57 protein-coding genes (2 of these 57 running past the window's edge) are annotated in these 57,671 nt (G+C 39.3%); 11 read left to right on the plus strand and 46 right to left on the minus strand.

Annotation, left to right across the window (positions count from 1 at the left end; genetic code table 11):
- The 5 genes from EFT72_RS02905 to EFT72_RS02925 all read right to left on the minus strand — a co-directional run.
- Positions 1–776, minus strand: partial view of a DNA mismatch repair protein MutS gene (locus EFT72_RS02905; RefSeq protein ID WP_124065409.1) — the 5' portion only. 1,114 nt of this gene lie to the left of the window's left edge; only the first 776 of its 1,890 coding nucleotides appear in the window; it begins with the start codon at positions 774–776; its stop codon lies off the left edge, out of view.
- Between the two features lie 319 nt (positions 777–1,095).
- Positions 1,096–1,593: an 8-oxo-dGTP diphosphatase gene (locus EFT72_RS02910; protein WP_124065410.1), complete on the minus strand. Its 498-nt coding sequence runs from the start codon at positions 1,591–1,593 to the stop codon at positions 1,096–1,098.
- A 13-nt stretch (positions 1,594–1,606) separates the two neighbouring features.
- The gene (locus tag EFT72_RS02915) at positions 1,607–2,017 is read right to left on the minus strand and encodes a ty transcription activator TEC1 (RefSeq protein WP_124065411.1); all 411 of its coding nucleotides are present in this window, start codon (positions 2,015–2,017) and stop codon (positions 1,607–1,609) included.
- Positions 2,001–2,183, minus strand: a complete 183-nt coding sequence (locus EFT72_RS02920) for a hypothetical protein (protein ID WP_124065412.1) — start codon at positions 2,181–2,183, stop codon at positions 2,001–2,003. Before EFT72_RS02920 ends, EFT72_RS02915 begins: the two co-directional genes overlap by 17 nt.
- A 149-nt stretch (positions 2,184–2,332) precedes the next feature.
- Positions 2,333–2,731, minus strand: a complete 399-nt coding sequence (locus EFT72_RS02925) for an LURP-one-related family protein (protein WP_124065413.1) — start codon at positions 2,729–2,731, stop codon at positions 2,333–2,335.
- A gap of 184 nt (positions 2,732–2,915) precedes the next feature.
- Between EFT72_RS02925 and EFT72_RS02930 the strand changes: the two genes are divergently transcribed.
- Positions 2,916–3,923, plus strand: a complete 1,008-nt coding sequence (locus EFT72_RS02930; RefSeq protein ID WP_124065414.1) for a hypothetical protein — start codon at positions 2,916–2,918, stop codon at positions 3,921–3,923.
- Positions 3,924–3,991: 68 nt separating this feature from the next.
- Here the strand turns inward: EFT72_RS02930 and EFT72_RS02935 are convergent, their stop codons facing one another.
- From EFT72_RS02935 to ablA, 13 genes are all read right to left on the minus strand, one after another.
- Positions 3,992–4,642, minus strand: coding sequence for an ABC-2 transporter permease (locus tag EFT72_RS02935; RefSeq protein ID WP_124065415.1), 651 nt, complete (start codon positions 4,640–4,642; stop codon positions 3,992–3,994).
- Positions 4,639–5,487, minus strand: coding sequence for an ABC transporter ATP-binding protein (locus tag EFT72_RS02940; protein ID WP_124065416.1), 849 nt, complete (start codon positions 5,485–5,487; stop codon positions 4,639–4,641). The genes EFT72_RS02935 and EFT72_RS02940 overlap by 4 nt, the downstream gene beginning before the upstream one ends.
- Complete coding sequence (locus EFT72_RS02945) at positions 5,481–5,861, minus strand: GntR family transcriptional regulator (protein ID WP_124065417.1); 381 nt, start codon at positions 5,859–5,861, stop codon at positions 5,481–5,483. Before EFT72_RS02945 ends, EFT72_RS02940 begins: the two co-directional genes overlap by 7 nt.
- Positions 5,862–6,028: 167 nt before the next feature.
- Positions 6,029–7,702 (minus strand): HAMP domain-containing methyl-accepting chemotaxis protein, encoded by a 1,674-nt coding sequence (locus EFT72_RS02950; protein ID WP_124065418.1) that lies wholly within the window; start codon positions 7,700–7,702, stop codon positions 6,029–6,031.
- 191 nt (positions 7,703–7,893) lie between these two features.
- Positions 7,894–8,925 carry a tocopherol cyclase family protein gene (locus tag EFT72_RS02955; protein WP_124065419.1) on the minus strand — a complete coding sequence of 344 codons (1,032 nt, stop codon included), beginning with the start codon at positions 8,923–8,925 and terminating at the stop codon, positions 7,894–7,896.
- 99 nt (positions 8,926–9,024) lie between these two features.
- Positions 9,025–9,972, minus strand: a complete 948-nt coding sequence (locus tag EFT72_RS02960) for an L-lactate dehydrogenase (protein ID WP_124065420.1) — start codon at positions 9,970–9,972, stop codon at positions 9,025–9,027.
- Between the two features lie 156 nt (positions 9,973–10,128).
- Positions 10,129–11,004: a methyl-accepting chemotaxis protein gene (locus EFT72_RS02965; protein ID WP_124065421.1), complete on the minus strand. Its 876-nt coding sequence runs from the start codon at positions 11,002–11,004 to the stop codon at positions 10,129–10,131.
- A gap of 102 nt (positions 11,005–11,106) precedes the next feature.
- Positions 11,107–13,539, minus strand: a complete 2,433-nt coding sequence (locus EFT72_RS02970) for a hypothetical protein (RefSeq protein ID WP_124065422.1) — start codon at positions 13,537–13,539, stop codon at positions 11,107–11,109.
- A 41-nt stretch (positions 13,540–13,580) separates the two neighbouring features.
- Complete coding sequence (locus EFT72_RS02975; protein WP_164473053.1) at positions 13,581–19,676, minus strand: glucoamylase family protein; 6,096 nt, start codon at positions 19,674–19,676, stop codon at positions 13,581–13,583.
- Between the two features lie 200 nt (positions 19,677–19,876).
- Complete coding sequence (locus EFT72_RS02980; RefSeq protein ID WP_124065424.1) at positions 19,877–20,242, minus strand: DUF1304 domain-containing protein; 366 nt, start codon at positions 20,240–20,242, stop codon at positions 19,877–19,879.
- Between the two features lie 27 nt (positions 20,243–20,269).
- Complete coding sequence (locus tag EFT72_RS02985; protein ID WP_124065425.1) at positions 20,270–21,442, minus strand: iron-containing alcohol dehydrogenase; 1,173 nt, start codon at positions 21,440–21,442, stop codon at positions 20,270–20,272.
- Between the two features lie 66 nt (positions 21,443–21,508).
- On the minus strand, positions 21,509–22,339 hold the full coding sequence (gene ablB, locus EFT72_RS02990) for a putative beta-lysine N-acetyltransferase (protein WP_164473054.1): 831 nt from the start codon (positions 22,337–22,339) through the stop codon (positions 21,509–21,511).
- 37 nt (positions 22,340–22,376) lie between these two features.
- Entirely contained in the window at positions 22,377–23,675 is a 1,299-nt protein-coding gene (gene ablA, locus EFT72_RS02995; RefSeq protein WP_124065427.1) for a lysine 2,3-aminomutase, read from the minus strand.
- A 283-nt stretch (positions 23,676–23,958) separates the two neighbouring features.
- On the opposite strand from ablA, the gene EFT72_RS03000 reads away from it, so the two are divergent.
- Positions 23,959–24,297 (plus strand): GIY-YIG nuclease family protein, encoded by a 339-nt coding sequence (locus EFT72_RS03000; RefSeq protein WP_124065428.1) that lies wholly within the window; start codon positions 23,959–23,961, stop codon positions 24,295–24,297.
- A gap of 13 nt (positions 24,298–24,310) precedes the next feature.
- Positions 24,311–24,589 (plus strand): DUF2087 domain-containing protein, encoded by a 279-nt coding sequence (locus EFT72_RS03005; protein WP_243109925.1) that lies wholly within the window; start codon positions 24,311–24,313, stop codon positions 24,587–24,589.
- A 35-nt stretch (positions 24,590–24,624) separates the two neighbouring features.
- On the opposite strand, the gene EFT72_RS03010 is transcribed toward EFT72_RS03005, so the two are convergent.
- Genes EFT72_RS03010 through EFT72_RS03020 form a run of 3 tightly spaced genes read right to left on the minus strand, consistent with a single transcriptional unit; the run spans position 24,625 to position 27,062 of the window.
- Positions 24,625–25,422 (minus strand): ABC-2 family transporter protein, encoded by a 798-nt coding sequence (locus EFT72_RS03010; RefSeq protein ID WP_124065430.1) that lies wholly within the window; start codon positions 25,420–25,422, stop codon positions 24,625–24,627.
- Position 25,423: 1 nt separating this feature from the next.
- Positions 25,424–26,227, minus strand: coding sequence for an ABC transporter permease (locus tag EFT72_RS03015; protein WP_124065431.1), 804 nt, complete (start codon positions 26,225–26,227; stop codon positions 25,424–25,426).
- A 10-nt stretch (positions 26,228–26,237) separates the two neighbouring features.
- Entirely contained in the window at positions 26,238–27,062 is an 825-nt protein-coding gene (locus EFT72_RS03020) for an ATP-binding cassette domain-containing protein (RefSeq protein WP_124065432.1), read from the minus strand.
- 220 nt (positions 27,063–27,282) lie between these two features.
- On the opposite strand from EFT72_RS03020, the gene EFT72_RS19105 reads away from it, so the two are divergent.
- Entirely contained in the window at positions 27,283–27,432 is a 150-nt protein-coding gene (locus tag EFT72_RS19105; RefSeq protein ID WP_164473055.1) for a hypothetical protein, read from the plus strand.
- Between the two features lie 66 nt (positions 27,433–27,498).
- Here the strand turns inward: EFT72_RS19105 and EFT72_RS03025 are convergent, their stop codons facing one another.
- The 4 genes from EFT72_RS03025 to EFT72_RS03040 form a co-directional block, all read right to left on the minus strand.
- Complete coding sequence (locus EFT72_RS03025) at positions 27,499–29,235, minus strand: RICIN domain-containing protein (protein ID WP_124065433.1); 1,737 nt, start codon at positions 29,233–29,235, stop codon at positions 27,499–27,501.
- A 409-nt stretch (positions 29,236–29,644) separates the two neighbouring features.
- Positions 29,645–30,712, minus strand: a complete 1,068-nt coding sequence (locus tag EFT72_RS03030; protein WP_124065434.1) for a Gfo/Idh/MocA family oxidoreductase — start codon at positions 30,710–30,712, stop codon at positions 29,645–29,647.
- A gap of 49 nt (positions 30,713–30,761) precedes the next feature.
- Complete coding sequence (locus EFT72_RS03035; protein WP_124065435.1) at positions 30,762–31,751, minus strand: hypothetical protein; 990 nt, start codon at positions 31,749–31,751, stop codon at positions 30,762–30,764.
- 81 nt (positions 31,752–31,832) lie between these two features.
- Positions 31,833–32,474, minus strand: a complete 642-nt coding sequence (locus EFT72_RS03040) for a TetR/AcrR family transcriptional regulator (RefSeq protein WP_124065436.1) — start codon at positions 32,472–32,474, stop codon at positions 31,833–31,835.
- Between the two features lie 144 nt (positions 32,475–32,618).
- On the opposite strand from EFT72_RS03040, the gene EFT72_RS03045 reads away from it, so the two are divergent.
- Positions 32,619–33,080: a DUF6790 family protein gene (locus EFT72_RS03045; RefSeq protein ID WP_124065437.1), complete on the plus strand. Its 462-nt coding sequence runs from the start codon at positions 32,619–32,621 to the stop codon at positions 33,078–33,080.
- A gap of 36 nt (positions 33,081–33,116) precedes the next feature.
- Here EFT72_RS03045 and EFT72_RS03050 read toward each other — a convergent pair whose 3' ends face one another.
- On the minus strand, positions 33,117–34,571 hold the full coding sequence (locus EFT72_RS03050; protein ID WP_124065438.1) for a histidine kinase N-terminal 7TM domain-containing protein: 1,455 nt from the start codon (positions 34,569–34,571) through the stop codon (positions 33,117–33,119).
- A gap of 261 nt (positions 34,572–34,832) precedes the next feature.
- On the opposite strand from EFT72_RS03050, the gene EFT72_RS19110 reads away from it, so the two are divergent.
- The gene (locus tag EFT72_RS19110; protein ID WP_164473056.1) at positions 34,833–34,973 is read left to right on the plus strand and encodes a hypothetical protein; all 141 of its coding nucleotides are present in this window, start codon (positions 34,833–34,835) and stop codon (positions 34,971–34,973) included.
- A gap of 30 nt (positions 34,974–35,003) precedes the next feature.
- A complete protein-coding gene (locus tag EFT72_RS03055) occupies positions 35,004–35,279 on the plus strand; it encodes an alpha/beta hydrolase (protein ID WP_124065439.1) in 276 nt (91 codons plus the stop codon).
- Between the two features lie 109 nt (positions 35,280–35,388).
- On the opposite strand, the gene EFT72_RS03060 is transcribed toward EFT72_RS03055, so the two are convergent.
- From EFT72_RS03060 to EFT72_RS03080, 5 genes are all read right to left on the minus strand, one after another.
- Positions 35,389–35,709 carry a rhodanese-like domain-containing protein gene (locus EFT72_RS03060; protein ID WP_124065440.1) on the minus strand — a complete coding sequence of 107 codons (321 nt, stop codon included), beginning with the start codon at positions 35,707–35,709 and terminating at the stop codon, positions 35,389–35,391.
- A gap of 172 nt (positions 35,710–35,881) precedes the next feature.
- Entirely contained in the window at positions 35,882–37,102 is a 1,221-nt protein-coding gene (locus EFT72_RS03065; protein WP_124065441.1) for an FAD-dependent oxidoreductase, read from the minus strand.
- Between the two features lie 56 nt (positions 37,103–37,158).
- Positions 37,159–37,707 (minus strand): YeeE/YedE thiosulfate transporter family protein, encoded by a 549-nt coding sequence (locus EFT72_RS03070; protein WP_206426596.1) that lies wholly within the window; start codon positions 37,705–37,707, stop codon positions 37,159–37,161.
- Between the two features lie 28 nt (positions 37,708–37,735).
- On the minus strand, positions 37,736–37,963 hold the full coding sequence (locus EFT72_RS03075; RefSeq protein WP_124065442.1) for a sulfurtransferase TusA family protein: 228 nt from the start codon (positions 37,961–37,963) through the stop codon (positions 37,736–37,738).
- Positions 37,964–37,990: 27 nt separating this feature from the next.
- A complete protein-coding gene (locus EFT72_RS03080; RefSeq protein WP_243109926.1) occupies positions 37,991–38,683 on the minus strand; it encodes a YeeE/YedE thiosulfate transporter family protein in 693 nt (230 codons plus the stop codon).
- A gap of 224 nt (positions 38,684–38,907) precedes the next feature.
- Between EFT72_RS03080 and EFT72_RS03085 the strand changes: the two genes are divergently transcribed.
- A complete protein-coding gene (locus EFT72_RS03085; protein WP_124065443.1) occupies positions 38,908–39,807 on the plus strand; it encodes a LysR family transcriptional regulator in 900 nt (299 codons plus the stop codon).
- Here EFT72_RS03085 and EFT72_RS03090 read toward each other — a convergent pair.
- The 5 genes from EFT72_RS03090 to EFT72_RS03110 form a co-directional block, all read right to left on the minus strand.
- Complete coding sequence (locus tag EFT72_RS03090; protein ID WP_124065444.1) at positions 39,797–40,018, minus strand: sulfurtransferase TusA family protein; 222 nt, start codon at positions 40,016–40,018, stop codon at positions 39,797–39,799. The genes EFT72_RS03085 and EFT72_RS03090 overlap by 11 nt on opposite strands.
- 86 nt (positions 40,019–40,104) lie before the next feature.
- Complete coding sequence (locus tag EFT72_RS03095) at positions 40,105–40,647, minus strand: peroxiredoxin-like family protein (protein WP_124065445.1); 543 nt, start codon at positions 40,645–40,647, stop codon at positions 40,105–40,107.
- Between the two features lie 31 nt (positions 40,648–40,678).
- Positions 40,679–41,890: an aminotransferase class I/II-fold pyridoxal phosphate-dependent enzyme gene (locus tag EFT72_RS03100; RefSeq protein WP_124065446.1), complete on the minus strand. Its 1,212-nt coding sequence runs from the start codon at positions 41,888–41,890 to the stop codon at positions 40,679–40,681.
- Positions 41,891–41,971: 81 nt separating this feature from the next.
- Complete coding sequence (locus tag EFT72_RS03105; RefSeq protein WP_124065447.1) at positions 41,972–43,345, minus strand: APC family permease; 1,374 nt, start codon at positions 43,343–43,345, stop codon at positions 41,972–41,974.
- A gap of 48 nt (positions 43,346–43,393) precedes the next feature.
- Entirely contained in the window at positions 43,394–43,771 is a 378-nt protein-coding gene (locus EFT72_RS03110) for a RidA family protein (protein ID WP_206426598.1), read from the minus strand.
- 188 nt (positions 43,772–43,959) lie between these two features.
- On the opposite strand from EFT72_RS03110, the gene EFT72_RS03115 reads away from it, so the two are divergent.
- Complete coding sequence (locus EFT72_RS03115) at positions 43,960–44,601, plus strand: PAS domain-containing protein (RefSeq protein WP_206426599.1); 642 nt, start codon at positions 43,960–43,962, stop codon at positions 44,599–44,601.
- A gap of 235 nt (positions 44,602–44,836) precedes the next feature.
- Here EFT72_RS03115 and EFT72_RS03120 read toward each other — a convergent pair whose 3' ends face one another.
- The 3 genes from EFT72_RS03120 to EFT72_RS03130 form a co-directional block, all read right to left on the minus strand.
- Positions 44,837–46,198: an MFS transporter gene (locus tag EFT72_RS03120; RefSeq protein ID WP_124065449.1), complete on the minus strand. Its 1,362-nt coding sequence runs from the start codon at positions 46,196–46,198 to the stop codon at positions 44,837–44,839.
- A 27-nt stretch (positions 46,199–46,225) separates the two neighbouring features.
- Positions 46,226–47,566, minus strand: coding sequence for a glycoside hydrolase family 30 protein (locus EFT72_RS03125; RefSeq protein ID WP_124065450.1), 1,341 nt, complete (start codon positions 47,564–47,566; stop codon positions 46,226–46,228).
- A 211-nt stretch (positions 47,567–47,777) separates the two neighbouring features.
- The gene (locus EFT72_RS03130) at positions 47,778–48,614 is read right to left on the minus strand and encodes a helix-turn-helix domain-containing protein (RefSeq protein ID WP_124065451.1); all 837 of its coding nucleotides are present in this window, start codon (positions 48,612–48,614) and stop codon (positions 47,778–47,780) included.
- A 206-nt stretch (positions 48,615–48,820) separates the two neighbouring features.
- Here EFT72_RS03130 and EFT72_RS03135 point away from each other — a divergent pair, with 206 nt between their 5' ends.
- A complete protein-coding gene (locus tag EFT72_RS03135; RefSeq protein WP_164473057.1) occupies positions 48,821–49,423 on the plus strand; it encodes a PadR family transcriptional regulator in 603 nt (200 codons plus the stop codon).
- 30 nt (positions 49,424–49,453) lie between these two features.
- Positions 49,454–50,263, plus strand: coding sequence for an NAD(P)H-dependent oxidoreductase (locus tag EFT72_RS03140; RefSeq protein WP_124065453.1), 810 nt, complete (start codon positions 49,454–49,456; stop codon positions 50,261–50,263).
- 37 nt (positions 50,264–50,300) lie between these two features.
- Here EFT72_RS03140 and EFT72_RS03145 read toward each other — a convergent pair whose 3' ends face one another.
- The 7 genes from EFT72_RS03145 to EFT72_RS03175 form a co-directional block, all read right to left on the minus strand.
- On the minus strand, positions 50,301–52,238 hold the full coding sequence (locus tag EFT72_RS03145) for an ATP-dependent DNA helicase (RefSeq protein ID WP_124065454.1): 1,938 nt from the start codon (positions 52,236–52,238) through the stop codon (positions 50,301–50,303).
- Between the two features lie 142 nt (positions 52,239–52,380).
- Positions 52,381–53,199 (minus strand): MerR family transcriptional regulator, encoded by an 819-nt coding sequence (locus EFT72_RS03150; RefSeq protein ID WP_124065456.1) that lies wholly within the window; start codon positions 53,197–53,199, stop codon positions 52,381–52,383.
- Between the two features lie 445 nt (positions 53,200–53,644).
- Complete coding sequence (tnpA, locus tag EFT72_RS03155) at positions 53,645–54,106, minus strand: IS200/IS605 family transposase (RefSeq protein ID WP_124065458.1); 462 nt, start codon at positions 54,104–54,106, stop codon at positions 53,645–53,647.
- Between the two features lie 198 nt (positions 54,107–54,304).
- A complete protein-coding gene (locus tag EFT72_RS03160; RefSeq protein ID WP_243109927.1) occupies positions 54,305–55,972 on the minus strand; it encodes an oleate hydratase in 1,668 nt (555 codons plus the stop codon).
- Positions 55,973–56,099: 127 nt separating this feature from the next.
- Complete coding sequence (locus EFT72_RS03165) at positions 56,100–56,663, minus strand: TetR-like C-terminal domain-containing protein (RefSeq protein WP_124065460.1); 564 nt, start codon at positions 56,661–56,663, stop codon at positions 56,100–56,102.
- Between the two features lie 172 nt (positions 56,664–56,835).
- Positions 56,836–57,288: a hypothetical protein gene (locus tag EFT72_RS03170; protein WP_124065461.1), complete on the minus strand. Its 453-nt coding sequence runs from the start codon at positions 57,286–57,288 to the stop codon at positions 56,836–56,838.
- 39 nt (positions 57,289–57,327) lie between these two features.
- Positions 57,328–57,671, minus strand: partial view of a DNA methylase gene (locus EFT72_RS03175; RefSeq protein WP_124065462.1) — the end only. It continues 1,186 nt past the right edge of the window; the window shows 344 of its 1,530 coding nt (coding positions 1,187–1,530); its start codon lies beyond the right edge, outside the window; it ends in the stop codon at positions 57,328–57,330.

Consider the following 57,671-nt stretch of genomic DNA (forward strand, 5'->3'; position numbering starts at 1 on the left):
AGTATAGGCAAATTGTCTTCTACCATAGCCGTCAGGGTGTATAAAATTCTACGAACTTCATTCTCTTCTTCAATTTTAAATTGTTCCAACGCTTCGTTAAATTTGATAATTGCCTTTGGTTCAATAAAGAGAGTCGAACCGGTAGATGACCGATCGATGACACTGCCATGGATCATGGCTTTATAGTCTTTCTTAACTGGAAGACAGATTCTACCATTTCTCAATGTGATAAAGGAATCAGAACAGCATTTTTTCTTGTCTCTTAAAATTGATTCTGCTTTTGTTTTTCGTTTTTCCTCTAGTTTTGCCATATTCTGACGGATATTTTTCAGGCAATTGCTTGCACGGTCTTCTACGCTTCCGTTTCTTATGCTTATAGCCAACTCCCGTTTAAGATCAGGAATGGGGTTTAAATCCTGTTCGTAATAAGGCAGGCTCAGTTCCAAGTATTTACACCGGTTTAAAAAATCTTTGATCCGTTCCACTCCTGTGAGCATCTCGCCGATGCGTTCCAATTCTTCACCTATTAAAAATCCATCCTGTTCCACTGTCCGCAAAATCGCGTGGAGACCAAACATACTAACTGCCGGTAATTCTCCCATTCGATCTAAAATGGTACGTGCTTGTGAAGTATCTGAAAGGCTTCTTTTCACATCGCCTTCATCCATATCTGGAACCAAATTTTCAATTCTTTCTTTCGCTCCTTCTGTATGCGCAAACGCCTCTAGTAACTCTATGATCCGATTAAATTCCAAAATTTTATATGTGTGTTTCATATTATTCTCCTTGTTCTTTTTAAATGAGTTTTTAAAAGATCATGGAGCCCAAGCTTTGCACGTACCTATTTGCCAAAACGCAAAAAAACCTGTTAGACTACAAAACGACGTCTTACAGGTTTTAACCATATGTCTTTTGGTGTCCTCATGGGCAAAACAGGTACCGAAAAGAAAGGAGAAGCAAAATCTGCTTTCCCTCTGTCTATCACCTGTCTTTCTTATTAAGCTTTCTTACGCTCCATGATAAAACACAATTAACATAAACACACTCCCTAAAATTCAATAATACATACAATATAACATAAACGGGGCAAAACTGTCAATCCTTTCTATCATCCGAAAGATCCATCGTACGCCCGTTTAATACAGCCATTTTTAATTTCTCTCCCTGATATTCTAATTTAAGAGAAAAAAATGGTAATTCTTCCTTTAGCAACTGGAAAAAGATTCGATCTCCTTCCCAGATTGGAAGTTCTTCAATCCGGTCTTTTATCACCCACTCAAGGTTTCCTTCTCTGCAATCTTTTAACTCTCCCAAATACTGGTCTGCTGTATATAAAAACATATACTCATCTGGAAATTGGTCCGATGTAAAAGTAACAATCCCCCTGAGCTGATAAGACAACAAGGTAAGACCCGTTTCTTCCCACACTTCTCTAAGAAGACATTCTTCTGGACTTTCTCCCTGTTCAAAATGCCCACCGACTCCCAGCCATTTATCCTGATTCATATCGTGCTTCTTCTTGATCCGATGGAGCATCAAATACTTGTCATCCTCTTCTATGTAACATAACGTTGTTAAATTTTTATGTGGCATTATCTCCCACTCCTTATTCCTGTTCCAGTTCCGATAGAACCTCATTCTGATTCCTATCAGGGACCGTCTCTATGGCGTCTTTTTCTTTCGGATTCCGTACTTGAATCTGCACCATGCAGTTGGTCTTTTCTCCATCATACATAACAGGGACCCGATAAATACCAATTACATTCCAGTCGCAGTGGCTCAAATCAAACTGGAACTTTTTTGTATCATAGGTTTCTGGGTTAAAATACCGTTCTGCTTCTAGTTTTGGTATCTGACCCACATCTGTTTTTAGATAAAATGTAGTGGTGGAATTTTGATCAAAAATAGGATCCGCCTTGCCTTTTAACGTCAGAAAAATAAGCACCAGTAAAAGAACCAGCACCAAAGTTCCAAACAATGTAAAATGTATACGATTTTTTTTAAAGTTTCCCTTCATCTGCGCCTCCATACTCGTCTTCCGTTTCTTCGTTCATCTGTCGGACAATCCATACGGAGCACTTTCCACATAAAAGCTGCGCTTCAATTCCCGCAGCCTCCCCCCTCTTTTCTGTCGTGCATCCATACCGATCCACGCTTTTAAGTATGGAATAAAGTGCTTTCATTTTTTCTGTCTTTCTTCTGAATCTACTCCTATGCTATATCTTACCATAATTTAGGCGTATTTACAGCCCCTATTTATTACGATTCCATGAATTCACAAACAATTCACTCTTTTTCTGTTACTATCAAATACTCCATTCCCTTTATTTTATTACTTGTTCTGACTACATTTAATTGCATCAATGGAAAGCACCACCATCAAGGCCAACAGACAATCATTTTCTTCTGCCACGTCAATTATATAAGTATCTGTCAAACGAAAAAGCTGTTTTTCTATCCGTGCCACCGTACGGTCTTCTGCTGAAAGTATGGAGTAGTCCCATTGAAAAAAATCTCCTTCCACGTGCCACCCATTGCAATCAACGGAAAATGACGGTTTGAAAAATGTAAACTCTTTGGTAATCGTTCCAACGATATTGTCATGTACGATAATATGATATTTCGGAAGAAAGGTAAGAATTTGTTCTTTTAAGGTTGCTAAATATTCCCCACTCTGGTTATAAACTTCCAGTTTATGCCCCCAAGAAGGTTTCCCACTTACAGTGTAGATTCCACCTCCTTGTTTCTTTTATCGTTTTTTGCTGCTATCTTTATGCTTCTATAATACCATATCTTTTTTTATAGGGAAAGTCTGTTCCGATTTTAAAACGTTGTCTGTATTGGAAATATATGGTAGTATATTAATTGAATCCGATCATTTATTTCTAATTATTATCAGAAGGGAATCAATCAGTATGAAAAAAATATTTTTATTGCTTGCCGTTACGACTTTTATTTCCATTGCCGCCTCACCCACTGCATATGCCGGGACTTGGAAGCAGGACTCCATGGGATGGCAATGGCAAGATGGAACCTCAGACAAGAACGTCTCCATGTGGAAATGGATTGACTCAAACAACGATGGGCTGGCAGAATGCTACTATTTCGATAGCAATGGATATATTCTCTCCGATACCACAATAGATCGGTACACCGTAGATGCTTCTGGTGCTTGGACAGAAGATGGGGTAATCCGTCAAAAAGCGGCGAATCCCTCAACCGCCAAAAAAGCCCATCAGGAAGGGACGGAGCTGTATCAACTTGGAAATCAGACAAGTGATTCACTCCCTGTTTTAAATATCGATACCAAGAATGAGATATCCATTGATTTAGATGATGTTTCCATTCCCGCCTCCATTCAAATCCAGTTAATGTATCACAATAAAAACACCCCTGACATGGAGTTTTTATCACACTATGACATGGAAATTATGGGATCAAAAGAAAGTTCGACTAAATTTTACAAGGACGGATATTATTATTTTAATACAAACAATGAATTAAAATATAAGATGAAAGTTGGAGTTGATGAAATTACCAATCTGCTGAATTTAGATGGAAAGGGCGGTCAATTCGGGGACTACCTTAAAGATGTTCAGATCGCTGACGATGGGAACGGAGGTAAGATCCTGTTCTATACGTGTAAGTCTGATGCTCTGACACAATACCTTTCCGAAATATATAAGAATAGTATGCCAATTGCATGGGATTCTGTTTATAAGGTAGAGCAAGCAAGCGGGAAGGTCTTTCTTACACCAGACAACTGCTTTTCAAAAGAGAGTGTTTCAATCCGGATGAGCGGAACGCTGGAAGGGCATGCAATAGGAGTGACTATGAATGTTATAGTCGATTATAAGAACCCTGGACAGCCTATTACCATTGAATTCCCTTCAACCGATGACTATGAGGAAGTTGTATATTAACCCTTTAAAAAGGAAAGATACCTGCAGGTATCCTTCCTTTTTCTTTTTAACCTTATTGAAAGACAGAATCAAAATTCTTTTTTCTCCATAATGCCAATAGAGAGGTGTAATGATAAAAGTAATAACAGAACACAAATCACCCCAATTGTAAGTGATAGCTGCCAAAGATTAACCGCCTCAAAAAAAATCCATACAATCTTAAAATCAACCCCCATCTGCATCAACAGTTTTACCACCACGTAACCGATCCCAACCAGCCCTCCAAACAATGCTGTGACTGCAATCCTTCCCTTTTCTGAACCATATTTAAAGTGCAAAGGAATGGAAACCCATAAAAAAAGCAGAACAAACAGTAGAAGCACAAGGGATTGAATGATAGCGGAAGCTACATCGCGATTGTGCATACCTTGCAACAATACTACCAAAAAGGTCACCAGGCCCCAGGGTAATCCACCCACCAGCAGACCAAATACATATTTTTCCAAAACATATTGTCTTCTGGTAATGGGGAGGGTGAATAAAAAGGAGTATCCACGATCAAATTCATCATAACTGATGGTGGATATGGTAAATAATGCGAAAATAAGAGTAATATAATTGATCACAAATACCGCCTTATCGTTTGTGAATACCATGGCTATTGAGAAAACGATAAGCATAAGAAAAAATCGTTTTCTATTTTTTAACAAATACAAGTCTTTTAATATTAAACCTTTCATAAACACTCACCTCGTATCATCATAGTGATGACTTCATCAATGCTGCCTTTCTCTATGATTATATCTTTGCTATTCTCTTTGTAATACTTAATATGATCAGACAATAGACGGTACCCGTAAGATTCTTTTTTTATACGTAACACATACTTTTTATCTAATGTCTGGTACTGCTCCTCTGATACTTTTAATAGTCCATAGTCTCCAAGCAGTACATGCGTTTCTTCATATAGTATAATTTTCCCCTGATCGATCAGATAAAGATCATCGCAAATACTTTCTAAATCCCCCGAAATATGGGAACTAATCAACACAGACCGCTCTTTCTCGTCCATATAGTCACGAATACGATCAAGCAATTCTTCTCTGGCGATTACGTCAAGCCCCGCCGTTGGCTCATCTAATATCAGCAGTTTTGCATTATATGACATTGCAGTTAATAGCTTTAACTTGGCCTTCATTCCAGTTGAAAAATCTTTGATTTGTTTCTTAAGAGGAAGATCAGACTGCTCGCACTGTTTCAAGAATTTAGCTCTATCAAATGAGGGATAAAAGTTTTTCATTAATTTTGAGACATCTAAAACGCTTAAATAACCACTGTATCCCGAATCTGATAATACCACCCCAATCTTATTTCTATCTTCCGCCATTAGTTTTTTTGGATCTTTTCCAAGAACGCTTACCTCTCCTCCATCAAGATTGATCAGACCGAGTGCCGATTTAAAAACCGTGGTTTTTCCAGCGCCATTTGTTCCAATCAGTCCGGTAATATACCCTGGACGCAGACTAAGAGAACAGTTTAGACTAAAATTATCATATGTTTTCTGTACATTATTCAATTTCAACATATCGATTCCTCCAATATAATATGAAATAAATCAGTGATCTCTTTTTCACTCATCCCGCATTTTCTTCCACTTCGAATGGCATTCTCCAGATCAGCTTCTACTTCTTTTTTCTTTTCTTCCAACAACAAATTCTGATTTGCTCTTGCTACGTAACTGCCTTTTCCATGTATGGTCACAACAAACCCCTCCTGCTCTAGAACGTCGTAAGACTTTTTCACAGTTAAGGCGCTGACTCTCAGCTCTTTTGCAAGAGAACGAACGGAGGGAAGGTTCTCTCCAGTCGTCAGATCCCCATCCAATATCCCGCACTTTATTTGATCCACGATCTGTTCGTAAATCGGCTGCATGGAAGAATTATGAATTACTATTTTCATTTAGCCCCTCCTTTGCAAACAGTATATAACAGTATATAACAGTTGTCAACTGTTATATACTGTTATATACTGATTCCCATTTCCACTTTCTACGTTGTCTTTATATTACAAAAAGAGCTGTGCACAAAGTGCGACAGCCCCTTTTTTTCATATTATACGCCTACCAATTATAGTTTTAACTGAAATTGCGCCATTAAAGTTTTTAGTTCCTGCGCCTGGCTTGTCAATTCCTCACTTGCAGCAGAGTTTTCTTCTGCAGTAGCCGCATTCACATCCACAACCTGTGCAATCTGATCAATTCCAGTATCTACCTGCTTCACAGCTTCTGCCTGTTGGGAAAAAGCAATTGCCATGCTGGATATTTTGGTACAAATCAAATCAGTTTCTTTTAAAACACCCTTTAACTTTACTGACACCCGATCTGCAATGATGCTTCCCTCTTCCACTGCCTTTTGGGAAGCATCAATTAATTGGGAGGAGCTTTGGGCTGCTTGTGTACTCTGATTTGCCAGCAAACTCACCTGATTGGCAACCACAGAAAATCCTTTCCCCGCTTCCCCCGCTCTCGCTGCCTCAATTGAAGCATTCAGAGCCAAAAGATTTGTTTGCATAGCAATCTCACCAATTGTCCCAATCATTTTACTGATTTCATCAGATGTTTTCTTTATTGTCTTCATTGCCAAAACCATCTCATTCATGGCCTCATTTTCATTGGTGATATCTACCGTTACTGTATCCACTTCTCGCTTGATTTCACTGGAAGCTTCTGCGTTTTCTGATATTTTTTTCGAGATGTCAGTGACTGTCTGAGAAAGTTCCCTTACAATACCGGCTTGGCTTTCTGCTCCCTCCGCCAGATTCTGTGCCGATTCTGAGATTTGTTCGGACCCCTCTGAAACTCGTCTAGAACCATCTGAGATTTCCAAAAAACTAGTTGAAATTTTTTCGGTAAAAAGAGTGAGAGATCGCTGGATATTTCTAAAATCACCAGAAAATTCATGAATAAATTTTACATTGAAATTTCCACCAGCCATTTCTTCCATCACTCGATCAATCTCCGATATATAGGAGGAAAGTTTATCAATTGAGGTTCGCAGTCCCTGTGCTGCTTGCCCAATCTCGTCATCGGATTCGTAAGTGATCACGGTATGTAGATTCCCCTGTGCAATCTCGTTGGCTGCCTTTTCCATCTCCTTTAGTGGTTGTGCAATGCTTTTGATCAGGCGCTTTCCCATCAAAATTGCGATCAACAAAGAAGCTGCCGAAAGCAGAAATAAAAGAATCTCCGCTGCATTTTGTACCTCTTTACTTGTCCCATACTTGTTTTCTGCATCCAAATCCGACTGCCGCCCCGTCTCATCTAAAGCATCTGCAAGAACTTCAGATACTTCATTAAAGGTGGTCTCGTAATAGGAAAAAGCACCTTCTGCATCGCCTTTTTCAAGGATATCATAAAGATATAAGGTGTCTTTTTTTAACTCATCAAACGCAGTTGTTAGTTCATTTGAATTTTGATTGTTCAAGTTCTGGTTGATCACCGTTATGTATTGGCTGATTTTATCAAACCTCTTTATTGTATCTTCCCGTTGTTTTTGGGTTTCTGAATCCTCTTTGCGAATGATCGCCCATAGAATCCTTTTATTTATAGTTTGTACGTCCTTACGGATCTCCATCTGCTTTTTTGTTGTATCGTATTGGATTTGGAAAAATGTTGTCATATTGTTTCCAATACTTCGAAAACTAAACAGAGAAAATACAGAAGATAATAAAATAATTGATACTAGAATTGCAAACACTCGTTTTAGTCGGGCCGAAATCGTTACGCCTGTTACTTTTTTCATAAATATCCCCCACTTTCTTTCGATTTTAAAACCATCTACTTGCAATTCTATTATATATTGTCAATACACGTAAATCAACTTAATAATTATTCAGATTAGGAATGGCATATCTAAATAATTTGTTAGAAAAGACCTTTGGAGTCTCATTTGTCAAACAATGAAGGGCCAAAGGTCTTTGCTATTCTAATAAATTAACCTGGGGAAGAGAAAGACTCAAAGCTAACCTGATCACTGGTCAGATCAAAAATAAGAGTTTCCATATGATATAAGAGAAATCTTCCCCGTACCATATGTGCTTCCTTAATTAATCGTTCCATTTCCCCTCTCTCGGGAGCCAAAAGCTGATGGGAAAAACTGGCTGTATTGTTTCTCTTTTGATTGGATAGAAATACTTTTAGTGTATAATTTCTCTGTTTTATAATCACTCCTGTCTCCCGCTGGCTTACTACCTTTGCACCTAGGTATGTGGCAAACCGGTATTCCCTTTCCTGATAAACAATCGCACAGATGCAACCCAAAAAGCCAATATGAAACATGGGGATATGAGCTACGGATACCATAATAGAAGTCCTCTTCGTAAATCGATTGCATTGAATCCAGAGGTAATTGCGTGGAAACGACCTGCCTTTGTCTCCTTCGATGTAACCGGTCCCGTCTTTAAAGTCTAAAATGGTTCCATTTATTTTCACGAATCCAGAAAGCATATGGAACATACTAAGGATTTCATGCTTGCATTCCATAAAAGGGATCAATTGAAAGGGACCCATAATGGAATACCGAATCGGAGTGAGCGGTCCAAACCGGATCACCCCTTGCACCGTTAATTTTTCAGTTTGAATATCTAGTTTTATCCCCCTTGGAGAAAAACTACTATTGCCAAGCATAATTTTCTTCTGCCTGCGGTCCACCAGATAATCCTCTTCCGAATAATCTAGCACATAAGAATTTTCATTCCAAATGATCTGCAAAAACGGGTGGTTCGTTCCGCTTTTATCCACACTGACTCCAGGGATCAGCCCCAGAACCACATGAGCTGTCTGCTGCTTAAAATACCACCCCTCAAAATACTGGTATTTTTTTTGACAAATCAGATGGGACATACACAATTCCCTCATACTATCTCTTACAACGGCTGATTTAATTTTTACTTCTTTTCTTATGTGATCAATCTCTCTAAGCGTTATTTGCCCGGTGTTTCTAGGATTCCACTTCGTATCTGGCATAAAAACGAGCCTCCTGTCTGTTAAGAATTCTTTCCTGATACCTATATCGTTTCCAGATATCAGACAACATAATCAGCGAAAGCTCGAGGTTTTAATTTTTCACATAATCTTATTGCTATATTCTCTAATTACATTGGCAGATTGGTGAAATTGATCCAATTCATTCGTAGTCATATGAATTTCCAGAATATCTGCTGCTCCTGTTCTGTTTAGTATGGTTGGAACGCCAGCAAAAACCTGATCTTCCCCATATTCCCCTTCCAGCAATGTGGATACGGGTATAATCCTGTTCTCATCGTATAGAATGGCTTTGATAATTCCCACACAAGCAGTGGCAATGCCATAATAAGTGGTGCCTTTTCTATTATAAATTTCCCAACCCTCTTTGGTGGTTTTTTTCACAATTTCATCAAAATCAATGGCTCCGCTAAACTCTGTATTATCCTGTATAATATCATAGAGTGACTTTCCTGCCACGGTTACAGAGGACCAGGGAACCATCTGGGAATCTCCGTGTTCTCCCATAGAATAGGCATATACACTTCTGGGATCTACATTCACCAGCTCCGCAATAATGTTTTGAAGTCTGGATGTATCTAAGGCGCTTCCAGTTCCGATCACCTGGTTTTTAGGAAGTCCAGAACACGTATACACATAATGAGCGATGATATCCACAGGATTGGATACCACAATAAAAATACCATCAAATCCGCTTTTCATAACTGGATCCACGATTGATTTTATAATTTGCGCACTTACATCGAGTGTATCAAGTCTACTTTGTCCTTTTTGGGGAGGTGCTCCAGCAGTAATTACAATGATATCTACCTCTCCACAGTCCGAATAACGTCCTGTACGCACTTTTACATTGCGGTCCAGATATTTTATGGTATCCCGAAGATCCAAGACTTCTCCCAATGCTCTCTCTTCATTGATATCAATCATCAGAATCTCATCGCAGACTCCTTGTGTAACCAAACTAAATGCAGTGGATGATCCCACCAGTCCACAACCGATTACTGCGACTCTTGATTTCTTTATTCTCATAATGAACTTCCTTCTTTTCTTTTTATTTTATTTAGAGTTTTTATCATACCGCAAATTCAATCTATTATCACCTGTTTTTACAAAATCTTTACACAAAGAATAGAGATAGTGCCTCCATTGGCTCTATCCCTGTTCCTATCAGGTTCTTTTCTCTCTTTATAAAAGCTCCAACAAATCTTCCAACTTCTTTGCCGTATCATTTAGGTCATTGATGGACTCCATGATATTCTTAAATTCTTTGGTTTCATCTACAAAAATATGGTTGGATTCAGAAACCCGTTTATTAATAATTGTTATGGACTCATTGATATTCTTTAATACTCCGTCAATCTGACCGATGGAATCGCTTGTGGAAGCGGACATCTTTCTTATCTCACTTGCAACAACGGAAAAACCTCTCCCGGCTTCCCCAGCTCTTGCCGCCTCAATCGCCGCATTAAGTCCCAACAAGTTAGTTTGAATGGAGATGTCTTTTACGAAATCTAAAATTGAATCCGTGTTTTTCGTACTTTTATTGGCCTCCTCGACTTTTATGGATATCTCACCATTCATGTCAATGAGCTGTTCCAAACCATTATTCACATTTACCGTAGACTGATTAATCTGTATTAGACCGGCAGACAGGCTATTAATCATATTCGTCAAGTTGTTTCTGTTTTCCAGACTCTTTCCTAACGTCAATACTCCGATTATACTGCCACTTTTATCGGTAATCGGAACAGCATAAGATTTAAAGGGAATTCCGTATACACTGTCCGGTACATCTTTGATGATTACGCTTCCATAATTCAAAGCTTCTCTGACTGCACCTCCGGAGGGAACCAAATCTCCTGGTTTAATCTGGAATTTTAGTTTTTTCCCATTGTTCACCACAATAAATTTCTCCGTATCGGTTAATGCAAATGCGACATCATCGTCAAATAAATGAACCAAATATGGCATGACATTGTAAAATGAATCTAGTAACTCATGTTGAATAACTGGATTGCTCATCTTTTGTAAACCCCCTTCTTCTTCTGTAACTGCTAACATAAAGCTAGACTTCCGAATGAATTCAAATATTATTTTCAATACCTAATTCTATTACATCTAGTGACATATGTCAATCCTGAACAATTTTATTGTAACAGTGAGTTATACAATAATTTTATGTGTTTGTCCATCATCTGTCAAATTTACCCGATTTCCCTGAATCCGCTTGTCATCTACCGTAATTTCTTCGGTCGTCAGCACCCCTTTTTTCCTACTTTCAATCCTAATTTCATAAACAGAACTTCCATATAGATATTTGACTGTATAATCTCCAAAGCTTGACGGAGTAGCCGGATCAATGATCAGTTCATTTCCTTCTTTTCTTATGCCTAGAAACCAGTTTAATAATCCCTGGTACATCCAGCCTGCGGAACCCGTATACCAACTCCAGCCCCCTCTTCCGGTATAGGGTGGACTCAGGGATATATCCGCTGTCATTACATAGGGTTCTTTCTCATACCGGATCGCATCCTTTTTGTTTTGTGTTACGTGTATGGGATTTAATAGATGGAATAGTTTTTGTGCCATCTCAGTATCCTTTAATTTTGAAGTTGCAATTGCCAGCCACACGGCAGCATGCGTATACTGCCCTCCATTTTCTCGAATGCCTGGAATATAGTTTTTAATATAGCCTGGATTTTTACTTGTCTTATCAAATGGCGGGAACAAAAGTAAGGAAAGAGCATCTTCTTCCCGAACAAGATAACGCCATGCGGACTCAATTGCAGCTTTCGCCCGATCCTCTTTTGCACCATTTGATATCACACTCCAGGATTGGCTAATGGAATCAATTTTACATTCATCATTTTCCTTGGAACCTAATTTTGTTCCATCGTCATAGAAAGCCCGTAAATACCATTCTCCATCCCAAGCATTTTCTTCAATGTTTTGAAGCAGATCTTTTTGAATCTTCTCTAAGTTCTGGCCATAATCCTCATCCCCTTCTTTGACACACAACGGAATAAATTCTTCTAAAACCGTATAAAAAAACCATGCCAGCCAAACACTTTCCCCCTTTCCTTTTATCCCAACTTCATTCATCCCATCATTCCAGTCTCCTCCCCCCATAAGTGGCAGTCCGTGTTCCCCAAAATAGGTTCGGTCAATGGTTTTCTTGCAATGATCATAAACACTTTCCTTTTGATCGGAAATTTCCGGAATAAACATAATTTCATGCTGTTCTTCCTTTAGAAGCGGACCCTTTAAATAGGAAACTTGTTCTTTTAAAATCCCAAAATCACCTGTACTTTTAATATATGCAGCTGTACAATATGGAAGCCATAATAAATCATCGGATATCTTCGTTCTCACTCCCACACCCATGGGGGGGTGCCACCAATGTTGAACATCTCCTTCTTCAAACTGTCTGCTGCAGGCAATTAAAATCTGCCTGCGCAGAATGCTAGAATCTGCAAGAAGAAGGGCAAGTGTGTCTTGTAACTGGTCCCGGTAACCATAGGCTCCGCCGCACTGGTAGAATGCTGCTCTTGCCTGAATCCGACAGGAAATAGATTGGTAGAGCAGCCAGCCATTGACCAGGATATCAATTGCCCGGTCGTTACTTTTTACCGAAACAGTACCTAACAACTGATCCCAATGAGCCCTTACCTGCAAAAGTTCTCTTTGTGCTGCTTCCACATCTTTGTACTTGTTTCTAATCTCACTAATTTCTTCCAGACTGGTATTTTGCCCAAGCCCAAACAACACCGTCTTACTTTCCTGAGGTTGAATTGCTACAGAGACTTGAACTGCCCCACAGGGATCAAATCCGACCCCTGTATTGTTTGATAATTTAATTTCTGCTCCTTCGGGCTCTAAAATACTGCCCTTCTGTCCCAAAAATTCTTGTCTGTTTCCAGTATATCCTACAATCATTTCACTGGAGAAAAGATAGGCATAGTTGTTTTGAAAATTCATGGTATATATATTTTTTGCATACAAATACTCATGCTCATTATCATAGGAGGACAAAATATAAGGACTGGTTTGTTCCCTCTGTGTCCCAAGTACCCATTCCACGTAGTAAGTCAAACTTAGATATTTCACTTTATCTGAATGATTGGTAAGCTTAAGATTCCATAGTTTTAAGGATTCATTTAACGGTGTAAAAACAGTCAGCTCCTGATCAATTTGTAATTCCTCATGAAAAAACTTACTATATCCAAATCCATGTCTTACCCGATAAGTCCCCCGATCACGTCTCCCTAAGGACATAGGAGTCATGACCTCACCGCTCATCTCATCTAGCACATAGATTGCCTCAGATGCCTGGTCACTGACGGGATCGTTGGACCAGGGAGTAAGCTTATTTTCCCTGCTGTTGGTATGAAACGTAAAACCAGCGCCCGTTTCCGATATCTGGAATCCAAATTCTTTGTTTGAGATAACATTAATCCATGGGGCTGGGGGCCGGTTCTCACCATCTAATAAAATTTCATATTCTCTGCCCCCACAGGCAAATGCCCCGAAGCCATTAAAGAATTCATACTCCTCTGTTTCTCTTTCTTGTATCGTTGGTGCATTCCCTGTGTCCAAAGCTCTTTCCTCCTTGATCTTTTCGATTGCTTAAATTACTTCTACTGATTTTCTTTTCCTATTAAATAAATTCCCGTTTTCTCTGAGAAGACTACTTTTGCTACCGTATACAGCAAATCAATCTCAGCTGGTATCATTTCATACGTGTGCAGCATAAAAAAGCTTGGCTTTCCGCTTCCAGAATCATAAATGCGAAGGGAGCTAGTCATCTCATAGATTAGCTGATCTACTTCCTGTAGATACCCGTGTTTGGAATCAATTAAGATAATTAAATCCACCATAACACGGTTGATTCTTAGATATTCATAGGCTTTTAATACATCTTTTATAATCCGTTCTTCTTTCATGGAACGAACCCTTAAAAGCAAGATCGGATTATCACCGGATACACCAAATTTCCACAGAAAGCTTTGATTTTTAAAATTCCGTCTTATTGTTTCAACCGGTCCCCGGTAGTTGCCCGAAGAATAAAAGATGGGACTCATCAGACTCTGAAATGCATTTAACTGGGTTCTACTAATTTCCAGATACTTTAATTCCAGATTCTTTTGAAGCCGGAATTTTTCCATACTATCATCAATACGATAACTTACATTCAATTCGGCTGCTATTTTAATTGCATCTTCTTTCTTTTTACAGATCCCGGTAACAAAAGAAATACTTGCACTTTCCCCTGCTGAAACCTTTACATGAATGCGCAGACTCATAATCGGATCATTGCAAAATCCAGAAGTATTGATAAAAGCAGTGTGATTGACCACAGCCTCCGGATTTTCTAGTGTATTGTTTCTTCCAATAAAACGTTTTCTATCATTTTCATATTCTATTTTTTGGGATAACTTCATTTCTGTCTTGGCAAAATGCATGACATACGAAGGATCAGTTTCCTCTTTCTTCCTCCTTTTTGTCAAAAATATGTCTTCCTCCTTCAAATACTCGCTTTCTAAAAACAACTTATTAAACGCAGGATGACTTATTTCTGCCAGATGGGTGTCATCCACCACCTCCAGATAACTGGTCACTTCTAACTCCCTTTCTTCTTTTCCATGATTGGTTAAAGTGACCTTTCTTATTTCAAAATTTAAATCTGCATTCAGACTAACAACCATATTTGTTTTCATATCCCCATCCATTCTCGTAAACTCCGCTTGGTTTGGGCTAAACACCACCTGATACTGTTCTGGTTCGATCTTTGTCGGATGATAGGAGGCACTCCAAAATTTTCCCTGCTTTTTATCTTTGATATAGATGTAATTTCCTGTATTTGCATAAATATCGGAGCGCCAACGGTATAACATTCGGTCCTCAAATTGGCTAAAGCCATCTCCGTCTGAGGTGATCAATAAGGAATACTTCCCATTGGATAGATAATTGACCACTGGGGTCAGCGCTCCCGTACGTTTCACATAACGATCCCGGTATTGATTTTCATGAAATAGAAGTTTACCGATTTTAATGGTATATCCTCGTTTTGCAATGGAGATCAAGTGAGACTGACGCTTTTCTTCCAATAGTACTTCTGACGCTTTTATCATCATTTCCCGATGAAACCGTTCCCGCATAATTCCTTCATTGAGAAGATTATTGATCGCCACCAAATTCATTCCCTGATGGTGGGCCATATAAGATTTCACGATGCAATAAGGGGTTAATTCCACTGAATTAGGTACATTAAAATCGATGGACTCATAGAATCCGTACGCTCCATACGCTCCTAACTCTTTCATCTTCTTTAGATTGGTGATGCATTCTTCTTGTACAATTTCAAGAGCCAGCATGGTTGCATATGGAGCAACCACAAAGGAATTTTTACGAACTGGCTGAAGCCTTATCTTTGGAACACCGAACGCCTTATACTGATAATTTCCGTTTAAATCAAACCGATAATACTGAGATTCTGAGATCCCCCAAGGAATATCCATCTCATTTGCATACTTCATTTGCTGAAGGACTGCTGCCAGGTAGGTCTGAGAAAAAACAGAATCCTCGTAATTTTTCAAGACAAGACTTGGCATTAAATATTCAAACATCGTACCACTCCAGGATACAAAGCATGGAATCCCTTTTACTATGGTTAAAGGTCTCCCAAGTTTATACCAATGCTTTAACGGTACTTCTCCCTTTGCTATGGCAAGCAGGCTTGTAAGTGCTGATTCCGAAGCCATTAAATCATAACAACCGTCATCAAGTGTATGAGATGAAACATGGTAACCTATGTGAAACAACATTCTTTTATCATTGTATAAGAATTCAAAATCCGCATTTGTTAACATATGGTCGATTTTCTTACTAAGGTCTTTGATTCGCGTGATCATATGATTGGCAAATGAATTGTCCTCTGCTGCCATACGGGAAAGCGTAGGGTAGGATGAAAACCGTTCTTCCTTTAATCTAAAATCAGAGGTTTCGCTGGCAAAACTGTCAATCAAACTCTTTAGCTGTCTGGTATGGGTATAATCCCCGTCTGGTCTTAATTCTCTCTCGTTTAAATCTTCCCAGATATCAGCCATATCTTCAATTAGTTCCCCTATCCTATTGTAACGAAATCTTAAACTATTTCCTCCAAGACTCCCTGTTTTTTGTTTTATTTCTTCATTGCTCTCATTTACTAGAAGCATTAATTCAGGGAGAAAATTGTCTGGATAGATTGGTTTCTCGATCTGTTCTAGAAGACCATGTTTCAATGCAACCAAATGCCCTAGAAAATTTCCGCTATCAACGGTTGATATATAAGCAGGATTTAACACCTCTAGTGTTTTTATCTGATACCAGTTATAAAGATGCCCATGAGAAGTAGGTAATTTCTGTATTGTTTCCATTAAATTTTCCACCTTTTCAATGGTGGAACTTAACGTTTCCAGTCCAAAGTCTCTGGCAGAAAGAATTGCCAATAGCTGAAGACCTATATTGGTGGGGGAGGTTTTGTCACTGACTTTTACCACCCTGGATATCTGATAGTTGTCTGGACAAAGCCAATTGTTTTCCTTGGTGGAGCAGTCTTTAAAAAAATACCAGGTTCTTCGTGCCGTATCCAAAAGTAACTCTCTGTCCTGACTCTTTATCGCCTGTGTCCGCTTTTTTTCTGGCTGACTGATCCGATAGGAGATCTCAGAAGCAAAAATCCAGTCAGCCGCAATGATAGTTGTTAGAATGATTCCCCCACGGTTTAATTCTCCCACGTAAAACAGGAGTAAGAGTGCTGCCGCAGGAAGAAATGAACTCCACATGGTCAGAAAATATCCTTTTCTAGTATTCATAATTGTAGCATCTACCGATTCTGCCGTGTTCCAGCGAAGAAGATTCCGTTTGCTGATGATAAGTCGGTATAAGGTTCTAAGAATTGCATCCACTGCAACATAAGCCCGGTATGGAGTAATTGTAAACTCCAAAAAAGCTCGTTGAATCATAGTTGCTAGTTCTTGAAAGAAACTTTTATAAACAAACGCAAGATTAGGACGGATCAATTTCTGTTTGATCATTGAGATACATAATACAAGCAATTGAAAAATATCCGTAAAAAACACAAGCGGAATCCAAAGATAAAAGGCTCTTGGTATCCAAAAAAGGATTAACAATACAAGTAATATTTTGCTTAGTGGAACCAGACTCCGTCTTAAGTTATCGAAAATTTTCCATTTTGACAAAGCAGACAAGGGTCTTCCATCCAATGAGTTTTTTAAAAACAGCCAAGGTAAAAGCTGCCAGTCCCCTCTGACCCAACGGTGCTCCCTCTTTGTAAATGACAAAAGAGTATTGGGAAACGTGTCCATTATCTTAGCGGTGCTGGAAAAAGCGGTCTTGGCATAACAGCTTTCAAAAAGATCATGGCTGAGAATTCGGTTCTCTGGAACTTTATTGTGAAGAATTTCATGAAAAACTTTTCGATCATAAATTCCTTTTCCGGTATAAATTCCTTTGTTGAAAACATCCTGGTAGATATCGGATATTACCGTTCCATAATGGGCAAGTCCTGATTCTCCTCCAAAAATTTTCGTAAATCGGCTTCCATATTTATCGGTAATATGATTTCTTACAGACGGCTGTATGATGACGTAGCCCTCCATTAAAGTTTGATCCTTTGGATTAAGAACCGGTCGATTGAGTGGGTGATCAATCAGACCTACCAGTTTCACAGCATTGTCACGAATTAAATTGGTGTCCGCATCCAGTGTAATCACATATTGGAAGGTAGATAAAAGTTCTTCGTCGCAATAAATGGATGAAAACGTGGTGTTCTCCTTTTGGGTCCCATTCAAAAGATTATTAAATTCCTCAAGCTTCCCTCTTTTGCGCTCCCAACCCATATAACAATTCTCCGCTTTGTTCCATTTACGGCTTCGAAAGAACAGACAAAACCTCTGATGTCTAGAAAAATAGCGCTCATTGAGCTGTTTCATGCGTACGACAAGTGCTTGTTCCAAGCCCTCATCCTTTTTAAGAAACTGTTGGGATGAATCCTCAAAGTCAAGGAGCAATGCAAAGAAAAGGTTCGACTGAGCGTTTGCCAGATACTGTTTTTCCAGACGATCCATATACATAAGTCCTTGTTCTTTCGTGGAAACAATCACTGGCATAACAACAAAGGTTCGAGCTTTCTCTGGCACTTCCTTGCTGTAATCCATAGAAGGAATCTTCTTAACTGCAATTTTTCTGGTAAATATAAAATGAACCATCTCCATAGAAATTCCCAAAAGCAGAGGTAGTCCTACCAGAAAAATAATTCCAATTCGTCTGGAATCTGTAACATAACCCAGACTCCGGAATCCATAATATAGTCCAATGCACAATACAAGCAGAAGAAGAAACAGAGAAATAAAATATAAAACTCCCTTTAAGTTTTTCGTTTTCTTCCTTTTTATGGGTATGGGTCTATTTAAGGCTTTGGCCTTTAAAGCAGGATACCCCTTTCCTAGAAGATAGGCTCCTACATGATGGGATTCAATTAAATCATCTCTTCCCAGAATCGCCAGCTCCAGGCAATCATTTCCTATCTTTTCTTCCAACAGATGGTAACGATGGGATAGTTTGACTATCATACCGCGATAAAGTCCTCTGGATTCTAAATCCATCTTAGCATAAACCCCAGCCGGATCTTTTGATAAAATCGCCTCTAGACAGGAGTATTTCGAAAAAAATGTTTCTTCATCTACTTCATTAATATCTCTTAGACTTACAATAAATGTGCGGATCTTTGTTTCCAGTAATGACTCGATCCTCCCTTCCTTAAGAATTACATCTGATGTTTCCACTCGGTTTTCACCCGTATCCAAATGGTATTCCAGATATTTTTGAATCGATATCTCATCATAAGTCATATTTTTCAACAGATATACCATATGGGCATGGAATGAGAAATTACAGTTTAATTTATCATCCATCTTGCAAAGCAGAGGCATAATATCAGACGCACCCTGTTTGTCTTTAAACTTCTCTCGGATCAACTGCTCTGCCTTTGACTTTACATCAATCAATAGAAGAATTTCATCGGAAATCTGAATGATCTCTTCCAGGAGACAAAAACCCAGTACTTCTGGCAGAACCCAGATTTCTCTATCTGTAAGAGATACCTTTTTTTGGTACGCATTGAGCATAATGGATATATTTTCTTCCCCTAAGTGCCCACCAGAAAGTGCCACCATCTTTTTGGCTACCACATAGATACGCGGAAAATTCTTATGTTCCTTTGTCTTTAAAATAGGTAATACTGCATAACTGGTTCCTGAAGTCCGTACCTTTTTTATCTCTCGATATAACATTTGAAAATTGTCATAAAGCCAGCGAGCTGATGGAATCAGAGCAATCAGATCGGTAGATAGGACCGAAATGCTATCTCGGATCTGATTTAGTCTTTTATGAGCCGCATGATTATAATCATTTAGCACAAAACTATATCCCGTTAATCGAACCTGGGTATGGTTTTCTGCCAAATCTAACATCTCCCTTTCCCATTCACCTGGTCCAGGTTTTTCCCCTTCCTCAATGACATCTAAAGGAAAATGAACGACTCTGCCAGAATGATGATACCTAGAATATAATAGGAATAAAACAAAAGCGGTAGAACCAATTAAGATCCATAAAATCATCTGCAAGAATGGCGAATGTATATAAATTTGTATTCTTTCCAACAAAATCTGCAATGAAATTTCCTCCTTATTTCTTCTTTCCATTAGTTTGCCTGTTTTTCCAAAAAAAATAGCACAATATTATATTGTTGCTAATTTTTCCACTTTTATTTATACGTTTCCTATTTCTTTCATTCCTACAAAAGAGCAAATAAAGAGCAGCCATTCCGGATATAAAATCTCCAGATATAGCTGCTTCTATACAAGTAACAAATTTATTTAAAAACCAAAAGAATCAGTAGTGCAACAATCGCCGGCAATGCCTGTTTCAAGAAAATAGATTTACTAGACGTTACTGACCCGAACACTCCAGCTATTATCACACACCCCAAGAAAAAGGAGGCAATATAAAGATTCCATGGTGCCTCTGTAATAAACAAAGACCATATGAGACCTGCTGCCAGGAAAACATTATATACGCCCTGATTCGCCGCCATTTCTTTTGTGCTTTTGATAAAATCAACCGTCAGATGAGGAAACATTCCCGGTCCCTTACTGGTCCATGCAAAAATCTCCACCCATGCGATAAACAGGTGTTCCATAGCGATAAGGCATATAAAAAGCATAGTAATAAACTGCATACGATAACTCTCCTCTTTTCCCCAGTATTAAGAGTTTAAGCACCTTTCAAAAATGGTCTCAATCCCTTTTTGATCCAATGGTTGAAAGCCTCTTAAAACTCCCCCTCCACATGATTTTTTAGCCATAACTGCGAAATTCTTTTTGTCAATTCCGATCTCTGTAAAGGTACGTTTCAATTTTAGCGTATGGAATAAGAAGTCATCTAACTTCTCGATGCTCTTTCTTGCCACTTCCATAGGTTCTAAAGATGAATCGATCCCAAAAACATTGGTCCCAAACTGAACGTATTTCGATACGGTCGTTTCATTGAGACAGTATTCCATCCAGCGTGGAGTAAGGATTGCCAGTCCCAACCCATGAGTAATATCATAGATCGCAGATAGTTCATGCTCCATGGGATGACAGCTCCATGCCTGACGTTTTCCCCCAGCTACCAATCCGTTAATGGCCCATGAGGAAGTCCACATCAAATTGGCACGGGCTTCGTAATTGTCTGGCTCTTTCATCGCGATTGGTGCATATCTGATGATGGTTTTCATCATCCCTTCCATGAAAGTATCCAACATATATAAATCCTGATCCATATTAAAATACACTTCCATAATGTGACTCATCATGTCCGCTGCGCCGCAAGCTGTCTGGTATGGACTCACCGTATAGGTGTTTTTCGGGTCAAGGAATGACACTTTTGGAAGCAAATGAGGATCCATACGCCCCAACTTATCCTTCGTTTCGGGATTGCTGATGACACCACCTGGATCCATCTCCGAGCCAGTTGCCGACAAAGTCAAAATCGTAAGGACTGGCAAAGCCTTCTCGATCGGTGCCCGATCCGAAAGGAATTTCCAAGGATCAAAGTCCACACATGCTCCAGCTGCCATAAATTTGGTCGCATCCAGAGTCGATCCTCCGCCAACCGCTAGTAACACGTCAATCTTTTCCTTTTTACAAAGCTCTGCACCCTCTCTTACGGTTGTAATTCGAGGATTTGGTTCGATTCCGGACAGTTCAAACAATTCAAGTCCAGCACTTTTTATCTCCATTACTACAGCCTCATACAATCCCGTCTTTTTAATGGAACCTCCCCCATAAGTAAGAAGTACACGCTGTCCAAATTTCTTTAATTCTTCTCCCAAATGGCCTAACTGATTCTCTCCAAAATAAACTTTAACCGGAATATCATAAATAAAACGATTCATCTTTTTGCTTCCTTTCTTTTCTCGATACGAATTACGTTTACACAAACTAGGACCCATTTTTATGGGTTAAAAAATGGATTTATACCATACATTCATACTTTCGATCTGTCCTGAGATCTGGGTGTTATTAATCAGTGTACCGCTATAGGTGTAACCATTTTTTGCAAATGTAACATTCATTCCAGGTGATTTTGCTCTTGCAATGCTATATGCCGTCTTAACCGATAACTCGGACAATTTGTTCTCCATCACTCGAAGAAGATATCTTGCCAGCCTACTGCCCCGATACTCTTTTCGTACTGCAAAATCTGTCATCTCTGCATTGGAATATTTTTTTGCAAGTTCGATGGAAGATAATGCAACCAACTCATTCTCTTTCCATATGCCAAAATAAATCAGATTTTCCTTCATGGTTTCTAGAATGTATTGCTCTTCGTAAATGGGGAAAGGATAGCTTTCAAATACACTTTTATACAGTTTTACCATGCTTTTTACATCTTCCGAGTTCGCCTCCCTGCATCGAAATCCATCTGGAAGCTGTATGAGGGAAGAATCTGGTTCCTGTTCTTTTGCGATCTTTAAAATCTCGGAACAAGTTGCTTTCCATTTGTTTTCTCTTCTCTGTTCATCAAGATATTTACAAAGAAAACGGCCTGGATTCCCAGAATAAAACGTTGGGATTATGGCTTCTGTTTCATAACCATTCTCTTCAAACACTTGTTTATGAAGATCTGGGGCTTTCACCATTATTTTTGTGTAACCCTTTTTATGTGCCAGGTCATCTAATTTCTGAGTAATATTGTCCAAATCACTGCTGTCAAGGGTCATCAGATAAATACGATCACTGTCTTTTCCATGATGAATCGTCGAATTTCCAATCTTTTCAATACTATCCATAACAATCTCCATTCTACATTGACTCAGGTGTATTTTTTTATTCTTCCAGGTCTTTCGTTGGTGTCAACGTTATTGTTTCATTATAATCAGAGAGGAGTTTCGTAATACCAATGGACTCATCCTCGTCTAAATGCTTCATCTTCAATTGAAGATTACAGGTTTTGCAATCCAGATCACAAGCAGCACTGTGATAGTTTCGTGGTTCCTGATAGGTTGTGATAACGCCCTCATAGTTTCTTAGGATCACCTTATTGGTAGACCAAGAGATCAGATAATTCGGCATAACAGGGATTTTTCCACCACCACCAGGAGCATCAATCACATACGTTGGTACTGCAAACCCACTGGTATGTCCTCTTAAACTTTCCATGATTTCAATTCCCTTCCCAACGGAAGTACGGAAATGTTCCAGTCCATCCGATAAGTCACATTGATAGATATAATAGGGTCTGACTCGGTTTTGCACCAGTTTATGGACAAGGCGTTTCATGATTTTGGGACAGTCGTTAATATCTGCCAGCAAAACGGATTGATTTCCCAGAGGAATGCCTCCAAATGCAAGCTTTTTCAAGGCCTCTCTTGCTTGCACTGTTATCTCTTTCGGATGATTAAAATGGGTATTAATCCATAAAGTCTTGTGATTTTTCAGCATAGCTACAAGTTCATCGGTGATTCTATAGGGCAATACCACTGGGGTTCTAGTTCCGATTCTCACCACTTCAACATGTTCTATTTTGTCAAGTTCCCCTAAAACCCAGTCAAGTAAATCATCTGGCAGCATAAAAGGATCTCCGCCTGAAAGCAAAACATCTCGAACCACTGGATTGCTTCTTATATAATCAATTCCTTTCTGTAGTTGTTCTTTTTTCGGAATATGATCCATATCTCCGACTTTTCTTTTTCTAGTACAATGCCGGCAATACATGGCACAAATATTACTAATATGAAATAGCACCCTGTCAGGATACCGATGAGTAATTCCTGGAACTGGATTGTTTTTATCTTCCGCCAACGGGTCCTCCATATCACAAGATGCAATCGTTAGTTCCCTGATATCAGGAAATGCCTGTTTGAATACAGGATCATTCTTATAATCCTTGGGATCAATAAGAGAAATATAGTAAGGCGTGATTGACATTGGAAATTTTTCAATCGTTGTTTCTATCTGTTTTCTTTCTTCGTCTGTAAAACTGATCGCCAAAATCTCTTCGACTGTCTCTATGTCTTTTATCAAATGGCTGGTTTGCCACCTCCAGTCATTCCATTGTTTGAATGCTTCCCCTGTAAGGGGATTACCTTTTATCATCTGTTTTGTAATCTCGATCATTGTCTGCATTCCCATTTTCCTCCACTAAAAATACCCTAGTCCCATCTTGACTCAGGTATTTTCTAATTTAAAACCATATAAGTTTCCCTATCTCCTATAAAAGCAAATAAAGTGACAACTTTTATTTGGTTATAGGTTGTTACTTTTTTCTTAATTATACTACAGAAATGATATCATGTCAAATCATGGAAATTAGAACTCTACGGAACGTTTGTTGAAAATCCAGTGGATTCGGCTTACAATGATTTTGTTGGTGAACCTACGAAATATATAAATGGATGGTGAATTTGGAATGGAAAAACTACAAAAAAAAGATAGGAAAGAGAATTATAAAAATAGAGCGATTGTCGGTGGAATATATAAGATCTCGTGCAATGGAAATAATAATTATTGGATTCGTTCCACCACTAATATGCAAGGCTCAAAAAATCGTTTTGAATTCTTTTTAGCAACTAACTCTTGCCCAGAAGCAGGTATGATCGAATCATGGAATCAATTTGGGACATCTTCTTTTGCCTTTGATATCATGGAGGAAATGAAAAAGAAGGAAACACAAACAGAACGAGAATTTTCTGAAGATGTCAAAACTTTGTTGGAATTATGGAAGGAAAAAGAAATTACTACTGAATAAGGAGAGAATAAAATTGGAACAAGTCGTTAATATAAACAGATTTTTAGACAAATTAGGTAGAATCACTCAGCTATCGCAAAAGCCCCCCCTAAGAATTGCAACCCTTTGCTATTTGGCAGAAAAATTCGAAGTAAACTATAATTATACAGAAAAAGAGGTAAACGCCATCTGTGAAAAATGGAATACATTTGGGGATTATTTTGTACTTAGACGGGAACTTATTGATCAAGGCTTCTTATGTCGTGAACCGGATGGGTCTCGATACTGGAAACCGGCTCCTCCAAAGAAATAATTGGAGGAGTTTTTGTATTTTTAAATATAGTGATATTAACTTCCACAGGACTTGTAATTATGCATACCGAAAAGCCAAATAATGGAACAAAAAGAAAGAAAAAGAATGGCTCCAAACGGGTAAAATCCATATTGCCAATGATTTGATTTCCCCAACAAATACTGCAGTGGATAGTATTGGATCAATGTGTAAGGAATCACATAGGTGCAAAAACGCATCAAACCCTTTCCGTATATATCAATGGGATATTTTCCATGCTCATTTGCTCCATATGTGAGAACATTCATAATTCCTGCATCCTCGATGGAAAAGAAGCAAAAACTAGCTCCTAACAGAAATAAACCAATAAAGAGAAGTGTTCCTCCAAGTATCATAAACAGTAATGTGGAAACGGTACCGAAATCCCATCGAATATGACTTTCCCTGATCCCAATCATTAAAGTAATAAGAGCTGTTATCATGGGACCAAGCCTTCCTAATTCAAATTTTGTTCCCACCACTTGAAGAATCGGACTACATGGTCTAAGCAACATTCGATCAAATTCCCCTCTTTTTACAATTCCTGAAAATGCTTTCAATCCACTTCCGAAACATTCTGCAATGGAAAAAGACATCTGAATAATAGAAAAACACAATAAAACATCTCCATACGTATATCCCTTAATCTGGGTAAAACCAGAAAAAAGAAAATATAAAGCGATAAAGCCATTAAATGCCATTAGAAATCTGCCAATTAACATAAGTAGAAACGATAATTTATATTGCATCGTAGATTGCAAAATCACAGAAACAAAGCACCCATATAATCTGATTGTTCTTCTTATTCTTGTCATGTTACCCTCCCTGCACAACGATTCTGTGCTCTGCCTTCTTACATATCAAATTCCCAATTAGAATCAGTATGACAAACCAAAACACTTGTAATGCTATGGCTATAACCATGGCATTTCCCGATAGATCCCCACTATAAATTCGAAAAGGCACATTATGCATAGAGGCAAAAGGCATGGCTTCTATTATATTCCGATATGGCTGCGGGATGAAAGGCAAGGGAATAACAGAACCTGACAAAAATTCCACGCCCCCCATAAAAAGCATTCTAAAGCCCTGGGGTGAAATGGTGAAAAAACACAGCATATAAACAACCATACAAAAAGAAACGGTAACGCCCAATGCCATTAACATGGTAAACAAAAACAAGAAACCTGCAAACAAACTAGTAGGTGTCCCCATCTTGTATGGTCCTGGCAGCAAGGAAGCGCCAATTAAAATTGGAGCACACCGAAGGGCGGCTTGTGCGACTCTTCCGCCTACATTTCTTGAAAACCACATGTTATAAATAGACACTGGTCTGCAAAGTTCATAAGCAATTCCCCCATCTATAATTAAGTTGAATATATCATTATCGGATGCCCATGTATTAAAGAGTGCAAAAAAAGCTTCTTTCAGCCAAACATAAGAAACCAGTGCAGAATATTCCATAGGAAATGCAATCGCATCTGATTCTAATAATGCCTTATATGCCAGGCACTCCATCAAGCCCCATATAAATTGTGTGGTGAGAGCCGTGACCGCAGCCATCCGATATTGTAACCCGGAAAAAAAACGTACGCAAAAAAATGAAACATATTTTTTCATTCTGCACCTCCTAGAGTATATCCAGATTCCGATATATGCCAGCCACGATCTGATCTAGATTGGCCGATGCATGTTCGTCAGAAGCTGTTGAATGTTGTGCAGTCAGTTTCATATCTTCCAAGGTTCCATCTAATAAGACTTTCCCTCGTCCTATAAGTATCACTCGATTTGCGATGGCTTCGATATCCTGCATATCGTGTGTAGTTAAGATAACGGTGGTTCCATGTTCTGTATTCAGTTTTTTAATAAAATCTCGTACTGCAAGCTTAGAGACTGCATCAAGACCTATGGTTGGCTCATCTAAAAACAACAAACGGGGATTATGTAATAACGAAGCTGCGATTTCACAGCGCATTCTTTGTCCCAAAGACAGTTGTCTTGTCGGAGTCTTTAAGATTTCCTTCAGTTTTAGTAATTCTGTTAGTTCTTCTAACTTAGACTTATAATTTGGGTTTGAAATAGAATAGATTTCCTTTAATAAATCAAAGGAATCAATGACAGGAATGTCCCACCACAATTGAGAACGTTGTCCAAATACAACACCAATCTGCTTTACATGTTCGATGCGATTTTTCCATGGAATTCTTCCATCAATCACACAAGTTCCACTGTCTGGTGTTAATATTCCACTTAGAATTTTGATTGTAGAGCTTTTACCAGCCCCATTGGGTCCAATGTATCCAACCATTTCTCCATCTGATATTTGAAAGTTGATATCAGATAATGCTTTTATCTGCTCTGTTTTCCGCAGAAATAAAGATTTACAGGCTTCTTTTAAACCTGCATTTCGTTTTGCAACTTTGTACGATTTGCATATATGTTCCATCGTAATCATTGTTACTTCCTCCTGGTAGTCATATTTTCATATCTTTCCAAGTCGGTCTGCCTTTGTAGGTTTTTGCCAACAAATACCGCATGTTAAATATTTAGTTGTCTTCTTCATAAATGAAGAACTTTATTCTACCACTCTTATATCTAAAAATCAATTGATCTGATTCAGAATATTATCCTTTTACCTGTAAATAATAAAACTATTAAATTTAAAGGAGAATACTATGGCAAAAGATTCACAGATCGACCCAAAATCAATTCGCAAAAAAAAGGCCAATGGCGGTCCTACTATGGCTGAGAGTGCACTAGATGGAGAGAGCCGAAATTCTAAAAAACAATCTGGTAACCCTCACAAACCAGGAAACGACAAATAATAATCGACATACAGTCACGTACGTATCGCCGCCATTGCTGACGGCGTTACTTGCGTGACTGTCTTCTTAAGGTGCTGCTATCTGCCATTGTTGATTATTGCCATTGTTGTTGCTCCACTGAATTACATTCCCGCCATCTGACCCAGAACCCTTCTCTACATCCAGAAGCTTTCCACTGTTTACATTTACAAGATTGTAATAGCCATTTCCCAAATCAACTAAATTCCATTTCTGGTTATTCTGTCCTTTGTCCGTCCACTGAATTACGTCTGCCCCATCTTCTTTGGAACTCTTATAAACATCAAGAACCTTTCCGCTGTTTGCATTGCTCAGCTTATATCCATTTCCTGTATCGGTTATAATCCATTTCTGGTTGTTTTGATTGCTATAGCCCCACTGGATCACACCAGCACCATCATCCATGGAACTGTTGGTGACATCGAGTGCTTTGCCGCTGCCTCTGTTAATCAGTTTATAAGTCTCTCCAGATACAATTCCCGTACCTGTACCCGATCCTGGTGTAATATAGATACGATAACCAGAGCTGCTGTTACAACCCGAGAGATTTACCGTGAACTGTCCATTTACTACAGAATAATTCGTATTCGATAACACAACCGGTCCTCTGGATACGGTATCCTTACTCACCCAGTCTATCTTTTCTATCTTAACAGAAGCATTGGAACCAATGAAAGAGGGCACATTCTTAAAAGTTGTAGTTACTGTACCATCATTGGGACCTCCAAAAATAAAACTCATGTATTTGGCATTGGAATCAACGCAGGCGGCGCCATCCACCAGATCACTGTCATCATTTGGCGGAGTGACAGAAACCATGTTACCGGTCATGTCGCCATACCACTGATAAAAATACCAGCCTGCCCCTTTTTCAGTATTGGTTGCCAAAAGACTTCCCAGCCTGCCAGGAGTCGGTACAAACCACCAGGTAATGCAAGCACTTTCTACCTTATGGCGCTCAAATTTTGCAATAAAGCGGGCAGAAGAACCTGGCTGGCCTTCCAGACTATGATCTGGATCACAATATTCATTAATACTGATCGGCAACGAACGGATTCCCAGGGAGGCTTCCAGAGACCGATAGGCTCTAAGATTCGGAGCTATCGTCTTAGGTCCGCCTGACAGCTCGTGCCAACTCATGATATCTGGCAGGCAGTTGTTAGACTTACAGAAGCTTAAGAAGTCTTTCATGCGGGAATGATTGTAGTAACTCTCACATGGACCTATGATCTTGGCACTAGGGTCATTGGCACGGATCACATCATAGGTCTGCTTCCACATATCATGAAAACTGCCATTGGCTGACTTCCAGGTTCCCCCTGGTTCATTCCAAATTTCATAACCATAGTAATTATCACGTCCGGAAGACTTTTTATCATGAATAAATGATTTTACCTGATTGAGCCAGCTGGTCATTCCCGGCCAGCGATAAGGCCAGCCCGGCAGCATATCAGCCAGATCTATGGACACCTTTGCACTGGGCACCGATGCCAGCTTTTGAGAAACCAGGATTGCATCTCCAAAGGGATGCTGATTTCCATTTCCCCCTCTGGCTGGGTTTCTCATGACATAGGGCTTTAAGGGTGCTACCAGTCCGTTTACATCAACCGGAATACTTTCTGTCATGCCATATAAGGAACCACTGGCACAATGAGTCGCTTCTCTGAGTACATTGGCACAATCGACTGTCATTGTATTCGCTGCTACTGCCGGAATCTCCGGTATCATGGACTGTGCTAACATAATACTGAGCACAAAGGCAATAACTTTTCTAAATTTCACCATTCCTATACCTCCTACCGTTTTTGTTGTGTTTCATTTGCTTCTCCTCCCATCTCTTTCATGATCACAAAGCATTTGATCCTCTCATTGATTTTTGCTCGTCCCCCTCCCCCTGCGCCTTTATAAAAGAGTGCGATTCACGTTGCCTTGCCTCTTTTTAGAAGGCTTGTACCTATATTTCTGTCAGCATAACACCTAGTCCAAGGAATTAAAATGGTTTATTGTGATATCTATATGTATAAATGTTATATTTTATTATTTTTTGTGTATTTTGCACAATTAAAATGGGCTTTATTATAAAAAAGAGGCTTCCACAATTGCGAAATTTAATTTACGCAATCGGGATGCCTCTTTCTTTTTTGATTTCTAAACTACAAATGAATTGACCATTATTGTTACTTCCTAAAATTCATTACACACTCCAGGGCTGAGTTTTTGACCCGACAGGAATATTAGGCTGCAATAGTGCCTCCTGCATCAGTAGAAAGAAATAGTTGTCTTGGCACCCATCTGCTAAGGAATAGAAACTTTTACCAGTCAAAAGATAGTCTTTCATTCCCATAAGACAGCGGGAGATTGAAATCTCATCATCGGTAAGCCTTTTACTTGCAAACGGGTTTGTATCGTAACATTCACCGCCAAGATTAATGGAGTATGTGGACAATGTATTAATATCCTGCGTTATCTGGAAGGTCTGAACTAACGGTTGGTTGTCGTCGGTTAGACAACGGACTGTTTCGTCATCCATTTCTCCTCGTACTCCCTGTATGGTAAGATGACGGGCCCTGATCTTAGAGCGGTATTGTACATCGGAGGAAAAATCATAAAAAGCAACTTTTCCACTCTCAAATTCTATGGTATACCTTGCCCGGTCTGCCATAGTAACCTCACCATCTGTCATAATTCCATATCTGGAATCTGTAACTGTTACTGGAAACTGAAAGTTTTTTCCACATATCTGTGCGTTTTCAAATCCAACCCCCAATAATTTTCGGAGCAAACTGACCCCATGATAATCATGTGCCCAGGAAATGGACAAGTTATGAACTTCACCTAATATTCCCTTTTCAAGCACTTTTAATTTTGCCTGATAGAGAGGGTGCAGAAAATACTGTTCTGCTATCTGAATCTTAACTTCTTGTTTCGCACAAATATCCCAAAGGGAAAGAAGGTCTTTCCTGTTCATGGCAGGCGGCGTCTCTACCAGCATTGGAATCCCATAAGGAACCAACCGTTTTATCATCTCAAAATTCGCATTTCTTCCAATGGCGATTACTACAAAGTCAGGGTTTGTAGCAAGGCAATCTTCTATGGTTAAAGATGCAGGCACAGAACTTTGTTTGGTAAATTCTGCTGCTTTCTCTTTATTTCGAAATAGAACCGATGTCACCTCAAATTGATCCGTAAGTGTAAGACCAATCCTTAAAAAAGCCTGCGCCCGAAATCCGTTGCCTATTATGGCATATTTAATCTTTGTCATAGGATCTTCCTTTCACTCTTTTTATAGAGAACAGCTTTGACCTATACTTTTATTCCTTTGAATGGTTCTCTGATGTTTTTTTCGCTTCAAAAAACACACCTTCATAATATACAAGTAAAGTATTTTCGTCTAGAATATAGAAATATCCCCCGATAAAATCCCCTTCTAATAAAACAGACACTACTGTAACTTCTTTTTTTGTAATCCCCAGATCAGTTGGCTTCACACGGAAATCCTCATACAGCCTGTCTGTGGGATAGGTTTCTTCCTCATAGCCTGCAGCCATTGTATTAAAGGAATTAGCCTGATAGTTTAAACTACTTCCTATGACAGCGTCTATTTCTTCCTGTGACAAGGCATAGGCTGTGGCAGTTCCCCTGCAGGCTGTGATCTGATAGTCACCGTAAAAGTTTGTTTCACTTTTCTCTCGGTACTTCTTAATCCCTTTCATTACAGATTCAATCGTATCATTATAATAATAGTTATTTAAATATTCAACCAGATGATTGTCTATCCTAAATTCTTTTCCCTCATCCTCTTGATGGTAAACTCTGGCTTCCCTATAATAATTCTCTTTTGGGTCCCCAGGCTGAAGCGAATATTCATTGATAATGATAATATCTTTTCTTCCATCTTCATCATAGTCTTTAAAAGCGATTGCATCAATTTTTTGAAAGGACTGACCGATGCGATGGTTATCTTCTGTTATACCTGGAAAACGATAAACCTCCTTATCTCCATTTAACAGCATAAACATCACATCTTCATCCTTATTTCTCGCTTCCTCTGGCATAAAAGATGCAAAAGTCACATCTCCCCAGCCACTTAGATTAATATCAAACGATTGATCTTCTATCTGCCCGTCAGACCCATCGACCGTCGCCTCATCTGATTCAACAGGATCATGCTCACTGATTCTAGTTTCACTTCCCCCAGCAGATTGAGAGATTACTGACTGGTTCTCTGCGTTTAACTTTTCGTTGTTACAGCCTGTCAATAACAAACATGCGACCACCAAAAGCAAGTATTTCTTTTTCATCTTCCTTATTTCTCCTTGTCAGACTTAATTAAGTTGAAGCACCCGCTGTACCTGAGTAATTCCGGAATAGACATTACCGATTCATGTGATAGAAAAGATGGAACTATCTTTTCCGATTAAATATTGATAAACCGCATCTACGCCTTCCCGAATAATTCTGGAATCCTCCGCAGGATTATCTTGAAAAACAATTTGATCAACCAGAGAACTGATTAGATTATCGGCTACAATCGATGCCGCCTCCAAATCTTTTACTCTTAGCATATCGTGAAAGGCTTTTAAGTAGTCCAGTGTCATAAGCCGGATTGTCTCCTGCTGCTTTTCCATAACCGCATTCACTTCTGGCATGGAATAGCTGAGAATCTTTAATTCCTTGTTAAATTCTTTTGAATCTCGATGGCTTTTTATCATTTCTTCCATAAATTTAGTAAGCCAAAGCCGGGGATTTATCCGATATGATTCCAATTGCAGGTTCATTGATTCATGAACTTTTAGAAATGATTCATTATACCGATCCAGTATTTCCATTAAAATCATATCCTTATCCCGATAATAGAAATAAAGACTGCCTATGGAAACTTCCGCTACTCTGGCAATTTCGTTGGTTGTCGTTTTAAAATATCCCTTTTCACAGAAAAGCTCATAAGCCACATTTCTTATCTTTTCTTTTGTCTTTATACTGCGCATTTGTTTTGGCTGCCGCGTTGCTTGATTTGATTCCATCACGATTCCTCCTTCCGTTGAATATATCGAACCTGTATGCATTTGTCAACAAATTATGAGCGATTGTTCATTTTTAGTTGACATTTTTTTAATAGCGAGGTATTATTTGAGTAAATGCTCAAATAAAAATCAGGAGGTATTTATATGATTTTCTTAATGATCTGGATTCTTGGTTTATTTGTTGGAATCATTACAGCAATTATAAACCCGTCTATCCGCACATTTTCTTCTTACTGTCAGAATTTGTTGTTTTACCAGCTTACGATTACACTCACACTTTCCGGGGCTATCAGCTTTATCGGACATGTTTTCCGATCCGACATGGTGGCTGAATCAATTGGCTGGAGCAAGGGAAGCCCCTTTCAAAAGGAACTGGGATTTGCTTTGGCTGGATTTGCTTTGGCTGGATTTCTCTGTATTTTTTATCACCGGGAATTCTGGCTTGCTGCCATCGTGCTGGCATCTCCATTATATTTGTTAGCTGGAATCAATCACATCTGGGATGTTGTTAAAAATAAGAACTACGCGCCTCACAATACATGGACTATTTTGCCTGATCTGATGATGCCCATTTCCTGGATACTTTTGTTCCTATTTTCTAAATGAGCCTGTGATCCAGGAGATCGTTATTTTCCTGAAATATCACAGGCAAATCCTGTCTCTTCCGTTCTCCTTTGCTTCATAGAGCTTTTGGTCCGCCCGAATCAGCGCCTCAGAAACAGTTCCTGATCCAATGTTGTATTCTGCTATTCCTGCCGAGAATGTGACCTTGCAGGCTTGCGTCTCATTGTTGTTTTTGTCTCGTAAAGAATCTGTTCTTCTATAAGCTTCTCCTAAGCCAGTATGTGCCAGAAAGACAGCAAACTCTTCCCCCCCATACCGGCATGTAATATGATCTGGAAAGGTTTGACGAAGCAATTTTCCGAAATTACTTAAAACCTGGTCTCCCTTGAAGTGCCCAAATGTATCATTGATTCGTTTAAAATGATCTAAGTCAAGAATCACAAACACTCCATCGAATCCGATCTGTTTCACCTGCTCCATGAAATATCTGCGGTTGTAAAGTCCTGTCAGGGAATCTACAGTAGCAAGAATCTCTAACTGCTTTTTTGCATTCTCGGATTCTGTTATATCATTTGCCACATATATGCGGGCTCTGTGAGTTTTCATTGTAAATGTTTTGAAGTTGAATTTTCTTCCGTTAATATCATGAATCGAGTTCGTTGCGTCCAGATTATGACCTTTTAATTCTTCAACTAGCCCAAAAGACTGTCCGATTTTCATTTTTGAAAGAGAAGGGAAAAATTCTTTGGAAACATTATTAAATCCTACCAGAATTTCATTGCTGTCAATGACAAGAACTGCTTCATTAATGCTTTGAAATATCATCTCATAAGTGATAGGAGCAAGAACCAGCATGTCATATCTTAGAAGACCAATGGTAAGGCAAATACTCATGATAAAATAAGAGAACGGGGTCATATCCAGATAAACAGGCCCCAGACCGAGCAGATAGAGAAACATTGTGACTACGGGTACCGTCACACCGATCAGCATAAACAATACCTTATTTTTGTAATTTCCACTCGTTCTTTTGAGTTTTATTATAAGAACTACCATACTATATAAAATTGAAAAACAAAGAAAAAGCACCTGTACTAGATACCAAACTCCCTTTTGAAGTGCCAGTATCGGAAATCCAGGAGAATAATCCACACCCACGGAAGCGTAATATAGAAAATGATAGTTATTCGTGTATACAAGAACCAACGTGATGATATTTACCATCAAAACCAGAGTCACAACATATCTGTTTGCAAACCTCTTTTCCTCTGCATACTCTCTGGTGAACATCATGATTAAAATTGGATAGAAGGACGCTCCAATATATTCTATTCTAATCCAGATATACATGGTATCTGCAGTAACGCTCAGCAGCTCAAATGCATACCCTACGGAATGAAAAATCATAGCCGCCATTAAAAGGCAAAAATAATAGATACCCGGAGTTCTTCTACTGGCCAGACCATAGATAACAAAATTACCAATCAATGTAGAAGAAATGATCAGTAATACACTTAGCATTACATTATTCATCTGTAAAACTCCTTTCCGCTTGTTATTTTAGAGAATCAGCAGACAAATGTCAATGTCCTCCCCCCGGAACTAAAGATTTATATAACAAAAACACACCGTTTGCATCAGACATCAAACACACCTCCTGAAACAATTAATATATACCATCTCATCTATCTGCTCAAGAAAATCAGTGTTAAATGCCCTGTAAAAGGTATATAATACCTATTATGCATGTCAATACTGATTGAACGGAAAGAATGGATTCCCTAAGCGGATGATATGGCTGTAAACGCACTGAATACAGATTTAAAGAACGGACACGTAATAGAGGAAGAGAATGATATCATCTTACCTTCCGGGATCCCCACAGAAACCGCGTTGATTTTTTATCCAGGAGCGAAAGTAGAATCGGAAGCCTAACCTGTATCCTTGTAAAAATGCCATTTCACCTTGCAGTACTCGATCCTTCTATTGGTTCTTCTGGGAGCTTATCCTTACGGGGAGATTGACGAGAAAAAAGCCCTTGTTCTTTACGGGACTATGGACGGCATCTTAAGCAGGGAAAAGTTGGATGGTGTGGAAAATGTGATTCCCATAGAGGGTGGAAATCATGCTGGCTTTGGAAATTACGGAAAACAGAAAGGGGATGGAGATGCTTTCATCCAGGAAGAAGAGCAGCAGGAGATTGCGGTGAAAGCGATCCTGAAATTTATTCAGTCAAAATAGATGCCAGGAGTTGCGTAATGGATTTCAATATAGAATTTTTCCATGGACAGGCAAAAAATCCCGGTTCCGTTTGGGATACCCCAATGAACGAAACCGAGATCTGACGATTTTATTTTCTTTTTGTGCCGACGTAGGAACCTATTCCGCCTGCCACATTCACTACGTCAAATTCTTTTTTTCGTAGGACACGGCAGCTCCGGCTGCTTCTTCCACCGGACTGACACATGATATAATAGGTTTTATCCTTCATTAAATACTTTTCCGGATTACTTATTAAATTTCCCATGGGAATATTCTTTGCTGTTCTCATGGTTCCGCTTTTGAATTCATAGGGCTCCCGGATATCAATTAATTCAATGCTGCCAATGAGAGGGTCTAAATCATTCACATGAATCACTTTTCCTTTACTTCTCTTTAGAAATTCAAACATAATATTATTCTCCTCTTATGTTTCCTGTTATTTATTAACTTTATTTTTATTATAAATCATATTTTATTTTTAACCGTGACTAAATCACATATACATGAAAAGATAAAATAAAATCCCCAGGGAGGCATACATGACTGTAATTTCATGTATGTCCTCCTGGGGCTCTTTTTTCTTACTTACAGATGCTTCCGATCCGTTCCTGTGTAATATCGCCGTCGATCTTCTCCTGTATTTTACAATCCTTAATCCAGACTGCACAGGGACCGTTTTGAATGCCAAGGCGTTTTGCAAGTCCGTCAGATTTATAGATATCAATACAGGATACCCGTATGCCGCTGTGGTTCTCCTCAAATTCCTTAAAAACAGATAAAAGCTCTCTGGAATGTGAATCAGCCGCATTATAGATATAAACCAGAGATGGCTTTCCTTCGTTCATGATCTGCTTCTCAAATATCTCACATTCTGAAAGGTATTTTTCTGCGCCGTAGCCTGCCACAGCTCCGTCTCCCACGGCTGTTGCAACCTGCTTTAAGAATTTGTCTCGGACATCACCGACTGCATAAACTCCAGGTACGTTTGTCTCCATCCGATCATTGGTAATTAAATATCCGCCCAGGTTCATATCCAGCACTCCCTGGAATAGCTCTGTATTAGGCAGATAGCCAATGAACAAAAAGCAGCTGTCGACCGGAACCGAAATCAATTCTTCCGTCTTTACATTTTTTAAAACTACCGAGTTAAGCCGTTCGTCTCCCTCGAAGCTGTCTACAACTGTATTCCACATGAATTCCATTTTGGGATTTTCAAGAGCCTGTGCTTTTGCGATTTCATTGCAATCCATCTTTCCAGTGTCATGCATAACAGAAACAATGACTTTATCAGCAAATTTTGTTAAAAACATTCCCTCTTCGATAGCTGCATCTCCACTTCCGATTACCATAACGGTTTTTCCAGTGTTGGCTGCTGCATCGCAGGTGGCACAGAAAGAGATTCCTTTGTCATAAAGATACAGTTCCTCATTCTTTGCACCGGTCAGACGGGGTTTTCCGCCGCTTCCGATGATTACTGCCTTTGCCTCAAAAATATTGCGGAAGGTTTCCACTTTTTTTATATCTCCCTCAAGAGCTACGCTTCTTACATCGGTTAATTTAAACTCAACTCCGAATTTTTTTGCCTGTTTATGAAATAAATCCATCAGTCCAAGGCCGGTGGCTCCTTCTGGGAAACCAGGATAATTTTCAATCTCATTGGTATAGGTTGCTAGACCTCCTACCAGAGTTTTTTCTATAATTAAGGTCTTTAATTTTGCTCTGCCGCAGTAGATACCTGCAGTTAAACCAGCAGCTCCGCCGCCGATGATGACTACATCATACTGTAATGTTTTCTTTTCCATGGTAATGTGATCCTTTCTAAATGATTGGAGCAATCATTTCTGATTGCTCCAGCCCATTACATAAAATATTTTGCCAGTAATTTACTTCCAATAAATGCTCCCACAAGAAGGAACGCTCCGAATATCCAGCCGGATAAAGAGAAGGAAGCAATTCCAGTAAATAACGCTCCAATGTTACATCCATTTGCAAGCCTAGCTCCGTAACCCATAAAAAAACCTCCCAGAACTGCTGCAACCACCTGACGCAGGGTTTTAATCTTCTTTATTTTAAACTGTGATGCAAATAAGGTTGCCGCCAATGCTCCAAAGATAATGCCCATATTGCGGATGGAACCTCCGTCTGCCATAAAACTGGTATGTAGCTTACTCTGCATTTTTTCCGATGCAAAGTAAGCCCAGCTGCCTGCATCTCCCCCCAGTGCGTTATAAACCCAGGTTCCCCAGACAGCAAATGCACTTGTTACGCCCCAGCCTTTTGACAATATTGTGAAGTGTGCAATCTGAAATACGGAAAGTAAAACAGCTCCAGCCACATAGGTCAAAGGTTCCTTTAACAGTTTTTTGTAAATCGGATGATCACCCAGTTTAATAAAAAACTCTTTCAATTGATTCACCTACTTTCACAGCGGTTATTTACTTCGCTTTCTCAATGACGATTTCCCATTCTCCGTCATCTACTTCTTCAATTTCTACATTGTATCCCTGATTTCTTGCCCACTCAGGAACATTCTTCATTGCACAGCTGTGGTCTATGGAAATCACCAGAACATCTCCTACAGACATCTCATTGATCTTTTTTTCTGCTTTCATTAACGGTACTGGACAAGCCTCGCCTAAGCAATCTAAAGTAAATTCAGCCATTTTTTTAATCTCCTTTAATTTATAATTTTATTCAATACTTCCCATTTTCTTTTTCTGCCATTTTACAGCAGCGATGTAGAGTAGAACGATGATCAGGCCCTGAATGACAATTGCTCCAAACCATCCAAACACAGCCGGTAAAAAAATCTTTGGAGCATGAGCATTAAATTTTCCCCAGAATCCCATATCATGAGCGCCCCACGCAGAACCAACGATAAAGAATACTAAAGACAGAATCTGCATGAGGAAGCCTTCCCCCACACGCATCAATGTTCCAGAAGCACAGCCTCCTGCAATTACCATACCAATTCCAAATAAAACGGCACCAATCATTAGCGGCAAACCGATGGGGGATACCCCAGCCATGTTTAAGTTTTTTTCTCCGCCTCCTATGGCACTGGAATACTTAACCGCCAGAAAACCTATGCTTGATACGGCAATTGCCACCAGAACAGCTCTTGTCAAAGAGGTACTTCCCGTTATACAGGGATCACGGAAAGCTGCCGTAAAACAGAACCTGGAACGCTGCAGAATATAACCAAACGCAATTCCAAATATCCAGTAAACCGGAAGTTTATTGCTCCCCTGCCCCAAATAGAATCCAAACGCAATGATAAGTGCTGTAAGCAGTAAAGCATATGGAATCTGACTCTTCTTCGGCTTTCTTTTCTTACGTACTCTTTGTATCCCCATTTCAGTACTTGAATTTGTCTCTGACACTTTTATCCTCCCTTCCATATTGATAATTATGTAACGATCTTTACAGTCCGATTATAACACACTAAATTTTAAAGCTGTTAATCAAGATTTTTATATGGTATAAGATATCCTTATACCTACACGAATCTTGCCACTAGTCATAATGTCTTATATTTGCTATACTTGGGTGGGGGAAAACTGTACAGAATTTAAACAGCTGACAGTTTTAGAAAGGGGGGATTCTCGTGAATGTCCAAAATTTGAAGATGTTTATCAAAATAGTGGAGATGGGCAGTATTTCAAAGGCTGCAGAACGAATGAACATTAGCCAGTCCGCATTAAGTCAGCAGCTTCGGAGCATGGAACTGGAAATTGGCACCCGGCTTTTTGAACGCAATTTTAACGGGGTTATTCCTACCGATGCTGGAAACATCGTACACCATCACGCTATGGAAATTGCATCTTCTTATGACCGAATGTTTCTTGATATCTCTAACGCTCAGAATCAGAATAAAACCATACATATTATAGCCAATCCTTGTATCTATTCCTACGCCCTGCCCTGTACCCTGTATCATGTTAAAAACAATTATCCCCAATATACCCTCCAGATGGAGGTCATGTCCAGTCAGACTATTGAGGGGAAAATAACAAAGGGGCAGGCTGATATGGGAATCATTATTGGGAAGCCAAAAGATAAACACCTTTCCACTAGAAAAATTTTCACAGACCGTTTCTGCCTAGTTGCAGGTGAAAAGATGCAGGTTCCCGCAAAATTAACCTCTGAGGAGCTTTATCGCTATCCTCTTCTAATGCTTGTGAAAAATCAGAAAACCCGGCAGCTAATAGACAAATCCTTAATAAAAAGTGGGATCCAGATCGGCAGACTCCATATTCTTTATACACTGGAATCAACAGAATCCATCAAGTTGTCCGCAATCAATGGTTTTGGTCTGGCTTTTCTACCCTATATGGCAATAAAAAAAGAGCTTTACCATAAGCAGCTTCGCATCATCGACTGCCCTGGTCTGGAGTTTGAGAATGATTATTACTCCATTAAGCGGCTCAATGATGTTCTAGCTTCTCCCGAATCGGCAAAGCTCATAAAATATATTGAGAAAATATTAAGGGATACTATCTGCTAGCTGTTATGGTGATCTCCCATACGCCATTCATTACCTCATCCAACTGGTACCTTAATTTATTGGCTTTGCAAAAGGACTCCAGATTGGAAATGGTGCAACTGTGATCTGTAACCAGCAGATAGTCTTCCCCTTTTTGTATGGAATCCATAACTGCCTGCAGTTTCATTACTGGTACCGGGCAGATCTCGCCCAGACAGTCTATTTTTTTCATACTTACCACCTCACTCTCCCTTCTATCTGATATATTGGATACAATAACACTTTTATTGCAGCAGCGGTTCTCTTTTATTGAAACAATTATTTCATCATCTCTGCCAGCTGATCCGCATCCAGAATATCATCAATTACCTTTGCATAATGAGCATATGTCACCGTTAGGTCGGGCATTAAGATGAATACTGCCGGCAGCTGCAGCTCTTCCCCCTCGTATCTTCCGTGAGAGAATCCCGCTGCCATTGCTTTACCGACTTTAACCATGGTATTTAGACCGGCCAAATCTTTTTTGCTGGCTGCGGGAAGAATCTCAAACTCCTTATAAAGTTCTTCCTTTGGATCACAGATAATCTCAAACGGAAGTGCGGTTTCTGTACCCAAATCCTCTTTAAGCTGTACGGGATCGCTTTGAAGCACCACAAGCATTTTGCCTCCGGCAGCTTTGATTTTTTCGTAATTTTTGGCATACTGCGCAAGATCATATTGACATAAAGTACAGCCATAATAGCGCAGGAATACCAGCGCAGTTTTCCCATCTCCTACCACATCACTTAGCTGTACATTTCTCCGAAATGGTGTTTCAAACTTAAAATCAGGCATCCGTTCATTCACATTTATTTTCGCCATATCATTCCTCCTTCCTATCTATTGAAACTTGTCATGCATTAAAAACATACTGATCCAGACGTTTCATCGCCTCCTCAACTCTACTGAACGGAAGAGCAAGATTCAGCCGAATGGAACATGGCCCGTGGAACATGCGTCCATCCTGCCATGCAACGCCTACATCATATCCACTCTTTTCCAGTTCATCAATGGTTTTTCCATTCTCTTTACACCACTTTGTACAATCTAGAAACAACATATAGGTTCCCTGTGGTTTGGAAAGCTCCACACCTTTAAAGTGCTGTGTGATATAGTCATATGCATAATTGACATTGCCACTAATCACTTCACGCAGCTGATCCACCCATTCGGCACCTTCCGGTTTATATGCACCGATTAGGGCATGCATGCTCAGTACGTTCATATCATTATAATGAGATTTGCTGCTCTGGGCACGGACACGGTCCCTTAAATATGGATCATAAATAATATGATAGGATCCAATCAGACCTGCAAGGTTAAAGGATTTGCTTGGTGCATAAATAGCCACTGTCCGCTTGCGGGCATCTTCACTGACTGACTGCACTGGAATATGCTTGTTGCCGTCTAAAATAATGTCGGACCAGATTTCATCGGAGATGACTACACAGTCGTTATTTTTATAGACTTCCATTGCTTTTTCAATCTCCCACTTTTCCCATACACGTCCACATGGATTATGAGGATTGCAGAAAATTGCAGTATGGATCTTATGAGCCTTGATCTTTGCATCCATATCCTCATAATCCATACGCCACACACCAGCCTCATCCCTCTTAAGAGGACTGTGAATGATTTTGCGTCCATTGTTCTCAAGACTCATGGTAAAACCAATATAAGTAGGGGAATGAAGCAATACTGCATCGCCAGGTGCTGAAAATGCATTCAGTACAGAAATAACTCCTCCTAGAACACCATTTTCGTATCCGATGCACTCTTTGGTAAGACCTGTCACTCCGTTTCGCTCCTCATGCCACTGGATAATGGAATTGTAATACTCCTTAGAAGGGCTGAAATAACCGAATGCCGGATGCTGTGCACGTTGTGCAATCGCTTCGCAAATCGTGGGGACTGTTGGAAAATTCATATCTGCAACCCACATGGGAATCGTATCAAACCCCTCCTTCGGAAGATCCGGAGCAAAACCGGGTAATGTTCCAAGACCATCCACAGCAATGGCATCTTTGCCCCTGCGGTCCATAATTGATGTAAAATCATATTTCATAGCAATATCCTCCTTCTTCATAATCCGCTTTCAACATGAAAACATGGGAAACAGCAGATATTTTATATGTGATTTTTATTCTTACTCCTCATCATCTGCAAGTGCCTGAACAATAATAGCCTTTTTATTTTCTTCCAGAAACTCTTTCTTAACCGCTCCCGATTGTATCCGAAGCACTGAAAAGCCCCCGCACACAGCCAGAATAATGATGGATGCGATGATATCTTTCCCTTTTAAATCTTTGAATAAATTAAAAGCCACAATTCCTGCACAGGCTGCAGACAGTACACAAATAATAGTATACACCGGAATTGGCATATGAAGTGTACATTTTTTCCATTGATCCGGATATTTTTTCGGCAAAGTGATACAAGCCATGTTTAAATATACATTCATCAGCATGGACGGAATCATAACAAGAGATATAATGGAATCAAGGCTGAAACCTAGAAGAATTGGAAGCACGCTGAGTAAATAAAAAGCCAGCTGAATGACCCATGGAAAACCATTTCTTGTGGTTTTTTTAAACACAGGCGGAAGCCAGCCGTCTTCTGCTATTTTCATCAACGGATAACGGAACATGGCAATACCACCTAACAAACTGGTAGAAATGGCAAATACACCACCGCCTAAGATAAACATAATATAAATACTATTCGGAAAAATGGCTTTGGCAGTTGCACCTAAGTTCGCACCTGCAACTTGTTCATAGGGCAGAACACCCGCTGCCACGATACTCATAAGACCATATATAAAAGCCAAAGCAAGAGTGATCCAGAGAATCGCAAGGGGAATGGTTCTTTTTGGTTTTTCAGTAACTGCAACCATCGATACCGGCGCCATGGTTGTTCCCTGGCAGGCCCATCCCATAATTGCGATTGCACTGATAAGACCGCTGAAGCCACCATGGAAAAAGCCACCATCTGCATTGGAAAAATAGTCCGGTTTTACCTGCGGAAGCCCAAAAATTACGAAGACTGTAATTGCAACAACCAGCACTAATGTCAGTGCATTTTCCAGTCGCGTAACAAAACAGGAACCGCGAAGGGTGGTGGCAAAAAAGAGAGTCATGATAAGTACGGATGCCAGACGTGTATAAGGCTCCACTCCGGGAAATACCGCTGAGATATACCCTACAATTGCAAGTGCATAGCTAGACATAGCCATGCTGTTAACAAGAGCCATCGTTGCTGAAAAACCTGTCATTAATGGATTAAACAGAAGCGCCTTCTGGCTGTAATCTCCCCCTTTGAACACAAACATTGCACTCATGATTACATTGTACATATAAGCCAGAAGCATAAACAGACAGCCGCCTACGCATACCAGAACAATTGATCTGCCTGTATAAGCAATTCCAAACCCAAGTAAAACAAATATGCCTGAACCTATTGCTCCCCCTAAACCAAGACCGAAAATATTTAACATACTGAGCTTTTTCCCATGCTCCTCCATTATGTTTACCTCCTCAATGTAATACCTCTCAATCAGCTTCCGTACCTGTTATAATACTGCGATCGCTTCAATTTCAACTCGTGCATTCTTAGGCAGGCTACCCACCTGGAACGCTGCCCTGGCAGGACAATCATCTGTGAAATATTGTGCATAAACCTCATTCATTTCAGTAAATTCCCCAATATCCTTTAAAAAAACGGTAGTTTTTACCACGTTTTCCATGCCGGCACCGGCAGATTCTAAAACAGCTCGGATATTCTCCAGAGACTGCCTGGTCTGCGCCTTGATATCATCTCCAGCAATTGATCCGGTGGAAGGATCAATTGGAAGCTGTCCCGATACATAGATCGTTCCAGCTGCGATAATTGCCTGAGAATACGGTCCGATGGCAGATGGTGCTTTGTCAGTACTTATTTTTTTTTTCAATAAAATCATCACCTCTCTCTTTTAATAATATTTTTATCTATTTGATTGCATTTTTATCATATCACATCTTTTACGAATTGACAATATTTTTATCAGTATGAAAAAAATATTATTTATTTTTTGTATAATAATTGATACTTTGCTAAAAAATGGTATAATGGTTATGGAATATGAGAGGAATATGAACAATGATGACAGATAAAGAATTATTAGAAATGTATAAACCAATGGTCTCTTTTTTATCCAGCTTGTGCGGTCCAGGTTGTGAGGTCTTACTTCATGATGTATCAAAATCAAATAGCGGCACTGTGATTGCTGCTGCCAACGGACATCATTCTGGACGAGGCATTGGTTCGCCCATGACTGACTTAGCCAATCAGATTACCAAGGACCAGATTTACAAAACGCAGGATTATCTTACGAATTATCACGGTGTCAGCAAACGCAAAAATTTCATATCCAACACCTATTTTATTAAGAATGAAGACAGGCTGATCGGTCTGCTCTGTGTTAATCGCAATACAACGGCCATACATGATTTAGACCTGGCATTGTCAAATTTGAAAAAGCATTACAATTTGTCGGAGGGAAGAAAGGATATACAGGAAGATTTAAGCACGCCTGTAGAAGCGATGCTTTCCACCCTTGTTTCCCAGGCTATAAAAGACACAGGAGTGTCACCCCAGCGCATGTCCCGGCAGGAAAAGATCAATATCGTTCATCAGCTGAATGATCAGGGAATCCTGACCATGAAAGGAGCGGTTTCTGAAATTGCGAGACAGCTTTTCGTCTCTGAACCTACCATCTACCGGTATTTGAACCACAAATAATGATGCCGTTCGTGTGCTGTCAAAAATAAAACTGCCGTTTATACCAGTATAAATCCGGTATAAACGGCAGTTTTATTTTCGCATATTACGTTATTTTTCGGCCTCATAAGCCCCACGCAGCACCTATATTTTTTTCAAAATAACCTCGTCATAGAAAACGGCCAGACTATAACAAGGATCTGCAATCTGCATTTTCATCTGTGCGGTTTCTGTCAGAAGAAACTTCCTTTTCCTATTAGTTGGATGACCGCTGTTTTAAATCTTTCATAATTCCATCAAATTCTTTATCAAGGTTATAAAATTGGAGCATCAAAATAATCACTGCATAAATAACAATTGGAATAATGGCAAATGCCAGTTTTACGGAAAACACGGCACTTGCGGTTTGTGTTGCCGCACCGCCCATATATCCTCCGAAGGAAATAACCCACCCAAGTATGGCAGAACCAAGTCCATTCCCGATCTTATATCCAAAACTGCAGGCACTGTTAACCAAACCTTCCGTACGGTTTCCAGTTTTCCATTCCCCATAATCAATGGTATCAGATACCATAGCCCACATGGTTGCTCCCATACAAGCACCACCAATTCCCCTTAATACTCCACATGCCATAATCATACCATAATTGGAAGTGAATAGCATGATGAAGAAACCAATGATGGTTAGTACGGCACCTCCAACCATAACATTCCGCTTGCCAAATTTCTTTACAAAAATTGCAATGAAAAACATGGATACAATTTGTGAGATATAGACTGCATTTCCGATGGGAGCTACTAAATTCTTATCTCCTAGAACCGTATCGGCAAAATAGACCGTTGCTCCTCCATAAAGTGCCATAGAAACAAAAAGCAAAGCGAGCATTACCGTAACCATAATCCAATACTTGTTCTGAAACAACGATACAAATCCATCTTTTAAGGGGACTGGTTTCACGGTCTCTCCTTTTCCCATGGCTGGTTTTACTGTCTCCCTACACCCCCAGAAATTAAAGAAAAATAAGAGTACCGAAATAATACCGAATACACCAAACGTTTTACTCCAAGCTGCTGCATTGTTTCCGAAATATTCTACAAATTTTAATGTATATGTATTAATAAACAACGATCCTGCGGTTGCCAATAAATTTCTGTAAATACTCAAAACACTTCTTTCATAGGGATCCTGAGTCATCAATGCGTTTAATGCGGAATACGGAACATTAATTGCCGTATAGATCACCGTAGAAACTAAATTATAAGTGATGAAAACATAGACTAACTTTGCATTCATCGCCCAACTGGTAGGCACTGAGAAAAGTAAAATTCCGGCAATCCCAAAGGGAATGCACATTCTTAAAATCCATGGCCGAGCCTTCCCATACTTTGAATGGGTTCGGTCCACAATATTTCCCATAATTAAATCACTGACCCCATCAAACACTCTAGAGACCAGCATAATCATACCGACTGCGGCTGCACTGACACCTGCATAGTCTGTGTAATACAAAAGTAAGAATCCTGTCATTGCAGTATAAATAATGTTACAACCTGCGTCCCCACAACCATATGCCAATCTCACAAAAATCGATAATCCTTTATTCTTCGTACCGTTCATGTGTAAACCCCTTCCACGATCCCATAATTAATTTACAACAAATGTATTGATTGAGTGTGATTCTATCGTTGTAGAAAATTGCTGTCCATTGCATAAAAATGTGAATTTCCGATCCTGATGCATACTATTCATAACCGTTACTACAAACTGTCCATCTGGATTTTCAAATACAAGGGCATTTGAAGTCCAGTGTCCTCTTGTCGTTGCTAACCGGGCACCTTTTTTAATAAAATGCGAAAAATGTTTCATTAAGTAGAATTCTGGCTGCAGAATTAGTTCACCGGTTTCTTCTTTTACCGTAGCTAGTGAATTCTGCGACCACCCCCAACTTGATACACCGCCTTGTAACAACGCCATGTTCCAGTAAGTATACCGTTCTGCACCATGTCGGAAAAAATACCACATCAGGGTATAGATATACTCCGCTTGCTCCCACTCATTTAAACCATCCCCACACTCGCTTTCTGTCTGCATAATCCGCATCTCCGGAAAACTGGCTGCTATCTGTTCCAACTGATGCTTTCCCCCCCACTGAACGCCAACCCCAGTCAGGTACTTTCTTGCATCTGGATCACTTAATATGGTATTGGAAAACTGATCATAGAATTGCTCGTAGGCAGCCCCATAACCCGGCCAACGGTAATCAACAAATGGACCGTTAATCGTTCCCAACCAGATTTGCGTACCCAGACCACTTTTTTTGATTTGAGGACCAAGATACCCTTTGATAAAATCTCTCATGTCTTCCCCATGCCACAAACAAGATGGAAATTTCTGATCTGCCATGGGTTCATTCTGGACATGGACCATATCCACCGGAATCCCCTGTTCCTGATACGCTTCTAAAAACTTCACAAAGTATCTGGAATAAGCATCCAATACATTTTCCTCCATGCGGATTCGTCCATAGTTATAAACCTTCTTTGTCTTCATCCAGGTAGGCGGACTCCATGGGGAGGCAAAAAGCATGAGATCGGAACAATATTTCTGCGCCTCCTTTACATACGGAATCGTGTGTGTTTTGTCACGTTCAATGGAAAAATCTTTTAACTCATAATCTTCCGGTGTCTCATCAAGACTATACCAGCTAAGGCTGAAATCATTGGCACCGATGGGAACACGCCCCATATTAAAACCACAGCCTTCCTCTCCAAAAAGTTCTCTTATGAAATTTTCTCTGACCGATGGTTCGGTTTTTTGAAGTGCCTCCCATCCCATTTCATTAAAGCAACCGCCAAAGCCCAAAATTTCCTGTTTTCTTTCCTTGGTCACTTCCAGATAATCTTCAAAACAAGGACCACCGCAAGACAAATCTTTTATTTGCCAGTAATTATCCTTCTTACTGGTAACTTGCATTATCTTTACCATAATTAATCCTTTCCTTTGAGTTTATATGTTTTGTATGTTCTATCCCCTTATTGTAAACGATCTCTTACGATCCCATAAGGAGGGAAACAAACGAAAAAAAAGGCTTATTTTAACTTTGGGTGTAAGAAATAGATCGCTGCATAAAGAAATAGCGTAGCAGTTAAAAACCACAACGCTATAAAGTCTAATTTATTGGAGTCACATCATTTTTCTATTTTGATTTTCGGGCTTCTTTTGGGGTGCAACCATACATCTTCTTAAAAATTCGCCGGAACAATTTCGTATTGTAGAGCCCGTGCCTGACCTGGATATCTTTAACCGGCAGATCTGTGTTTAACAGATCTTTATATACATGCTCCATTCTCACTGTATTTAAATATTCCAAAAACGTGATTCCAGTCTGTGCCTTAAAAAATCTTGAAAAATAAACAGGATTAAGACCGATCACTTCCGAAATTCTTCCTAAAGAAAGATCTTCCCGATAGTGCCCCTGCACGTATTCCATGATGGTTTGCATACGCTGCATGTTTTTTTCAGTCTTTATTTTATTCACTTCGTCCACTTGATAGGAAAAAGAATGAACCAAAATATAGATCAGTTCAAAGACCAAACTATAGCACCGAAATGGATATCCTTCCACATGAAACTCATAGGCGATCCATAGATCTTTCATTATATCCCGAATCTTATTTAACTTTGTCACCACTTTTGGATCCTTAGAATCCATATCCAACGAAAATCGATAATGATAGAGATCCGGCATAATTTTTTCCAGAAAGGACATGGGAACCTGCAGTAAAATAGCCGTATTTCCATCTATACATCTTGTTGAATGGATGCTCATGGGATTTACTATAACAAAATCGTTCTCCTTCATAAATCTCGTTTGATTATTATCCTGAAACTCCAAAGTCCCTCGAATAAGATAGACAATCTCAATCCAATTGTGATAATGTTTATTCACGTTGCTTCCTGTATCGATGCTAAAACTCAATTTTATATTCATGTCCTGATCGGAAACAATAAATTCATGCCTGTATTCTTCCATATGTATCACCCCTAATGGTTTTTCACTTCAATATTTTTATTTCATAACCACATTATTATATCACTGGGTTATATGTAGTTTACTACTTTCCTCTTATATTATCAAAGAATTTTTTAATTGTTCCTTTTTTTTGCTTGACAGTATCCAACGTTGGATATATACTGATTCCATCATTTAAAATTGTTTGTTAGATGGAGGGAACATCAATGATTCAACTGCTAATTCTTTACTACCTAAGTTTAAAATCAACCCATGGATACGAAATACAAAAATTTATTCAACTTAACCACATGGAAGAGTGGAATAATATTAAATCAGGTTCTATCTACTATGCTATGAATAAGTTACAGAATGACGGCTTGATTACGTTGGTAAAAACGGAAGGAAACACAGAAAAAAAGAAATTAATTTATTCCATAACCGAAAAAGGGCAAACGTCCTTGCGGGAAATGGCACTAACAGAGTTAAACAAACCTATAGCAGGGATCATATCTGAAAAATATTTAGTATATCCGATCCTAGCAAACCTAAAAAAAGAGGAAATCCTATCTTCGATTAATGGTCATATCTTAGAATTGCAAACTAAAATAAAAGTGATTGATTCATGGGATTATGAAAAGAAGGGTACCGCAACGAATGTGGAAAAAGCGACCCTTACTCTTATGAAAGAATCTGTAGAAGGTCAAATTAAGTGGCATAACATCCTGGCTGAACATATAGATGAAACAATATCAGCAGTTGACAAAATAACTCACATGATACAATCAACCGATTTTTCTGAAAGAAACCAGTGTCTAAGCATCGATTAAGATGTGGAGATGCAATAGGAGGGGTATCGTATGAAAGTTGCAGTTATTATGGGCAGTCCAAGGAAAAAAGATAGTTTTCAATTATGCAAACAAATTGAAGAGCAAATAAATAACCATGGAGAACATATCGAATTTGATTACATTTTTCTAAGCGATCAACATATTGAAGACTGTAAAGGGTGTTGTCTCTGTTTTCAAAAAAGTGAGACTGTCTGTCCTTGCACTGGTGATGATTTAGACAATGTGAAGCAGCGTCTTTTTTCTGCCGATGGGGTAATTATTTCAAGTCCAGTGTATGCTTATCAAATTACTGGACAACTGAAGCGTTTTATCGACCGGATGTCATACCAGTTTCATCGTCAAGTGATGGTAGGAAAACCAGCACTGATTGTTGTCACAACGGATGGAGGGGGAAGCAAGCAGGTTTATAACTATTTAAAGATGACATTATCTGGTTGGGGCTTGGATATCGTGGGAAATATTCAGATTATATCTCCTCTGTATTTTGAAAACCGGGTACCGAAAAGCATATTCAAATATAACAATCATTATTTTGAAAAAAATCATAAAAATCTGATTCTACTCGCAGATAAATATTTTACCCGAATACACACATACCAAAAGAAATCACCTTCTTATTATGATATTTTTATGTTCAACTGCCTTAGAAGCAAGACTTATACATCCGCTGTAGATCGAACGTATTGGGAAGAAAAAGGGTGGCTAGAAAATAGTTATTTTTATGATGTCAGACTAAATCCTGTAAAACAGCTCTTTGGAAACGCAATGAGACGCCTCCTACATATGGCAGTATCAAGGTATCTAAAAAAACACGAATAGACCATTCGTGTTTTTTAGTATCTCTTTCAAATCTCCTTCAGATCTTCCAACTTCCCACTTTGGATTTTGGTGGCAGTGCACCTATGACCACCTTTTCCCAAGGAGTTCCTATGACCGGATCCAAAATAGCGATTGCCCCATGATCATTCTGGGTTCGTATTAATCTACCGCAGCCTTGTTTTAATTTAATCCCCATTTCAGGATAGTCTACTGTCTCATATGGATCCAATCCCTGTTCCTCTGCTTCTTTGCGCTGAACTTCTATGAGAGGATCTCTTACTGGAAAAGGAAGTCTCCAGACGATTAATAGGGTCAATGCATCCCCTGGTACATCGATCCCTTCCCAAAAGTTTGCTCCTATTAAGATTGAAGTCTCCTCCTCCCGAAACTTTCGTACTAAATATCCCCGATCTCCTTTATCTTCCCAAAGGACATCAAACGGCAGCTTATAATCCCCTAGTTTTAATCTAATTTTCCGAACCTCTTCCATTGAATTTGTAAGTACAAGAGCTCGCCCACCATTTTGTTTTAGTAAGCGAACTAATGTTTCAATTCTTTGGTTAAAGCTTTCTTTCCTACTCTTTGAGGATTCATTTAAATAGACAGCCACTTGTTTCTCAAAATCAAACGGACTCCCAACTATCGATTTTGAGGCCTGCTTCACTCCAAGTGTGCGCATGAAATAGTCAAAATTGCCTTCATTACTTAAAGTGGCCGACGTAAATGAAACAGGGATTCCTTTTTGAAACAAATGCTTGTCTAACCGTTGTCTCATATGCCTTGGAACAACCCAAAAACTTCCATTTCCTTGATCTACCCAAGAGATGCTCTCTGCCCCCTCTTTCTTACAGAATCCATCCAGAGCTTTTATTGATTTTTCTATTTGTCCTTCATAAGCTTGAATCTGCGTCAGTGATAACGATTCGATATAGAGCTCCTGCTCAATCTGGAATTCTAATAGGAGGTGATCCAATTTTTTTTGAAATGTTTTTGCTGCTTTCAATAGATGATCTGTAATCTTTATGGATAAACGATTTGATCCTTCCACGTTTATGAGATGATGGCTCAAATCTGCAAAAAATTCATGGAAAGCATGTTCCATTGCAACTGTCGCCGACAAAAAAGAAGTCCTTGCGTCGTGTATTTCTTCTATGGATTGAATTAAATTCTCAATTTCTTCCTGATCGATCTTGTGACCTGCCTGCATGGCCGCGGGAAGTAATATCTTATGGCCTTCATCAAAAATAACACCGGAATAACTTGGAAGGACTGGCAATATTCCATTTGCTATGCGTTCCTTACGGGTCCACAAGTCATAGAAAAATATAGCATGATCTGCAATGATTAGATCCTTTGTGGGGCGATAATACTCTCTTGCTTTTACAAGTTTGCAAAATCCACGACTCGCGCACACATCGCAAGCCCTAGACTCATCCCACCCAATCCACTTCCACACCCGGTCGGGTATGGTCGGTATCTCTGAACGTTCTCCATGTTTTGTTTGATTGATCCAATGCCGAATCTCATCAGACAATGTGCTTATTTCTTTTGTTGCATCATTAACTTTCACATCGCAAATGTATTGATGTGGATCTTTTGCCATAGGCGCATCAATCTCTAAATCAAGCAGTTTTGATAGCGTCCTAATATCTCCCTCATAACCAGCAAGCTGTTCTTGAAGTGCTGTAGTCGCACACGCAATAACGACTGGTTTTCCACTGAATCGAGCATAAGCGAACGCAGTTAATAGATAGGCAAATGTTTTACCCGTACCAAGACCTGCTTCCGCAAAATGAACCTCGTGACTGCAAAATGCTTCTGCAAATTGAAACGCAGTATATATTTGTTCCTCTCGAACTTCATATCCGTATTCTGGCAGAATATCATAGAAAACATCGCCAATCCATTCCATTAATTTCTCTTTAAATTCATCTTTGTTTTTATATTCAAAGGGTTCTTTTACTCTTTCACGCATATTTCCCTATCTCCTATTGAGTTTCCTATATTTAATCCAGAATATACAGTATATTTCATTTTGCACTTCTTAGCAAGATCCGAAGTTGCGATTACAGAAAAAACCGCCTGCACATGGCAGACGGCTTCTTTTCAAAATAACGTTATCTTTTCTTTATCGGGTAACAAACTTCGGTGACCAGATCATCCGGATTCTGGGTTTGTGCAGGACTCACATGATAAATACAGAACATCGAGCCATTAAATTCATACCCATTGGAATTTACCCAATTCGCAATTGTTTGGTTGACTGCTGTGAGCTGCTCATAACTCCCTTTGTAAGTCGTGGAAGCAATCTCAACGGCAGGGACGGTTTTAAAAACAACGTTCTCTGTATCATTGTATGTTCCTTGTACGCTCATCTGAATTTCTACGTCCGCATCTCTTTCTTTAAAACCCTCGTCATAGAAAACAGCCAGACTATAGCAAGGATCTGCAATCTGCATTTTCATCTGTGCGGTTTCCGTCATAAGAATATTCCACAGGATTCCTTCTTGATCGTAGGAGGGAATTATTTTTCTCACACTTGCAACATATCGTTCTGGCATTGTTTTTAAAGATACATCATATTTCATCATTGTTACATCCTCTCTTAACCGTTTGATGGTAGTTTCAAGGAGCAGCAATCGGTGTTTTACCTCTTCTGCCTGCACATCAAGTTCCGCTTTTTTTACCACTAAAAATTCAGCCAACGCCTTGGGATCATCATAGTTTTCCATAATCGTTCGTATGGTTGCTAAGGCAAATCCCATCTCTTTTAAAGTGGTAATTCTCCCTGCTATGGGGAGCTGTTCCTCGCTGTAGTAGCGATAGCTTGTAACATTGTCAATGTTTTTTGGCATCAGAAGACCGATTTCATCGTAATGCCGTAGCATCCGTATACTGATCCTTGATAGTTTAGAAAAATCTCCTATTTTTAACATGCTTTTCACCTCATATATATGTGGATTACTTGAGCTCATTTATAGTATAAAGTATACCATAATGTGAGAGTCAATCTTTATCTTTCGTTTTTTTTAAAATATTTGAACACAACTTGGACAATTGATAAGGATAACGCTGGTTAGAAGTATTCTTCTATAGACATTCTTTTTACTAAACCAGTTTTTCTGATTACTATTGAAGGAGAATTTGCTGTTACAATTCACTATGGCGCGTTTACGTTACCGATACTCGAATCGTCCGTCCTTCCTAATCTGAGTGTTTAAGTGATTTGTTGATATGTGTAATCATGACCACCCGTCAAACGGGTGGTTTGTCCTGAGGCTATAAGCCTCTGTTACCGGCCAGCGCCTAAAGACGCTGGCTTTCACTTTGTTCAAGCCTTAACGCCCTTGACTCGTCGCAACCCTTAAAAGGGCTTTTGTATTACCGGCTACCCTTAAAAGGGTCCTCATACTCTTTGACGCTTAATTTATCCATTGCAATATCGTGACTTTCTTGTTCCTGGATATACTTTCTTATAGTTGCCTCGTTAAGACCGACTGTGCTCACATAATATCCCTCTGCCCAAAAATGTCGGTTTCCAAACTTATACTTTAAGTTTGCGTGCTGATCAAAGATCATAAGCGCACTTTTTCCTTTGAGATATCCCATAAATTGTGATACACTCAGTTTAGGTGGAATGCTTACAAGCATATGAATATGGTCGGGCATTATATGACCTTCCAATATTTCTACGCCTTTGTATCCACATAGTTGTTTCAGAATATCTCTAATACTTTCCTTGTACTGGTTGTAAATTATTTTTCTCCTGTACTTTGGTGTGAACACTATGTGATACTTGCACATCCATTTGGTATGTGCCAAACTGTTTGCCTTATTGGCCATTAAAATCACCTTTCCTTTCGTTATAAATTGGCTTGAACAACCTTATTATAACGGAAAGGTGATTTTTTTGTGTAACAAACACCGCGCAACCGCATAGCGGGTGGTTTATATTTCGCACGCTTCGCGTGCTCAACAGGGTCACGACCCATAAAGAAAAATGCGAAGTGGAAAATCCACTTCGCAATAAAGTCTAACTTTCTAGGACGTAAGAAGCTTTAACAGTTCTGTATCCTTTAATAATTCACCGATGGTTCGATTCTGTAGGGGAACCTTATCTAAGTTCAAACATGTCTTTGCCGTATTTGCCAAAACACGAATATCATATTGACTCGGATATACAGGAATGACCTCTTTATGAAGTCCCATCAATGTATATACTGCCATCATTGCCCCTCGCAAAGAATATTCTACTGTGAACACACAATCATGTGGGATTTCCGTGTACTGTCCAACAAAAGCGAAGTTTTGGCTTCCTGCTGGCACTACGTCTGGACGGTCGCCAGCAACGCGGGGCATAAACTGAGATGTGATATAGGGCATCATAGTTGGAATGACATTGACCGTATGGTCCAAAACTTCAGGTATCCTGTCTTTTAACCCCATGTGGTATAAAAGTTCTTCAAACATTTCACGACCTGTACAATCAGACATCGTTTTGTGAATATAGTCACCTTCCACATCAAGATTCAACGCATATGCCCATATAACCTTGACATTCTCTGGCTGATTTATGAAATGAGGATCCTTTGGGATAACCCAGCTCATAAACCAACTGGAATCCTTAATGGTTACCAGTCCACCCATGCCGGGTTTGTCTTCAGTCAATTCAAACAGATATGGGAAAACGATTTCATCGTCTTTTAAAGTAACTGTAAAAGATAAATATTTACTTTTGTCAATATCGGTACAAAATGTTTCCGGATGACCAAAGTCAGGCGATTTTTTTGCAAGTTTCTCCCAAACAGAAAAACATCCTTTGTCTTCAGAACGATTTAATATTGCAGGATGATCAAGGTCTCCTATTGTGGTGTTCGCAGTCATCGAGCCATTTGTAAACAATACCATATCGTCCTTTTTCACATCAATGGCTGCATCTTTCCCATCCCTGATGTAGTGAATTACTGTGGCAGTTTTTTGATTTTCTGAGAAATCAAAGTCAATGTCTGTGACACGGCATCCCATATCAAAGTTGACATCATTCTTCTTCAACCAGGTAACCAATGGTAAAATCAATGAATCATACTGGTTGTATTCCGTATGTAGAATTCCCTTAAGTCGGTTCATACCACCGATCATATGCATAAAACGTTCCTCATACCGTTTCACCTCTAAAACGCTGTGCCATTTTTCAAAGGCAAACATGGTTGCCCAGAAAAACCAGAAATTTGTTTCAAAAAAACTGGGTGTAAAAAATTCCTCAATTGTAGTTGCTCCTAGTTTTTCTTCCGTCAGCATGTGAAGTCGTGCCAGCTCCATTGCATTTTCTCTTGATAGACCCAAGTTGGAGAAGTCCTCTTTCTTTCCCTGATGGCTGACAATCCGACAGTGCGACTCAATGGGTTCCTCAATGTTCAATTCACGAAATTCATCCAACACACTTTTGTCTGGATCTTTCAAAGAAGGAATGGTTGCAAATAGGTCCTTAAAGCATTCAAAATGGCACTCTATTTCCCGGCCTCCACGAGCCGTATATCCAGCTTCAGCGGTTCCGCTACCGTCCATAGAACCACCCGTAACTTCAAGCTGCTCCAATATATGAATGTTTTTGCCCGCCATATGGGCGTCTCGTATTAAGTAAGCGGCTGCCGAAAGACTTCCAACTCCACCACCTATAAGGTAAGCATTTTTCTTCTGATCATTTTTCAATCTTAGTACCACCTTTCTTAAATTTATTATTACTTTAGTATAATCACTTTATGTGGCAACAACAAGGAACAGAAAAGGCAACCGTGAAATAATTACACGGTTGCCTGCTATTGTGCAAATTCTAAGATTATGGCTCTGCATATTGATCCATGAGTCGTACGATATTCCCTTCCATTAGCTTTTCTATCCAGTCCGCAATTAGGTTCGGATCTTTTTGTAAGTCCTGCTTCAACCACGCAATAAAAATGCCCATGCTCGCACTTGCATAAAATTCTGTCGCTTCCTTCTTAACGATATCACTCACATGTAGATTCTGTGTTATGTCTTCAATAATTCCTGTAATGACATGTTTAAAAACTTTGTTAATAAATGTCTCAAGGTGGTCACGCCCCAAAGAATGATATGTATTTAGACAAATCGTGCGATTTTTAACTGTATAATTCAGTACAAGAAGGAGTCCATCCTTCCACTGAGCAAGATTACAGTATTTTTCTAGATCTTCTATTACTTCGTACTCATAAATCCAGCCCAGCAAATCATAAACATCTTTAAAATGATTATAAAAAGTATGCCTTGCAAGCCCACAGTCATCTACGATCATTTTTACTCGTATCCTATTGATTGGTTGGTGATGCATTAGTTTCTTTAATGATTCAGCTAGTGCTTTATCCGTAACTGTCGATTTTGACATCCAGCCCTCTCCTTCCGTGATATCTCAATCATCTATAACTCATTTATTTGCGTACCCATAAACAATCTTTTACTCCATAACAACATAAAATAATTATAGCATAAATACCTGTGGTGTAAACACAAAACAGAAGATTTTTCCAGAAACAATACTGATAAAATATTTACAATACTCACTCAATACAATCATCCACAGATCGAAATATTTCACCTGTCATATCTACAATCTCCTCAATTGGTATCCTGGTTCCGTCTTGCATGACCACCGCTCGTCCATATCCATCAATCTTCTTTACCGCTCCTCTCAAAGAGATATAATCTCCACCCGCTTTCCTTTCATCTGGCTGAAAATATACGAGTTCTATCACCTGCTGCCTGTTCAACGGTTCCTGGACAATTCTTAGTTTTTCATCTAATATTGTTTTTGCAGCTTCTGTCAGTTCTATTCTCTGATCTGTCCGTCTGGATGTCTCTTTGATTGCCCCATCATAACCTGTCAGTGCTGCAAATGGAGAAAATTGTGCAGCACGATCCTGGATTGACATATGCTTCCGATTCTTAGAGACAGGATGCGGTAAATGAATGATATCGTCATATGGATGTTTATCTTTGTTCTCACCTATCATTTTTAATTCCTCTCACAAATTCATGGATGCGTCGTTATCTTATGCCTTATGACCTCCAATTTGCTTGTTTCTTTCTATTGTCATAGCACCTTCTTCAAGGTCTGTCCCCTTTAGTATTGCATTCTTGCCATACTTTTTCTTTATATCGAGAATCGCAAGCTGCATCTTCTTTTCTCGTGAACGTTCTGCACTCTCTTCCTCTTTTTCCTTTTGCTTGGATTCATAATCGGTAAAGAGGTCAAGCTGTTCGTAGGTTTTCTCTTTTTCTACAGAATCTTCATTCACAACATGATTTGCTGTGATATTTATTCTCCGAACCAATAAATTCTTATCTACAATTCTGGTGTATAAATCCATAACGGCATCTATAATTTCCTTTGTAG

The sequence above is a fragment of the Clostridium sp. E02 genome, assembly GCF_003833015.1.
Classification (GTDB): Bacteria; Bacillota; Clostridia; order Lachnospirales; family Lachnospiraceae; genus Lacrimispora.

Bases quoted from the DNA above. Each gene is read 5' to 3' on its own strand.
- EFT72_RS03115 (WP_206426599.1), top strand. From the start codon at position 43,960: ATGATGACAGATAAAGAATTATTAGAAATGTATAAACCAATGGTCTCT.
- EFT72_RS03170 (WP_124065461.1), bottom strand. From the start codon at position 57,288: ATGATAGGTGAGAACAAAGATAAACATCCATATGACGATATCATTCAT.
- EFT72_RS02960 (WP_124065420.1), bottom strand. From the start codon at position 9,972: ATGAGAATAAAGAAATCAAGAGTCGCAGTAATCGGTTGTGGACTGGTG.
- EFT72_RS19110 (WP_164473056.1), top strand. From the start codon at position 34,833: ATGGCTGTAAACGCACTGAATACAGATTTAAAGAACGGACACGTAATA.
- EFT72_RS03030 (WP_124065434.1), bottom strand. From the start codon at position 30,712: ATGACAAAGATTAAATATGCCATAATAGGCAACGGATTTCGGGCGCAG.
- EFT72_RS02930 (WP_124065414.1), top strand. From the start codon at position 2,916: ATGAAAAAAATATTTTTATTGCTTGCCGTTACGACTTTTATTTCCATT.
- EFT72_RS03075 (WP_124065442.1), bottom strand. From the start codon at position 37,963: ATGGCTGAATTTACTTTAGATTGCTTAGGCGAGGCTTGTCCAGTACCG.
- EFT72_RS03025 (WP_124065433.1), bottom strand. From the start codon at position 29,235: ATGGTGAAATTTAGAAAAGTTATTGCCTTTGTGCTCAGTATTATGTTA.
- EFT72_RS03035 (WP_124065435.1), bottom strand. From the start codon at position 31,751: ATGAAAAAGAAATACTTGCTTTTGGTGGTCGCATGTTTGTTATTGACA.
- EFT72_RS03015 (WP_124065431.1), bottom strand. From the start codon at position 26,227: ATGAAAAAATATGTTTCATTTTTTTGCGTACGTTTTTTTTCCGGGTTA.
- EFT72_RS02920 (WP_124065412.1), bottom strand. From the start codon at position 2,183: ATGAAAGCACTTTATTCCATACTTAAAAGCGTGGATCGGTATGGATGC.
- EFT72_RS02935 (WP_124065415.1), bottom strand. From the start codon at position 4,642: ATGAAAGGTTTAATATTAAAAGACTTGTATTTGTTAAAAAATAGAAAA.
- EFT72_RS03130 (WP_124065451.1), bottom strand. From the start codon at position 48,614: ATGGAAGAATACAGGCATGAATTTATTGTTTCCGATCAGGACATGAAT.
- EFT72_RS02965 (WP_124065421.1), bottom strand. From the start codon at position 11,004: ATGTTAGCAGTTACAGAAGAAGAAGGGGGTTTACAAAAGATGAGCAAT.
- EFT72_RS03095 (WP_124065445.1), bottom strand. From the start codon at position 40,647: ATGGCGAAAATAAATGTGAATGAACGGATGCCTGATTTTAAGTTTGAA.
- EFT72_RS03050 (WP_124065438.1), bottom strand. From the start codon at position 34,571: ATGAATAATGTAATGCTAAGTGTATTACTGATCATTTCTTCTACATTG.
- EFT72_RS02980 (WP_124065424.1), bottom strand. From the start codon at position 20,242: ATGCAGTTTATTACTATGCTTTTTATATGCCTTATCGCTATGGAACAC.
- EFT72_RS03045 (WP_124065437.1), top strand. From the start codon at position 32,619: ATGATTTTCTTAATGATCTGGATTCTTGGTTTATTTGTTGGAATCATT.
- EFT72_RS03000 (WP_124065428.1), top strand. From the start codon at position 23,959: ATGGAAAAACTACAAAAAAAAGATAGGAAAGAGAATTATAAAAATAGA.
- EFT72_RS03165 (WP_124065460.1), bottom strand. From the start codon at position 56,663: ATGTCAAAATCGACAGTTACGGATAAAGCACTAGCTGAATCATTAAAG.
- EFT72_RS03150 (WP_124065456.1), bottom strand. From the start codon at position 53,199: ATGTTAAAAATAGGAGATTTTTCTAAACTATCAAGGATCAGTATACGG.
- EFT72_RS03090 (WP_124065444.1), bottom strand. From the start codon at position 40,018: ATGAAAAAAATAGACTGTCTGGGCGAGATCTGCCCGGTACCAGTAATG.
- EFT72_RS03040 (WP_124065436.1), bottom strand. From the start codon at position 32,474: ATGGAATCAAATCAAGCAACGCGGCAGCCAAAACAAATGCGCAGTATA.
- EFT72_RS02915 (WP_124065411.1), bottom strand. From the start codon at position 2,017: ATGAAGGGAAACTTTAAAAAAAATCGTATACATTTTACATTGTTTGGA.
- EFT72_RS03100 (WP_124065446.1), bottom strand. From the start codon at position 41,890: ATGAAATATGATTTTACATCAATTATGGACCGCAGGGGCAAAGATGCC.
- EFT72_RS03125 (WP_124065450.1), bottom strand. From the start codon at position 47,566: ATGGTAAAGATAATGCAAGTTACCAGTAAGAAGGATAATTACTGGCAA.
- EFT72_RS03060 (WP_124065440.1), bottom strand. From the start codon at position 35,709: ATGTTTGAATTTCTAAAGAGAAGTAAAGGAAAAGTGATTCATGTGAAT.
- EFT72_RS03120 (WP_124065449.1), bottom strand. From the start codon at position 46,198: ATGAACGGTACGAAGAATAAAGGATTATCGATTTTTGTGAGATTGGCA.
- EFT72_RS02910 (WP_124065410.1), bottom strand. From the start codon at position 1,593: ATGCCACATAAAAATTTAACAACGTTATGTTACATAGAAGAGGATGAC.
- EFT72_RS03135 (WP_164473057.1), top strand. From the start codon at position 48,821: ATGATTCAACTGCTAATTCTTTACTACCTAAGTTTAAAATCAACCCAT.
- EFT72_RS03020 (WP_124065432.1), bottom strand. From the start codon at position 27,062: ATGATTACGATGGAACATATATGCAAATCGTACAAAGTTGCAAAACGA.
- EFT72_RS02945 (WP_124065417.1), bottom strand. From the start codon at position 5,861: ATGAAAATAGTAATTCATAATTCTTCCATGCAGCCGATTTACGAACAG.
- EFT72_RS19105 (WP_164473055.1), top strand. From the start codon at position 27,283: ATGGCAAAAGATTCACAGATCGACCCAAAATCAATTCGCAAAAAAAAG.
- ablA (WP_124065427.1), bottom strand. From the start codon at position 23,675: ATGCAGACAATGATCGAGATTACAAAACAGATGATAAAAGGTAATCCC.
- EFT72_RS03145 (WP_124065454.1), bottom strand. From the start codon at position 52,238: ATGCGTGAAAGAGTAAAAGAACCCTTTGAATATAAAAACAAAGATGAA.
- EFT72_RS03010 (WP_124065430.1), bottom strand. From the start codon at position 25,422: ATGACAAGAATAAGAAGAACAATCAGATTATATGGGTGCTTTGTTTCT.
- EFT72_RS02950 (WP_124065418.1), bottom strand. From the start codon at position 7,702: ATGAAAAAAGTAACAGGCGTAACGATTTCGGCCCGACTAAAACGAGTG.
- EFT72_RS03105 (WP_124065447.1), bottom strand. From the start codon at position 43,345: ATGGAGGAGCATGGGAAAAAGCTCAGTATGTTAAATATTTTCGGTCTT.
- EFT72_RS02955 (WP_124065419.1), bottom strand. From the start codon at position 8,925: ATGCCAGATACGAAGTGGAATCCTAGAAACACCGGGCAAATAACGCTT.
- EFT72_RS02940 (WP_124065416.1), bottom strand. From the start codon at position 5,487: ATGTTGAAATTGAATAATGTACAGAAAACATATGATAATTTTAGTCTA.
- EFT72_RS02985 (WP_124065425.1), bottom strand. From the start codon at position 21,442: ATGAATCGTTTTATTTATGATATTCCGGTTAAAGTTTATTTTGGAGAG.
- tnpA (WP_124065458.1), bottom strand. From the start codon at position 54,106: ATGGCCAATAAGGCAAACAGTTTGGCACATACCAAATGGATGTGCAAG.
- EFT72_RS03140 (WP_124065453.1), top strand. From the start codon at position 49,454: ATGAAAGTTGCAGTTATTATGGGCAGTCCAAGGAAAAAAGATAGTTTT.
- EFT72_RS03065 (WP_124065441.1), bottom strand. From the start codon at position 37,102: ATGGAAAAGAAAACATTACAGTATGATGTAGTCATCATCGGCGGCGGA.
- ablB (WP_164473054.1), bottom strand. From the start codon at position 22,339: ATGGATAGTATTGAAAAGATTGGAAATTCGACGATTCATCATGGAAAA.